Origin of the sequence: Polaribacter sp. (assembly GCF_039939415.1) — a bacterium.
Classification (GTDB): domain Bacteria; phylum Bacteroidota; class Bacteroidia; order Flavobacteriales; family Flavobacteriaceae; genus Polaribacter.
Genome location: NZ_JBDVJE010000074.1, coordinates 57,672 through 115,342, shown reverse-complemented (window position 1 = coordinate 115,342; position 57,671 = coordinate 57,672). Strand labels below are relative to the sequence as shown.

The 57,671-nt window shown below is 28.3% G+C and carries 56 protein-coding genes (2 of these 56 cut by a window edge); 36 read left to right on the top strand and 20 right to left on the bottom strand.

The annotated features are described in order from the left end of the window. The 4 genes from ABJG40_RS12770 to ABJG40_RS12755 form a co-directional block, all read right to left on the bottom strand. Window positions 1-175 carry the beginning of a hypothetical protein gene (locus tag ABJG40_RS12770; protein WP_348024972.1) on the bottom strand. 1,076 nt of this gene lie to the left of the window's left edge, so the window shows 175 of its 1,251 coding nt (coding positions 1-175); its start codon is at window positions 173-175; the stop codon falls past the left edge of the window. A gap of 73 nt (window positions 176-248) precedes the next feature. Then, window positions 249-1,091, bottom strand: coding sequence for an AraC family transcriptional regulator (locus ABJG40_RS12765; protein WP_348024971.1), 843 nt, complete (start codon window positions 1,089-1,091; stop codon window positions 249-251). 287 nt (window positions 1,092-1,378) lie between these two features. Then, a complete protein-coding gene (locus ABJG40_RS12760) occupies window positions 1,379-1,999 on the bottom strand; it encodes a class I SAM-dependent methyltransferase (RefSeq protein ID WP_348024970.1) in 621 nt (206 codons plus the stop codon). A gap of 153 nt (window positions 2,000-2,152) precedes the next feature. Next, on the bottom strand, window positions 2,153-3,079 hold the full coding sequence (locus ABJG40_RS12755) for a DUF2911 domain-containing protein (RefSeq protein WP_348024969.1): 927 nt from the start codon (window positions 3,077-3,079) through the stop codon (window positions 2,153-2,155). A 105-nt stretch (window positions 3,080-3,184) separates the two neighbouring features. Between ABJG40_RS12755 and ABJG40_RS12750 the strand changes: the two genes are divergently transcribed. Both ABJG40_RS12750 and ABJG40_RS12745 read left to right on the top strand, forming a co-directional pair. Beyond that, on the top strand, window positions 3,185-3,847 hold the full coding sequence (locus tag ABJG40_RS12750) for an MIP family channel protein (RefSeq protein ID WP_348024968.1): 663 nt from the start codon (window positions 3,185-3,187) through the stop codon (window positions 3,845-3,847). After that, entirely contained in the window at window positions 3,834-4,598 is a 765-nt protein-coding gene (locus tag ABJG40_RS12745; protein ID WP_348024967.1) for an NAD(P)H-binding protein, read from the top strand. Before ABJG40_RS12750 ends, ABJG40_RS12745 begins: the two co-directional genes overlap by 14 nt. A 195-nt stretch (window positions 4,599-4,793) precedes the next feature. Here ABJG40_RS12745 and gldG read toward each other — a convergent pair whose 3' ends face one another. Genes gldG through ABJG40_RS12715 form a run of 6 tightly spaced genes read right to left on the bottom strand, consistent with a single transcriptional unit; the run spans window position 4,794 to window position 9,501 of the window. Further along, complete coding sequence (gldG, locus tag ABJG40_RS12740) at window positions 4,794-6,434, bottom strand: gliding motility-associated ABC transporter substrate-binding protein GldG (protein WP_348024966.1); 1,641 nt, start codon at window positions 6,432-6,434, stop codon at window positions 4,794-4,796. Then, window positions 6,427-7,143 (bottom strand): gliding motility-associated ABC transporter permease subunit GldF, encoded by a 717-nt coding sequence (gldF, locus tag ABJG40_RS12735; RefSeq protein ID WP_348024965.1) that lies wholly within the window; start codon window positions 7,141-7,143, stop codon window positions 6,427-6,429. Before gldF ends, gldG begins: the two co-directional genes overlap by 8 nt. Before the next feature lie 35 nt (window positions 7,144-7,178). Then, complete coding sequence (locus ABJG40_RS12730; RefSeq protein WP_348024964.1) at window positions 7,179-7,706, bottom strand: GNAT family N-acetyltransferase; 528 nt, start codon at window positions 7,704-7,706, stop codon at window positions 7,179-7,181. 3 nt (window positions 7,707-7,709) lie between these two features. After that, the gene (locus ABJG40_RS12725) at window positions 7,710-8,330 is read right to left on the bottom strand and encodes a hypothetical protein (RefSeq protein WP_348024963.1); all 621 of its coding nucleotides are present in this window, start codon (window positions 8,328-8,330) and stop codon (window positions 7,710-7,712) included. Between the two features lie 8 nt (window positions 8,331-8,338). Further along, window positions 8,339-8,635, bottom strand: a complete 297-nt coding sequence (locus ABJG40_RS12720; protein ID WP_348024962.1) for an antibiotic biosynthesis monooxygenase family protein — start codon at window positions 8,633-8,635, stop codon at window positions 8,339-8,341. Window positions 8,636-8,640: 5 nt separating this feature from the next. Next, window positions 8,641-9,501 carry an SAM-dependent chlorinase/fluorinase gene (locus tag ABJG40_RS12715; protein WP_348024961.1) on the bottom strand — a complete coding sequence of 287 codons (861 nt, stop codon included), beginning with the start codon at window positions 9,499-9,501 and terminating at the stop codon, window positions 8,641-8,643. A gap of 128 nt (window positions 9,502-9,629) precedes the next feature. On the opposite strand from ABJG40_RS12715, the gene ABJG40_RS12710 reads away from it, so the two are divergent. The 5 genes from ABJG40_RS12710 to ABJG40_RS12690 all read left to right on the top strand — a co-directional run bounded on the left by ABJG40_RS12710 (window position 9,630) and on the right by ABJG40_RS12690 (window position 13,849). Beyond that, window positions 9,630-10,583 (top strand): PhoH family protein, encoded by a 954-nt coding sequence (locus ABJG40_RS12710; RefSeq protein WP_348024960.1) that lies wholly within the window; start codon window positions 9,630-9,632, stop codon window positions 10,581-10,583. A 63-nt stretch (window positions 10,584-10,646) separates the two neighbouring features. Further along, window positions 10,647-11,594 carry a phosphoribosylaminoimidazolesuccinocarboxamide synthase gene (locus ABJG40_RS12705; protein ID WP_348024959.1) on the top strand — a complete coding sequence of 316 codons (948 nt, stop codon included), beginning with the start codon at window positions 10,647-10,649 and terminating at the stop codon, window positions 11,592-11,594. A 128-nt stretch (window positions 11,595-11,722) separates the two neighbouring features. Beyond that, window positions 11,723-12,910 carry an enoyl-ACP reductase FabV gene (fabV, locus tag ABJG40_RS12700; protein ID WP_348024958.1) on the top strand — a complete coding sequence of 396 codons (1,188 nt, stop codon included), beginning with the start codon at window positions 11,723-11,725 and terminating at the stop codon, window positions 12,908-12,910. 95 nt (window positions 12,911-13,005) lie between these two features. Then, window positions 13,006-13,488 (top strand): hypothetical protein, encoded by a 483-nt coding sequence (locus tag ABJG40_RS12695; RefSeq protein WP_348024957.1) that lies wholly within the window; start codon window positions 13,006-13,008, stop codon window positions 13,486-13,488. Continuing rightward, window positions 13,478-13,849 carry a glyoxalase gene (locus ABJG40_RS12690; protein WP_348024956.1) on the top strand — a complete coding sequence of 124 codons (372 nt, stop codon included), beginning with the start codon at window positions 13,478-13,480 and terminating at the stop codon, window positions 13,847-13,849. Before ABJG40_RS12695 ends, ABJG40_RS12690 begins: the two co-directional genes overlap by 11 nt. Before the next feature lie 51 nt (window positions 13,850-13,900). Here the strand turns inward: ABJG40_RS12690 and ABJG40_RS12685 are convergent, their stop codons facing one another. Then, the gene (locus tag ABJG40_RS12685; RefSeq protein ID WP_348024955.1) at window positions 13,901-14,698 is read right to left on the bottom strand and encodes a tellurium resistance protein TerC; all 798 of its coding nucleotides are present in this window, start codon (window positions 14,696-14,698) and stop codon (window positions 13,901-13,903) included. Window positions 14,699-14,763: 65 nt separating this feature from the next. Then, on the bottom strand, window positions 14,764-15,546 hold the full coding sequence (locus ABJG40_RS12680; protein WP_348024954.1) for a sulfite exporter TauE/SafE family protein: 783 nt from the start codon (window positions 15,544-15,546) through the stop codon (window positions 14,764-14,766). A 121-nt stretch (window positions 15,547-15,667) separates the two neighbouring features. Between ABJG40_RS12680 and ABJG40_RS12675 the strand changes: the two genes are divergently transcribed. From ABJG40_RS12675 to ABJG40_RS12635, 9 genes are all read left to right on the top strand, one after another. Then, complete coding sequence (locus ABJG40_RS12675) at window positions 15,668-16,087, top strand: hypothetical protein (RefSeq protein ID WP_348024953.1); 420 nt, start codon at window positions 15,668-15,670, stop codon at window positions 16,085-16,087. 110 nt (window positions 16,088-16,197) lie between these two features. Continuing rightward, window positions 16,198-17,418 carry a hypothetical protein gene (locus ABJG40_RS12670; protein WP_348024952.1) on the top strand — a complete coding sequence of 407 codons (1,221 nt, stop codon included), beginning with the start codon at window positions 16,198-16,200 and terminating at the stop codon, window positions 17,416-17,418. A gap of 12 nt (window positions 17,419-17,430) precedes the next feature. After that, window positions 17,431-17,691 carry a DUF4212 domain-containing protein gene (locus ABJG40_RS12665; RefSeq protein ID WP_348024951.1) on the top strand — a complete coding sequence of 87 codons (261 nt, stop codon included), beginning with the start codon at window positions 17,431-17,433 and terminating at the stop codon, window positions 17,689-17,691. A gap of 29 nt (window positions 17,692-17,720) precedes the next feature. Further along, on the top strand, window positions 17,721-19,412 hold the full coding sequence (locus ABJG40_RS12660; protein WP_348024950.1) for a sodium:solute symporter family protein: 1,692 nt from the start codon (window positions 17,721-17,723) through the stop codon (window positions 19,410-19,412). Between the two features lie 278 nt (window positions 19,413-19,690). Beyond that, window positions 19,691-22,378 (top strand): ATP-binding protein, encoded by a 2,688-nt coding sequence (locus ABJG40_RS12655; RefSeq protein ID WP_348024949.1) that lies wholly within the window; start codon window positions 19,691-19,693, stop codon window positions 22,376-22,378. A gap of 16 nt (window positions 22,379-22,394) precedes the next feature. Continuing rightward, window positions 22,395-22,760, top strand: coding sequence for a response regulator (locus ABJG40_RS12650; protein ID WP_348024948.1), 366 nt, complete (start codon window positions 22,395-22,397; stop codon window positions 22,758-22,760). A 46-nt stretch (window positions 22,761-22,806) separates the two neighbouring features. After that, window positions 22,807-23,025, top strand: coding sequence for a hypothetical protein (locus ABJG40_RS12645; protein ID WP_348024947.1), 219 nt, complete (start codon window positions 22,807-22,809; stop codon window positions 23,023-23,025). 128 nt (window positions 23,026-23,153) lie between these two features. Next, window positions 23,154-25,061: an acetate--CoA ligase gene (acs, locus tag ABJG40_RS12640; protein ID WP_348024946.1), complete on the top strand. Its 1,908-nt coding sequence runs from the start codon at window positions 23,154-23,156 to the stop codon at window positions 25,059-25,061. A gap of 184 nt (window positions 25,062-25,245) precedes the next feature. After that, the gene (locus ABJG40_RS12635) at window positions 25,246-26,007 is read left to right on the top strand and encodes a DUF6503 family protein (RefSeq protein ID WP_348024945.1); all 762 of its coding nucleotides are present in this window, start codon (window positions 25,246-25,248) and stop codon (window positions 26,005-26,007) included. A gap of 84 nt (window positions 26,008-26,091) precedes the next feature. Here ABJG40_RS12635 and ABJG40_RS12630 read toward each other — a convergent pair whose 3' ends face one another. The 3 genes from ABJG40_RS12630 to ABJG40_RS12620 all read right to left on the bottom strand — a co-directional run bounded on the left by ABJG40_RS12630 (window position 26,092) and on the right by ABJG40_RS12620 (window position 31,274). After that, window positions 26,092-26,634 (bottom strand): NUDIX domain-containing protein, encoded by a 543-nt coding sequence (locus tag ABJG40_RS12630; protein ID WP_348024944.1) that lies wholly within the window; start codon window positions 26,632-26,634, stop codon window positions 26,092-26,094. Between the two features lie 205 nt (window positions 26,635-26,839). Further along, on the bottom strand, window positions 26,840-27,928 hold the full coding sequence (locus tag ABJG40_RS12625) for a M42 family metallopeptidase (RefSeq protein ID WP_348024943.1): 1,089 nt from the start codon (window positions 27,926-27,928) through the stop codon (window positions 26,840-26,842). A 295-nt stretch (window positions 27,929-28,223) separates the two neighbouring features. Next, the gene (locus tag ABJG40_RS12620; protein ID WP_348024942.1) at window positions 28,224-31,274 is read right to left on the bottom strand and encodes an esterase-like activity of phytase family protein; all 3,051 of its coding nucleotides are present in this window, start codon (window positions 31,272-31,274) and stop codon (window positions 28,224-28,226) included. A 591-nt stretch (window positions 31,275-31,865) separates the two neighbouring features. Between ABJG40_RS12620 and ABJG40_RS12615 the strand changes: the two genes are divergently transcribed. The 15 genes from ABJG40_RS12615 to ABJG40_RS12545 all read left to right on the top strand — a co-directional run bounded on the left by ABJG40_RS12615 (window position 31,866) and on the right by ABJG40_RS12545 (window position 48,244). Further along, a complete protein-coding gene (locus ABJG40_RS12615; protein WP_348024941.1) occupies window positions 31,866-32,753 on the top strand; it encodes an ABC transporter ATP-binding protein in 888 nt (295 codons plus the stop codon). 48 nt (window positions 32,754-32,801) lie between these two features. Then, a complete protein-coding gene (locus tag ABJG40_RS12610; RefSeq protein ID WP_348024940.1) occupies window positions 32,802-36,452 on the top strand; it encodes a M1 family aminopeptidase in 3,651 nt (1,216 codons plus the stop codon). Further along, complete coding sequence (locus tag ABJG40_RS12605) at window positions 36,453-37,097, top strand: lysoplasmalogenase (protein WP_348024939.1); 645 nt, start codon at window positions 36,453-36,455, stop codon at window positions 37,095-37,097. 375 nt (window positions 37,098-37,472) lie between these two features. Further along, window positions 37,473-38,558 (top strand): esterase-like activity of phytase family protein, encoded by a 1,086-nt coding sequence (locus ABJG40_RS12600; RefSeq protein WP_348024938.1) that lies wholly within the window; start codon window positions 37,473-37,475, stop codon window positions 38,556-38,558. Window positions 38,559-38,561: 3 nt separating this feature from the next. After that, complete coding sequence (locus ABJG40_RS12595; protein ID WP_348024937.1) at window positions 38,562-39,083, top strand: hypothetical protein; 522 nt, start codon at window positions 38,562-38,564, stop codon at window positions 39,081-39,083. Window positions 39,084-39,182: 99 nt separating this feature from the next. Further along, window positions 39,183-40,058: a 4-hydroxy-tetrahydrodipicolinate synthase gene (gene dapA, locus ABJG40_RS12590; RefSeq protein ID WP_348024936.1), complete on the top strand. Its 876-nt coding sequence runs from the start codon at window positions 39,183-39,185 to the stop codon at window positions 40,056-40,058. A gap of 9 nt (window positions 40,059-40,067) precedes the next feature. Then, window positions 40,068-40,580 carry a ferritin gene (locus ABJG40_RS12585; protein ID WP_348024935.1) on the top strand — a complete coding sequence of 171 codons (513 nt, stop codon included), beginning with the start codon at window positions 40,068-40,070 and terminating at the stop codon, window positions 40,578-40,580. A 118-nt stretch (window positions 40,581-40,698) separates the two neighbouring features. Further along, window positions 40,699-41,559 carry an outer membrane protein assembly factor BamD gene (gene bamD / locus ABJG40_RS12580; protein WP_348024934.1) on the top strand — a complete coding sequence of 287 codons (861 nt, stop codon included), beginning with the start codon at window positions 40,699-40,701 and terminating at the stop codon, window positions 41,557-41,559. 8 nt (window positions 41,560-41,567) lie between these two features. Then, window positions 41,568-41,888, top strand: coding sequence for a DNA-directed RNA polymerase subunit omega (locus ABJG40_RS12575; RefSeq protein ID WP_348024933.1), 321 nt, complete (start codon window positions 41,568-41,570; stop codon window positions 41,886-41,888). Beyond that, complete coding sequence (gene coaBC / locus ABJG40_RS12570) at window positions 41,888-43,102, top strand: bifunctional phosphopantothenoylcysteine decarboxylase/phosphopantothenate--cysteine ligase CoaBC (protein WP_348024932.1); 1,215 nt, start codon at window positions 41,888-41,890, stop codon at window positions 43,100-43,102. Before ABJG40_RS12575 ends, coaBC begins: the two co-directional genes overlap by 1 nt. Beyond that, entirely contained in the window at window positions 43,095-43,985 is an 891-nt protein-coding gene (locus tag ABJG40_RS12565; protein WP_348024931.1) for a DUF4835 family protein, read from the top strand. Before coaBC ends, ABJG40_RS12565 begins: the two co-directional genes overlap by 8 nt. 71 nt (window positions 43,986-44,056) lie before the next feature. Then, window positions 44,057-45,709 carry a DNA repair protein RecN gene (gene recN, locus ABJG40_RS12560; RefSeq protein ID WP_348024930.1) on the top strand — a complete coding sequence of 551 codons (1,653 nt, stop codon included), beginning with the start codon at window positions 44,057-44,059 and terminating at the stop codon, window positions 45,707-45,709. Between the two features lie 103 nt (window positions 45,710-45,812). After that, window positions 45,813-46,619, top strand: coding sequence for an SDR family oxidoreductase (locus tag ABJG40_RS12555; RefSeq protein ID WP_348024929.1), 807 nt, complete (start codon window positions 45,813-45,815; stop codon window positions 46,617-46,619). A 219-nt stretch (window positions 46,620-46,838) separates the two neighbouring features. Then, entirely contained in the window at window positions 46,839-47,285 is a 447-nt protein-coding gene (locus tag ABJG40_RS12550) for a hypothetical protein (RefSeq protein WP_348024928.1), read from the top strand. After that, on the top strand, window positions 47,282-48,244 hold the full coding sequence (locus tag ABJG40_RS12545) for a glycosyltransferase (protein WP_348024927.1): 963 nt from the start codon (window positions 47,282-47,284) through the stop codon (window positions 48,242-48,244). Before ABJG40_RS12550 ends, ABJG40_RS12545 begins: the two co-directional genes overlap by 4 nt. Before the next feature lie 86 nt (window positions 48,245-48,330). Here ABJG40_RS12545 and mazG read toward each other — a convergent pair whose 3' ends face one another. The 4 genes from mazG to ruvX are packed head-to-tail and all read right to left on the bottom strand — an operon-like array spanning window position 48,331 to window position 50,611. Continuing rightward, window positions 48,331-49,110: a nucleoside triphosphate pyrophosphohydrolase gene (gene mazG, locus ABJG40_RS12540; RefSeq protein WP_348024926.1), complete on the bottom strand. Its 780-nt coding sequence runs from the start codon at window positions 49,108-49,110 to the stop codon at window positions 48,331-48,333. Then, a complete protein-coding gene (locus ABJG40_RS12535; RefSeq protein ID WP_348024925.1) occupies window positions 49,110-49,532 on the bottom strand; it encodes a DUF5606 domain-containing protein in 423 nt (140 codons plus the stop codon). The genes mazG and ABJG40_RS12535 overlap by 1 nt, the downstream gene beginning before the upstream one ends. Before the next feature lie 26 nt (window positions 49,533-49,558). Then, window positions 49,559-50,149 carry a peptide deformylase gene (gene def, locus ABJG40_RS12530; RefSeq protein ID WP_348024924.1) on the bottom strand — a complete coding sequence of 197 codons (591 nt, stop codon included), beginning with the start codon at window positions 50,147-50,149 and terminating at the stop codon, window positions 49,559-49,561. A gap of 51 nt (window positions 50,150-50,200) precedes the next feature. Continuing rightward, window positions 50,201-50,611 carry a Holliday junction resolvase RuvX gene (gene ruvX / locus ABJG40_RS12525; RefSeq protein ID WP_348024923.1) on the bottom strand — a complete coding sequence of 137 codons (411 nt, stop codon included), beginning with the start codon at window positions 50,609-50,611 and terminating at the stop codon, window positions 50,201-50,203. A 209-nt stretch (window positions 50,612-50,820) separates the two neighbouring features. On the opposite strand from ruvX, the gene ABJG40_RS12520 reads away from it, so the two are divergent. From ABJG40_RS12520 to ABJG40_RS12510, 3 genes are read left to right on the top strand one after another with little or no spacing between them, the layout of a single operon-like run. Further along, window positions 50,821-51,636 (top strand): 2,3,4,5-tetrahydropyridine-2,6-dicarboxylate N-succinyltransferase, encoded by an 816-nt coding sequence (locus tag ABJG40_RS12520; protein WP_348024922.1) that lies wholly within the window; start codon window positions 50,821-50,823, stop codon window positions 51,634-51,636. Between the two features lie 10 nt (window positions 51,637-51,646). Further along, entirely contained in the window at window positions 51,647-52,396 is a 750-nt protein-coding gene (locus ABJG40_RS12515; RefSeq protein ID WP_348024921.1) for a glycosyltransferase family 2 protein, read from the top strand. Between the two features lie 2 nt (window positions 52,397-52,398). Then, window positions 52,399-53,364 carry a Stealth CR1 domain-containing protein gene (locus ABJG40_RS12510; protein ID WP_348024920.1) on the top strand — a complete coding sequence of 322 codons (966 nt, stop codon included), beginning with the start codon at window positions 52,399-52,401 and terminating at the stop codon, window positions 53,362-53,364. 32 nt (window positions 53,365-53,396) lie between these two features. Here ABJG40_RS12510 and ABJG40_RS12505 read toward each other — a convergent pair whose 3' ends face one another. Beyond that, complete coding sequence (locus ABJG40_RS12505) at window positions 53,397-55,400, bottom strand: sulfatase-like hydrolase/transferase (protein ID WP_348024919.1); 2,004 nt, start codon at window positions 55,398-55,400, stop codon at window positions 53,397-53,399. A 136-nt stretch (window positions 55,401-55,536) separates the two neighbouring features. Here ABJG40_RS12505 and ABJG40_RS12500 point away from each other — a divergent pair, with 136 nt between their 5' ends. Next, on the top strand, window positions 55,537-56,952 hold the full coding sequence (locus tag ABJG40_RS12500; RefSeq protein ID WP_348024918.1) for an HD domain-containing protein: 1,416 nt from the start codon (window positions 55,537-55,539) through the stop codon (window positions 56,950-56,952). Window positions 56,953-56,985: 33 nt separating this feature from the next. After that, window positions 56,986-57,671 carry the 5' portion of a glycosyltransferase gene (locus ABJG40_RS12495; protein ID WP_348024917.1) on the top strand. The gene runs 112 nt beyond the window's last position, so the window shows 686 of its 798 coding nt (coding positions 1-686); it begins with the start codon at window positions 56,986-56,988; its stop codon lies beyond the right edge, outside the window.

Here is a 57,671-nt window from a genome sequence, read left to right as displayed (position 1 = left end):
CAGTTTTTGCACTACCATGATAAGCACCAAATCCAATCATTTTAAAATCTTTTTGGGGAAAATTGAAGTTAGAAGCATTGATATCAAATCTATTATTTTTTAAATAATCTACTTTAGTTTGTTTACAAGATTGTAAGCTTATAAAAGCGATAATGACAAGAAATAATTTATTCATTTTTTTATTTTATTATTCATTCACAAAATTATAAGCAAATAAGACTGTAAAATTGGTGAAAAGGGACAAATTACTACATAAAAGTCCAAAAGGTATCTTCGTTTCCTAAATGTTGTATATTATTAAAAAACTTTTTAGGGTTAATGCCTGTTAATTTTTTAAAATGATTGATAAATTGAGCCTGATCATAATATTCATTACTTATAGCAATATTAGTAAGTGATGTTTTTTTATTTATTAATAAATAATCGTTTAAAGCTTTTCTAAATTGTACAATGTTTATGTATTCTTTTGTAGTACAACAGAGATGTTTTTTAAATAATCTTAATAAAGTTTTTCTATTTGTTTTGAGTTGCTCACACAAATCTATTATAGATAATTTTTGATTTGAATTTAAAATAAGTTCAATACTTTGTTTTAAAAGAATTTCTTTAAAATCGACATATTTATCCATAAAAAAAGCATCTAAAATTTTTATTTTCTCATCAATAGATTTTTCATTATAAATTGTGAAACAATTTTTAGTGAAATCATTTTTAAAAAAGTTAAAATGTTTTTCTATTGGATTGTCCATTATTTCTGATAAAGGTTGGTCTATAAAATGATTAATACCCAATTCTTGAAATACAATGCCAATTTTTTTAAAAGGAACTTGAATTTCTGCGGTTCGCATTTTATTTTGAATGCCAGAATACAAGAAAATTAATTCTTTTTTTTCTGAAGGAACTGTCTTTGAATGATTACTACTAAATTCAACATCAGAATCTTTATAAATTGTTAGTGCACATTTAGTATTTGGGTAAAAAGCATATTTTTTTGCGGTAGAACCTTTAATTGAATCATGAAAATAATAATATGAAATGTATTTTTGTAAAAATAAATTAACAGGTTTTCTTGTAATAAAAATTTCTTCCATTTTAATCTACTTTGTGGTAAAAATATTAATTAACTAATGATTTTATTGAAAAAATAGAGGTAAAAAATTATATTATAATTTTAAAAACAATTTTTATTGTTAAAAGCGCTCTTATACTTTAAAATACAGGGGCACATATTATTTTTATTTCTGAAAAAGTAATTGTAAAAATCAACACTTTTGTTCATGAAACTTTTAATATAACAATTAAAGAAAATGAAAAGGAAGAAATTATCTCTTTTAAAAACTTAATAAAAACCTTAGATTCTGTTAGAAAAATTATAGGTTTAGAGTATTAATTTTTTACCTACAAATCGTATCACTTTACTTTTAGCCTGATGAAATTTACCTTCATCAAGTTTAATTTCTTTTTCTTCTAGTAAAAGAACTTCAAAGTCTTTAAAATCGTTTTTAATCATATCAATAGAGAATAAAAAATCAATATTTTTTGGTCCTCCAGCATTTGGGTTTTCTTTTTGTAATTCTAGGTGATTTTTACTAAAAGCTTCAAGAATTATATATCCATTAGGTTTTATTAATTCAGCTATTTTAGTGTGATATTCTTTTAAAATATTAGGAGGAAAGTGAGCATAAATTAAAGCAGCAGCATCAAATTTTTCATTTAATAAATTTAGTTCAAAAAAATCCCCAATTTCATAATGTAATTTTACATTTTCTTTTTCGGCAAGTTGTAGCGCTTTGTTTTTACCTTCAATACTAATATCAAAAGCAAAAGTTTCTAACCCTTTTTTTGCTGCATAAACAGCATTTCTTCCTTCTCCTTCTGCAGGAAAAAGAATTTTACCATTTAGGTTGTATTTATTTAGATATTCTTTAAAAAATAGATTAGGTTCAGTACCATAAGCATATTCATTTTTTGCATATCTATTATCCCACATTTCTTTCATTTTGTTTTTAGCTTGTTTGATGATTAAAATTAATTAAGAATTTGAGTAAATTTAATTTTTTTTGAACCTATAAATTTAATGAGAAAAAAAAGATTTTAATATAAAAACCTCAAGTATATACTTGAGGTTTTTATATTTTAAAATAGAAAAAAATTATTCTGCTCCCCATTCTTTTAAAGAAGCTTTGTTCATTTTTATATAACCACTATTACCTGCTTTTTCTGCTAAAGTTAAAGATGCTTTTGCAGCAGCAATGGCAGTAGCTTTTTTACCTGCTTTGGCATGGATTAAAGATTGTTGTCTTAAATAATAAAATTTAGGATCATCTCTAGTCATTTCAATAGCTTTGTCAATCCAAGTTACTGCTTGGTTTACATCTTTATTTGCAGTTTTAAAATAAACAGCTGCGTCATAATAAGCACTAGCATTTGGTTCACCTTTCATTACTTCTTCAATAGAAGCCATTACATTTTTATCTGTAGGTACCTCAAAAGATAACCCAACATAAACGTCTTCCCAAAGTAAACCTAGAACTCCAGAGTTATTTGTTAAATCATCAATGGTAATTGTAAACGTTTCAATCTTTACTGGCATTGGAATTACTTGAGCAGTAGTTTTAGCAACTACTTTAGTTTCATCCCATTTTTTTGGATTTCCCCAATTACTAGCATCAGAATACAACATAATATCCCAAGAATCTTTATTAGGAACTGTGTACAAAGCATATGTGCCTTTTGATACATTTTTACCATCAATAGAAACATCAGAACTAAAAGTTACTTTTGTATTAGAGTTTGCTCCAGTTCTCCATGTTTTTCCATAAGGAACAAGATCTCCAAAAATAGTACGACCTCTCATTCCTGGTCTAGAATATTCAACAGTAACATCTGTTAAACCAACTTTCTGAATTAATGTTGAAGCAGGACTTGGTTGTGGTGCAGAAATTTTTGCTGCAGGTGCTTTTACTTTCTTTTCTGTTTTTTTAACTTCCACTTTAGTTTCTGTTTTTTGGCAGCTTGCAAAAAGTAATAAAGAGAAAACAGTTAATGTACTTAAAAGTTTTAGTGAGAATTTTTTCATGATTGTTTAGTTTTTATACTCTCAAAATTACAATTTCAAAAAACGACAAATGTTAACAAAACCTTAAAATAAGGGTTTGTATATTTGTAGCAATTTTAAATAATAATGAAGAAATATATATCTGAATTTATTGGAACATTCTCTCTAATTTTCTGCGGAACAGGAGCAATGACTGTTAACGAAGTTACTGGAGGAGATGTTACCCATGTAGGTATTGCAATGACATGGGGATTAATAGTAATGGCAATGATTTATGCTTTTGGAGAAACTTCTGGAGCGCATTTTAATCCTGCAGTAACTATTGCTTTTGCATATGCTAAAAAGTTTTCTTGGAAAGAAGTACCTAAATACATAATAGCACAGGTTTTAGGTGCGTTTGCAGCAAGTTTAGTATTGTGGTTTTTATTTCCTACGAGTGAGTTGTTGGGTTCAACTATACCAACTGTAGATGTTTGGCGTGCATTTGTGTTAGAAATATTATTAACATTTTTCTTGATGTTAGTTATCATAAATGTTTCTACTGGAAGCAAAGAAATAGGAGTAGTTGCTGGTATTGCAATTGGTGCTGTAGTTTTGTTAGAAGCAATGTTTGCAGGTCCAATTACAAATGCATCTATGAATCCTGCGCGTTCTTTGGCACCAAATATAGTTTCTGGAAATATAGAAGGTTTATGGTTGTATATGATAGCGCCAATTCTAGGAGCTTTGTTGGCTGTAGTATCTTGTAAATTAGTTAAAGAAGATAATTGTTGTAATGAAGGATGTTAGTATTTTAGGTTGTGGATGGTTAGGAAAACCATTGGCAATATCATTGTTAGATGAAGGTTTTAAAGTAAAAGGTTCTACAACTTCTGAAGAAAAGTTAGAGCTTTTAGAAGATAATGGAATTGAATCTTATATTGTTAATATTTCTGAATTTGAAGAGTTTGATACTTTTTTAGGTTCTGATATTTTAATCATTGCAATAACGTCTAAAGATATTGATGGTTTTGAGAACTTGATTTCTCAGATAGAAGAGTCTAGCATACAGAAAGTAATTTTTATTAGTTCTACTTCTGTCTATGGAAGAATTAATAAAGTAATGACAGAAGAAGATGCTGTCCTTAAAAATCATCCTTTAGTAGAAATTGAAAACTTGTTTAAAGAAAATACTTTTTTTGAAACAACAATTGTACGTTTTGCAGGTTTGTTTGGAGATGTAAGACAACCTTGTAATTGGTTTAAAAACAGAAGAAAAATACCACAACCTAAAGGTTTTGTAAATATGATTCATAAAGAAGATTGTATCGAAATTATACATACAATTATAGACCAAAATTGTTGGGGAGAAACTTTTAATGCATGCTCTAACCATCATCCTACAAGAAGAGAGTTTTATTCTTTAGTAAAATTAAGCAATGGTTTTGAATTACCAGAATTTGAAAATAACGAGGTATATCAATGGAAAATTATCAGTTCTAAAAAAGTACAAGAAGTTTTAGGTTATACTTTTATTCATGATGATTTGCTAGCTTTTTAAGTGTGAAATATAATTACAGAGTTTTAGAGTTACATTACCTGATTGTCATTTAGACCTTAGGAGAAATTTTATAAAGTTGATAAAACAATATTGAAAATTTTTATGAGATTTCTCAATCGCTTATAAAAGCTCATTTTGAGATAATAGTAAATTTGTAAGGCTAAGCTTGTCGAAGTCTTTTCATTTTGATAATAACTAACTATACTTCCTTTTTCTCATATAATTAAAAACAAAACCAAAAGCGAACAAAATTAATAACGGTAAAACAACATTTAAGAATTGCCAAAAATTTCGTTCTTTAAACGCTTTTTGTTTATCAAGAGTTCTAATTTGTAACGTTTTGTTTCTTAGTTGAATCAAGCCAACATCATCCAATAAATAATCAACAGAATTTAATAGAAAATCTTTATTTCCAAATTGTTGATTCGTCCATTTATCTCTATTTAAATCAAATGGTTGTTCTTTTAAAATCTGATTTTTACCAATATCACCATCAGAAATTACAATCATTTTGTTGTTAGTTGCTTTTTCTTTTAAAAGAGGAGTTTTAAAAGGTTTTACTCTGTTTTTATAAGCTGAATTAAAATTTCCTTCTAATAAAACTGCAAATAGTTGATTTCCGCTTTTGTAATCGTTTTCTATAACTTCATCAGCAATAGATTGTAATTCAATAAAATTAGGAGTTCCAATTTTTTGCGTCAATAAAGAACTAACTAATAAAGGTGTTTTTTTAATATTATTTTTTAAAGTATCAATCTGATTTGCAAATAGCAAACGAACAGGAGAAACATTTTTTGTAATTGCATGATTTGGGTTTCCGCCAACTAAAGGATGAAAAAACCACTCTAAGTTTTTAAACTGTGTTTGGTTGCCAACTTTACCTGTTGCTAATGGAATTTGAGCTGAATACAAATCTTTAATTAAAGTAGTATTGATGCGAATTCCGTATGAAAATAACAAATCAGTTAAATTTAAATCTCTAGGATACGCCAACATTTTACCACTGTTAAACAAACTATCTTGGTCTGCTTGCACATTGTCTAACATCCACAAAGTTTTACCTCCATTTGCAATAAACTGATCTAATGTAAACTTTTCTTTAGCCGAAAATTTTTGTGTAGGTTTTGCTATAATTGCTAAATCTATAGAAGTTAAATCTTCTAATGTTTGGGTTGGATTTGTAGCGACAGAATCTAAAGTGAATTTTGCTAAATGATATTTTTTAGCAACTTCACTCAAAAAACTATAAAGATAAATGTCTTTTAACTCCCCATTTCCTGTTAAAATAGCAACACTTTTTTGCTTTTCTAGGGTGATAGAATTTATAGCGTTAGAAAAACTATATTCTAAATTTTCAATAGCTTTTTGTAATTGTTCATCTTGAGATGCTACAATTGCATTTGGTAATAAAGAAACAATGGTAGATTTATTACCATAAGAAATTTCTGCCCAAGGAAAAATAATGGCTTCAGAAAGTTTTCCTTCTTCTTCAACCGTTAATTGACTTGGTAACATTCCTCTTTTTATCAAATCTTCACGTTGATTATCTGGCGATTCAAAATTGATTTTTATGTTCGAATTTTCTGTAGCTAATTCTTCTAAATATTGACGCGTTTCTACTTGTAACCTTTTAAATTCTGATGGAAAATCTCCTTCTAAATAAACAGATATTAATAGGTTTCTTTCAACTTTAGAAACTATATTTTTTGTGGTTTCAGAAAGTGTATAGCGTTTATCTGCAGTTAAATCGAAACGAGTATAAAATGATTGATTGATAATGTTTAAAACAATCAATCCAATAAATACAACAGCAATATTTTTGATATTCTTATTCATTGTCTAAACGTATTTTAGTAATGAATAAAAAGAATATTGTTACACTTAAAAAATAGATAATATCTCTAGTGTCAATGACACCTCTAGAAATACTTTTAAAATGTTCGTTAATCCCAATTTTCTTAATGGTTAAATTATTTCCAAGAGAATTAGAAATTGCATCAAAACCATAGTATAAAAAGAATGTAATAAAAACGCCTAATATAAAAGCTACAATCTGATTTTTTGATAATGTTGAGGTAAAAAGACCAATTGCAGTATAAGTTGATGCTAATAAAAGCAAACCCAAATAAGAGCCAGTTGTACTACCAAAATCGATACTTCCTGTTGGATTTCCTAAGCTGTAAACCGTATAAACATACGTAAAAGTCGGAATTAAAGCAACAACAACCAATAGGAGAGAAGCCCAAAATTTACCTAAAACTATTTGCCAATCAGAAATTGGTTTTGTTTTTAAAAGTTCAATAGTTCCGCTACTAAATTCATCAGCAAAACTTTTCATTGTAATTGCAGGAATCAGAAAGATAAAAACCCAAGGAGCTAAAAAGAAAAATGAGTTTAAATCTGCAAAACCTGCATTTAAAATATTAAAATCATTTTTAAAAACCCATAGAAACAAACCATTAATTAACAAGGAAACACCAATAACTAAATAAGCTATTGAGCTTGCAAAAAATGAGTTGAATTCTTTTTTTAGTATTGCTATCAAAAATTAATTTTTTAAAAAGTTTCTAGGTTTGCAATTTAATTTATTAACCTATAACTAATATTATTAACAAAACCTTCATCTTTAATTTCTGGATTAAAAATAAAATTATGTTTCTCTAATAACGAAATAGAAGCCATATTATTTTTATGTGTAAAAGCTTCAATGGTTTTTAATTCCATTTGATTAAAACCGTATTCTAAAACTTTTTCAAAAGATTCATCCATAAAACCTCTTTGTTGAAAATCTGGATGAACTTCATAACCAATTTCTGCATAATCATCTTCATCCTCAAAATTTCTTAAACCAATTGTACCCACTATTAAATGATTACTTTTAGATTCTATTACCCAAAAAATTCCTTTATTTGCTGTAACTAAGTTAGAAATAAGTTCTATAAAAGCTCTTGCTTCAGAAAGATTTTTAGGCACTTTTCTGTCTATAAATTTATTCACTTCTTTGTTCGTTCTTAAACCAAAAATAGCTTTTGCATCGTTTAAGTTTAATTCTCTTAATGTTAATCTGTCTGTTTCTAAAACAGGAAAAGGCGTAAAGTTGTAAGTCATAAATTAAAGAAAAATAGCGAATCCAATTGTAGATTGAATTCCAGAATGAGTTTGTTTTGTGTTATAGTCGTTTTGATTATTGTCTGATTTATATACATCCTGAAAATAATCAAGATTAAATTCTAGTGCAATTAAGTTGTTAAAAAAATAAGCTAACCCTCCACCAACTTTTGCTGTATTTATTTTTGTGTTTACTTTTTCATAAACAACAACATTTGAGTTAACACTATAGTTTTGGTAGCTATTAAAAAAAGAGCCTAAACCTAAACTGGCTTTTAAAAATGGTTTAAAATTACTATCTAAAAAATAATATTTAGCAAACGGAGAAATGGTATAAAACCCATTACTATCTTGATTTTTAACTTTAGATGTTGAAAATTTAAAATCTAAACCTAACAGAACATTATCTGAAGCAATATACCCTATTTGAGGTGTAAAAGTAAAGCTATTAGTTGTTTCACTTGTATAAGAATTTGAGTAATTTTGGCTATTACTTGTGGTTATATATTTAGAAGAACTAAAGTTAAAATTACTTTGAACTCCAATAAAAATGTTTCCTTTTTCTGTTTGTCCATAGACAGTAATTGCAAATAGAGCAATAATTATTAAAACAATTTTTTTCATGATGTTGATTAAATTAATGATACTTTTTTATCAACACTCCAAGTTTCAGGTTTGTCATTAAAAAAGGCTTTTGTTTTTGCCCAAACTTCTTTAAAAAATACAGAGTTTCTGTAGTTTTCTAAATCTTCTTCCTTTTCCCAATAAGAATAGGTAAAAAATATTTCAGGGTTATTTTTATCTTGATATAATTCTAACAAATTACAGCCGTTAGAAGCTCTAATAAAAGTTTTCTTTTCTTCAAACATTGCTAAAAATTCTGGAATATGTTTTTGATGAAAACTCATTTTTACAATTCGAACGAACATATTCTTTAAGTTATAGGGGTAAAATCTGGTTGAGAATCGTTTATAAAGTCAATAGTAATAGGGTCTCTGTATGCGAGTCCTAATAAAGTAGATGCTCCACCAACTGTTTCTAAATTACTTCTATAAACAGCAATTTCTAAATAACCTGCAGAATTAAATAAAGCTAAATTGCTACCATCATATTGTATACTATCATGCGCACTATCGCCAGCAACTTCATTATATTTTGTAAAGATTTTAGAAAAAGAATAACGTCTTGCATTTGCTTTAAAACGACGACCTTTACCAATCTCTTGAAACATTTTTTTACTAATATTACTAATTACGTTTCCATAATTATCAATATAAACAACACCTCCAATAATTTGATTTTGAGCTTGATTTACTTTTGGTTGAATTTCAGTCATCTTTTTATAAGTCTGAATTTCTTTACCAATAACGGTAAAATTACCCCCTCTTGCTATAAAACAGGCAACTTGTACAAAAACATCTAAAACCGGAAAACTACTTTCAATTCTATCATGAATATTAATTTCAAAAATCTTTGTTGGTTTTATTTCTGAAGCAATCATAGAAATAATTCCGTTATCCGGACATACAAAAAAATGATTGTCTAACTCTAAAACGATATGTTTGTTATCTGCACTTAATTCAGAATCTACACCAACAATATGTATGGTTTTATCTGGGAAGCTTTTGTAAGAGTTTTTTAAAATATAAGCAGTTTCTGTAATGTTAAAAGGAGATATTTCATGTGTAATATCTACAATTTTAGCATCAGGAAGTTCAGTGTAAATAGCTCCTTTAACAGCGCCAACAAAGTGGTCTTTTGTTCCAAAATCGGTTGTTAATGTAATTAGAGACATTAATTTATTGCTGTTAATTAATTGTGTAAAAGTTGTTAACTATTTTACGCAAATCTAATCATTTTAGGAAATTTATTCGCTATTTTTAGTTGAAATAATATTGTAAATAACTAATTAAAATTAAACATTTGAACGAACGCATTATAGAGCTTACAGAAATCAATCCAAAAGACTTTTTTGGAGCACATAACAGTACTATTGAGCAATTAAAAAGATATTTTCCAAAAATTAAAATCGTTGCAAGAGGATCTAAACTAAAAATTTATGGAGAACCAGAAATTTTAGACGAGTTTGAAACACGTTTAGAGCGTTTAATTAAGTATTTTAACAAATACAATAAATTAGATGATAATAGTATTGAGCGAATTTTAACTTCTAACGGAAATGAAGAAAAAACAATTGCAGCCAAAAATGCAAAAGAAGTTCTGGTTCATGGTGTTAGCGGAAAGTTAATTAAAGCACAAACACAAAATCAGCGTAAAATGGTTTCTTTAATGGAAAAAAATGATATGTTGTTTGCTGTTGGTCCTGCAGGAACAGGAAAAACTTATACAGCTGTTGCTTTAGCTGTAAAAGCATTAAAAGAAAAAGAAGTTAGGAGAATTATTTTAACAAGACCAGCAGTAGAGTCTGGAGAAAATTTAGGTTTTCTTCCAGGAGATTTAAAAGAAAAATTAGACCCCTACATGCAGCCTTTATATGACGCATTACGAGATATGATACCTCATGAAAGATTAGAATCTCATTTAGAAAAAGGCGTTATACAAATTGCACCTTTAGCATTTATGAGGGGTAGAACTTTAGATAATGCTTTTGTTATTTTAGACGAAGCTCAAAATACAACGCATAATCAAATGAAGATGTTTTTAACAAGAATGGGTAAAAGTGCTAAGTTTATAATTACAGGAGATCCTGGTCAAATAGATTTACCTAGAAAGCAAGTTTCTGGTTTAAAAGAATCTTTATTAGCATTAAAAGATATAGAAGGTATTGCACAAGTGTTTTTAGATGATAAAGATGTGGTAAGACACAAATTGGTTAAGAAAATTATTACAGCTTATAAAAGTATTGAAACAGAATAATTTTTTTAGTTGTTAGTAAATAGTCTTTAGTTTACTTTTGCAACAATAAACAACATAACAAAAATGAATACAATTAACGAGACAAATTTTCAGTTTTCCAACTTAAAGTCTGTTTATAAAGGTAAAGTAAGAGAAGTTTACAATATAAATGATGAACTTTTGGTAATGGTTGCAACAGATAGATTGTCTGCTTTCGATGTTATTTTACCGCGTCAAATTCCTTTTAAAGGTCAGATTTTAAATCAGATTGCAACAAAAATGATGAATGATACAGCAGATATTGTTCCTAATTGGTTAATTGCAACTCCAGACGAAAATGTTGCAGTTGGTCATTTATGTAAACCTTTTAAAGTTGAAATGGTTATTCGTGGATATTTATCAGGACATGCTGCAAGAGAATATAAACTAGGAAAAAGAATGCTTTGTGGTGTAGAAATGGCAGAAGGATTGAAAGAGAATGATAAATTTCCTTCTCCAATAATTACACCATCAACTAAAGCAGATAATGGAGATCATGATGAAGATATTTCTCGTGAAGCTATTCTTTCTCAAGGAATTGTTTCTGAAGAAGATTACATTATTTTAGAAAATTATACAAACGCTTTATTTGCTAGAGGTACAGAAATAGCAGCAAAAAGAGGATTGATTTTAGTAGATACTAAATATGAATTTGGAAAAACAAAAGACGGTAAGATTGTATTGATTGATGAAATTCATACACCAGACTCTTCTCGTTATTTTTATGCAGAAGGTTATCAAGAAAGACAAGATAAAGGAGAAATTCAAAAACAATTATCTAAAGAATTTGTACGTCAATGGTTAATTGAAAACGGTTTTCAAGGAAAAGACGGACAACAAGTGCCAGAAATGAATGATAAAAAAGTTATCGAAATTTCTAACAGATATATAGAATTATACGAACAAATTACTGGAGAAAATTTTGTAAAAGCTTCCACAGAAAATGTTTTAAATAGAATTGAAAAGAATGTGCTTCAATTTTTAAAAGCTTAATACTTCTTGTTTTTGAGAGGAATAATGGCATGCAATTTAATTTTAATAAAATAATGTTAAGTTAATAGAGTCTAGTTTTATCAAACTAACAACTAACAACTAACAACTAACAACTAACAACTGTAAAAATGATTATAGAACCAAGAACAAGAGGATTTATCTGTTTAACTTCACATCCAACAGGTTGTGAGCAAAATGTGATTGATCAAATAGAGTATGTAAAATCTGAAGGAAAAATAGAAGGCGCTAAAAAAGTATTAGTTTTAGGTGCTTCTACAGGTTTTGGATTGGCATCAAGAATTTCTAGTGCATTTGGTTCAGATGCAGCTACAATAGGGGTTTTCTTTGATAAACCTGCAACAGAAGGAAGACCAGGTTCTCCAGGTTTTTACAACACAGCAGCTTTTGAAAAACACGCAAATGCAGCAGGTTTATATGCAAAAAGTATCAATGGAGATGCTTTTTCTAATGAAGTAAAAGAAGAAGTTGTAAACTTAATTAAAGAAGATTTAGGTCAGGTAGATTTAGTAATTTACAGCTTAGCATCACCAGTAAGAACACATCCAGAAACTGGAAAAAGATATAAATCAGTTTTAAAACCAATTGGCAACGAATTTTCTAATAAAACGGTAGATTTTCATACAGGTAAAGTATCAGAAATTTCTATAAAACCTGCAGAAGGAGATGATGTTGCAAATACAATTACTGTAATGGGGGGTGAAGACTGGAAAATGTGGATGGACGCTTTAAAAGAAGCTGATGTTTTAGCTGAAGGTGTAAAAACTGTTGCGTATTCTTATATTGGGCCAGAGGTTACAAAACCAGTATATAGAAATGGTACAATTGGTGCTGCTAAAGATCATTTAGAAGCTACTGCTTTTACAATTGCAGACGATTTAAAACCTATTGGAGGAGAAGCGTATGTTTCTGTAAATAAAGCTTTGGTAACGCAAGCTAGTTCTGCAATTCCTGTAATTCCTTTATACATTTCTTTGTTGTATAAAATTATGAAAACTAAAGGGATTCACGAAGGTTGTATCGAGCAAATTCAACGTTTGTATAGCGATCGTTTGTTTGGGGGCTCTTTAGATTTAGATGATAAAGGAAGAATTAGAATTGATGATTGGGAAATGAGAGAAGATGTACAAGCAGAAGTTACTGAACTTTGGAAAACTGCTACAACAGAAAACTTATCTGAAATTGGAGATTTAGAAGGATATAGTAACGATTTTTATAATTTATTCGGATTTAAAGTTACTGGTGTAGATTATGATGCAGATGTAAATGAAGTAGTTGCAATACCAAGTATTCAGTAAGCATATAATCCCGCTTTAGCGGATATTTTAAATATAAACCTCACAAATTAATTTCTGTGAGGTTTTCTTTTTTTATATTGTAAAAAAATATTTTAATGAAAGCAGTTACTGTAAAACAATTAAAAGACGAACTTTCTCATAAGTCTGCAAACGACCTTAAAGAATTGTGTTTGTACCTTGCTAGATTTAAAAAAGAGAACAAAGAATTATTAACGTATTTGTTGTTTGAATCTCATGATGAAGAAGCTTATATTCAGTCAGTAAAAGATCAAATGGACGAACATTTTATAGAAATAAATACTAAGAGTTTTTTTTATATAAGAAAGAGTATGCGTAAGATTTTAACATTGACTAAAAAGTACATTCGTTATTCTAAAAAGAAAGAAACTGAAGCAGAACTCTTGCTGTATTATTGCAAAAAATTAAAAGCTTTTAGACCTTCTATAAAAAGAAGTACACGTTTGCAAAATGTTTTTGATAGTCAAGTTAAATTGATAAAAAAAGCTATTGATAAATTGCACGAAGATTTACAATATGATTATCAATTAGAATTAGATGATTTGTTAGATGAAGCATAAAAAAAGACTCATTTTAAAGAATTTAGTGAATGAAGGAACTTCTGAAATAGAAAAATTTCAAAACGAAGTTTTAAGACCTGTAATAAAAATGCAGCACAATGTTTTAGTTGCTTCTTTTAACAATTACCTTAGAAGTAAAAAAATAGATTTCTTAGGTTTATCAGAACAAAAAAAGAGAAGTAAAATTACATCAATTTATAAAACAGATAATAACTTTAAAAATATTACTATTGGTATGATTATAGGTCATTTTTCTATGAATGAATTTAACTTTTACAACCAAAATTCATCAGAAATTAATAGAAGAATTCTACAAATTATCACTCAAAGAATTAAAGATAGTATTTTGGAAATTGAATAAAAAAAGCCGTTGTTTTTAAAAACAACGGCTTTTTTTATTTTCTTATTAAAATTATTTTTGCTGTTCAGCTAATAATTTCTTTTGATATCTACCTTGTACAACATCAACAATTACTAAAATTGCCAATACAAAATAGAATGTTGTTTTACTCATTGGTACAATTTCGTTTCCAAATAGTTTTAAGTGTGCTAAATGTCCACCTTCTGTAACTAGCATAATTCCAACAATAAAAAGTATAAATAAACCAAGTACTTCGTACATTCTATTTTTAGATAAGAAAGTAGAAATTTTATCAGCCATAATTAACATTAATAAACCACTAATTACAATCGCAATTGCCATTACAATAAAAGCAGTTGTAGAGTTCTCTATTTCACTAGTAAGACCAATTGCAGCTAAAATAGAATCAAAAGAAAAAACTAAATTCATAATTACAATACTCGTAATTACTGCATTTGCAGATTTAGATTTTTTTTCTGTAGCCATTTCATCAACCTCTAAACCTTTGGTAGAAATCATGTGCCAAATTTCTTTTATAGCAGTATAAATAATAAAACCACCACCTAAAAGAACAATCATACTGTGTCCGTTAAAAGCAAAATGGATAATGTTGTCAATACCTCCTGATAAGAACGAAAAAGGTTCTTGAAAAAAATCGATAATAGAAACCAACACAAAAAGTAATACAATTCTTAAAACAATTGCAATTAAAATTCCTGTTTTACGAACTCTTTTTTGGTCTGCTTCTGGCGCTTTTTTAGATTCTAAAGAAATGTAAAGTAAGTTGTCAAAACCTAAAACGGCTTGTAAAAGCACTAACATTAATAGTGTAAAAATAATTCCTAACATTTTTTATTTTTTTGATTAGTTAAATTTAGAATTCAAATATATTTAAAAACCTGAATAAATGATTTTTAAAGAGGAAGATATTTAAATAAAATTCGAAGACTTACAAAAGCAATTAAAATAGCTGTTGCTTTTTTTAGTTGAATGGGAGTAAAATAATTAGTACTCATTCTACTACCAATTTGTCCGCCAATAAAAACGGTAATTAATAATACAGATGTTAAATACCAATCGATTCTAAAATTTGGATTAGAATATTGACCAAGTAAACCTGCAATAGAGTTTACAAAAATAAAAATGCTTGCTGTTGCTGCAATTTTTTTTGGCGTATCCCAATTGGTTAAATGTAATAGTGGAGCTAGAAAAATACCACCACCAATACCAACCATTCCAGAAATAAACCCAATAATTCCTCCATAACTCGCATTTTTAGTAAAGTTAGAATGAGTGTTTTTTTCTTTTGAAGCAACAAAATGTTTAGAAATCCACATTGTAATTGCTGCAATCAATAGAGTTAACCCTAAAAGTATAAAAAAGAATTGCTGACTTATCTTTAAATAACCTCCTAAGTAAGCAAAAGGAACACTAAACATAATAAGTGGTGTAGTTTTTTTCCAATTGAAAACTTTCTGTCTATTAAATAATAATACATTTCCAGAAACCACAACAATATTACAAAGTAAAGCTGTTGCTCTAATCTGGGTAAAAACAACACTTGTTAAAGCTAATATAGCTATATAACTAGAGCCTCCACCAAAACCCACAGAAGAATAAAGTACAGCTACTATAAAGAACAATAGAATGATGTGCCAAAACTGAAAAAATGTTTCAAGAATAAGGATATAGCTCATAAGTAGCAAAAATATATTTTTAATACAGTTTTTGGTAGTTTTAAAGGGGTTTTAATTTAAATACTTGATTTATAGAAAAATATATTTGCTAAATTAATATATTTATGCTAATTTTATATACATGAAGGTAAATGTATGTCCAAACTGTGGCTCAGAGAGTAATATTAAAAGCGGAATTATAAATAAAAGACAGCGTTATAAATGTAAAGATTGCTCTTATTTTTTTACAGTAAATAAGCTTGGTAAGAAAATTGATGATTATTATGTAAATAAAGCTTTACAGCTCTATTTAGAAGGGTTGTCTTATAGAGAAATAGAACGTATTTTGGGGGTTTCTCACGTAAGTATCATTAATTGGGTAAAGAAATATAATATTAAAAGGCCTTATAATGGTAATTATCATCCAACTTATAAGATATTGAATGCTGTAGAGTTGTCTAATTATTTTAGTGAAACAAAAAATTTAGTTGGAGCAGGTTTGGTTGTAACTGAGCTTGGAGATAAGTTTATGTTGATAAAATGGGAGAGATTTAAAGAGTAACTATATATATTTACCATTTTAGTATATTGTTTTTTTTTGTAATAAGATTTAGTTAGAATTTAGTAGGGCACACAAAACTATTTTTAACTAACCTTAATTTACAAAAGCTAATGACAAAAACTACAAAAGCACTGCTCTTAGTAATGTTTTTTATTTCTATTCAAACTACATTTTCTCAAGGTTCGCCAGATTATAATGGAGGATTAAAATTAAAATTCGATGAAGAAGGAAAAAAATATCTTCGTATAATTTCTTGGGCACAAATTCAAGCTGGTTATAATAATGATGTAGACGCAACTTCCAGTAAAACTAGTTTTAATTTAAGAAGAGCAAGAGTTCTGATGTTCTCTCAAATTAATAAGAAATTCTTAATATTAACACATTTTGGACTTAATAGTTTAAATTCAAGTACACTTTCACCAACAGGTAAAGGATCAGGTTCTCAACTTTTTTTGCATGCAGTTTGGGCACAATATAATGTAAATAAAAACCTCTCTATTGGTGGTGGATTGCATTATTTTAATGGAATTTCTAGATTAAATAATCAAAGCACCTTAAACATGATGACGTTAGATAATAATCGTCAATCTTGGGCAACTATTGGTCTAACAGATCAATTTGCAAGACATGTAGGTATTTTTATGAAAGGTAAATTTGGTAAACTTCAATATAGGCTCGCAATAAATGATGCCATTACAAACGGATTAGATGCAAGAGTTCCTATGGCAAATGGAGAAATAGCCTATGGTGGTAAAAATTTATTAGGTTCTAAAGATGCTGGTAAAGCGTATGCAGGTTATTTTGATTACCATTTCTTGGATCAAGAATCTAACTTTTTGCCTTACAAAGTTGGAACATACCTTGGAGGTAAAAAAGTATTTAATGTTGGAGCAGGATTTTTCTTACATCCAAATGGATCTGCTTTAATGGAAAACGGAAATTTAGTTGGTGAGGATGTTTCAATTTTTGCAGTTGATGCTTTTTATGATTCTCCAATAGGTGATGATGGAAGTGCAATTACAGCTTACGCAACTTATCAATCTAACGATTATGGAGAGAATTACCTTTATAGTGCTTATGGTACTGGAAGTATGGTTTATTCTCATATTGGTTATGTTTTTTCAGGTGATAATACCAAAACTAGATACCAGCCTTACATATCCTATGGAAGTAATAGTTATGATGCCACTTCTAATAATAGAAATATTTTAGGTTTGGGTGTAAATGCTTTTATGAGTGGTCATAATTCAAAACTTACATTAGAATATAAAAATCAAGATTATGGTACTTCTACAAGTTCTGTAACATTACAAGCAATGATCTATCTATAAAAACAAAAAATTATGTCGAATAATAAAGAACAAATGAAAAAATATTGGAAAGAAAACCTTAAATATTTAGCAATTCTGCTATCAATATGGTTTTTGGTTTCCTATGTATTTGGTATTCTTTTGGTAGAACAGCTTAATACAATAAAATTGGGTGGTTTTAAACTAGGTTTCTGGTTTGCTCAACAAGGTTCACTTTACGTATTTGTAGTTCTCATATTTGTTTATATGAAATTGATGAACAAATTGGATAAAAAATACGGAGTAGACGAATAAACTAACTAAAAATATATAATTAAAATATTATGGGAATATTAACATGGACGTGGATTTTAGTCGGAATATCATTTGCTTTATACATTGGTATAGCAATTTGGGCTAGAGCAGGGTCATCAAAAGAATTTTATGTAGCAGGTGGAGGAGTTCCTCCAATTATTAATGGTATGGCTACAGCTGCAGATTGGATGTCTGCTGCATCATTTATTTCATTAGCAGGAATTGTATCTTTTGGAGGATATGATGGTTCTGTTTATTTAATGGGATGGACTGGAGGATATGTGCTCTTAGCATTATTATTAGCTCCATATTTAAGAAAATTCGGGAAATTTACAGTGCCAGATTTTATTGGAGATAGATATTATTCTAATGTTGCAAGAATTGTTGCAGTTATTGCAGCCTTAATTGTTTCTTTTACCTATGTAGCAGGACAAATGAGAGGTGTTGGTATTGTATTTTCTAGATATTTAGAAGTAGATATTAATACAGGGGTTTACATTGGAATGGCAATAGTGCTTTTCTATGCAGTTTTAGGAGGTATGAAAGGGATTACGTATACACAAGTGGCACAATACTGTGTACTTATTTTTGCTTTTATGGTACCTGCAATTTTTATATCAATTCAAATGACAGGGAATCCAATTCCACAATTAGGTTTTGGAGCAGCAGGTGAAGATGGAGTGTATTTATTAGATAAATTAGATGGTTTACATAGAGAACTTGGTTTTGCAGAGTATACATCAGGAGGTAAATCTATGATAGATGTCTTTGCAATTACTTTAGCGTTAATGGCTGGTACAGCTGGTTTACCTCACGTAATAGTTAGGTTTTTTACAGTGCCAAATGTAAGAGATGCTCGTAAATCTGCAGGTTGGGCATTATTATTCATAGCTATTTTGTATACAACAGTGCCAGCAGTAGCTGTTTTTGCAAGAGTAAATTTAATTGAAACTGTTAGCGAAAAGAAATATGAAGAAATGCCAGAATGGTTTGGTAATTGGGAAAAAACAGGTCTTTTAAATTTTGAAGACAAAAATAAAGATGGTGTAATTCAATATTTAGCAGACGCTGATAAAAATGAATTAAAGATTGATAGAGATATTATGGTATTGGCAAATCCTGAAATTGCAAAACTACCAAATTGGGTAATTGCACTTGTAGGAGCTGGTGGTTTAGCAGCAGCATTATCTACAGCAGCAGGATTGTTATTAGTAATTGCCTCTTCTGTTTCTCATGATTTATTAAAGAAAATATTTATACCAAAAATTAGCGAAAAAGGAGAGCTTTTAGCAGCACGTTTAAGTGCAGCTGTAGCTGTCTGTGTTGCTGGTTATTTTGGAATAAACCCACCTGGTTTTGTGGCAGCAGTTGTTGCGCTCGCATTTGGTTTAGCGGCAGCATCATTCTTTCCAGCAATTGTGCTTGGTATTTTTGATAAAAGAATGAATAAAGAAGGAGCTATTGCAGGTATGGTAGTAGGTTTAAGTTTAATGTTCTTTTACATGGCTAAATATAAATTAGGATGGTTAGGTGATAAGCCGCCAGCAAGTGAATGGTGGTTTGGAATTTCACCAGAAGGATTTGGAACTGTAGCAATGTTTGTAAATTTTATAATTTCTGTAGTGGTTTCTAGGTTAACGCCAGCACCACCAGAAAATGTACAAGACTTAGTAGAGAATATCAGAATACCTTCTGGAGCAGGAGAAGCTTCAGATCATTAAAAAAGTAATAAAAGAAAAGTTAATTGGTTATTAGATAAAAATGGCGTTATTTTAATATGACGCTGTTTTTTTTATTATTTTTAGGGTTATAATGAAAAAAAGACATGAACAAAAGTTAGTAATACTATCATTAGTATTGATGTTAATTTTTAGCATTCCATTAATATTTATTTTTAATATAGATGGAGCTATTTTTGGAATTCCAACTTTCTATTTTTCAATATTTTTAATATGGTTGATGTCAATTATAATTTCTTACACTGTTTTAAAAAGACATTATGAGTAATTATTTGTTGGTTTTTATTATTATTTCGTATCTCGCAATTCTCTTTTTTATTGCTTATTTAGCAGAAAAGAAATCAAAAAGTAGATGGGTAAATAATCCATATATCTATACATTATCTTTAGCAGTTTATTGTTCTGCTTGGACATATTATGGTAGTATAGGTGTAGCAGCAAATTCAGGAATTAGTTTTTTACCTATTTATTTAGGTCCAGTAATAGCTTCTCCTTTATGGATTGTTGTGCTAAGAAAAATTATTAAAATATCTAAGCAACAAAAAATTTCTTCAATTGCAGATTTTATATCTCTTAGATATGGAAACCATCGTTTTTTAGGAGCACTTGTTACTATAATTTGTATTTTAGGAATTGTACCATACATAGCTTTACAATTAAAGGCTGTTTCTGAAACTTTTTCAATAATGACAGACGAAAACAGTTATGTTTCTACATCAATTTTAGATGACTCTACATTTTATATTGCAGTTCTTTTGGCAATTTTTGCAACTTTTTTTGGAACTCAGAAAACAGACGCTTCAGAAAAACATAGAGGTATTGTTACTTCAGTAGCATTTGAATCGATTTTAAAATTAGTTTTTTTCTTAATAATTGGTGTTTTTGTAACTTATTTTTTGTTTGATGGAACGCAAGATATCTATAATAAAATTTCTGTTACTAAAGATTTTAGTAAGTTAACAAATATAAGTGGTTTTGAAAATGGACTGAATTGGATGTTTATGATTATGCTATCTTTTGTAGCTGTTTTTTTATTACCAAGACAATTTCAGGTTTCTGTTATAGAAAACAATAGAGAAAAACATTTAAAAAAAGCAATTTGGTTATTTCCATTATATCTTTTACTATTTAATGTATTTGTAGTTTATATTGCTTGGGCAGGGAAAATTACGTTTGGAAATACTGTAAACGCAGAGTATTATACTTTATTATTGCCTTTGCAAAACGGAAATGTTTTTTTGGCTTTATTAGTTTTTTTAGGTGGCTTTTCTGCAGTAATATCTATGGTTGTTGTTTCTACATTAGCTTTATCTACCATGATTAGTAATAACTTAATTATTCCTTATGGATTTTTATCAAAATTTGTAAGAAATCATCCAGAAAAAAATGCAAAATACATTCTTAAAATTAGAAGAATCTCAATCTTTCTAATCATCATTTTTGCATATTTTTTTTATAATAATTTTTCAATTGACTTATCTCTATACTCAATTGGTTTAATATCATTTGTAATTATTGCGCAATTAGCACCTTCATTTTTTATTGGTTTGTATTGGAATAGAGGTTCTTCCAAAGCAGCAATTACAGGTATAATTGTTGGTTTCTTAATTACTGGATATACTTTAATTTTACCATTTACTATTCAAGCTTTTACAGGTTCTTTTAATTTTACAGAAAACGGAATTTTTAACTTAGAATTTACAAAACCTCACGCGTTGTTTGGTATCGATTTTTTAAGTCCGCCTGCACATGCTTTTTTCTGGAGTTTAACTTTTAATACTATTTTATATCTTGTGTTTTCGTTGCTTTTTAAAGGAAATTATAGAGAACGTAATTATGCAGAAATGTATGTAGATAGTAAGAATTATACAACACTACAAGATAGTGCTTTGGTTTGGAAAGGTGAGGCCTATGTGGCTGATATAAAAAACATTTTAGATAAGTTTCTTGGAGAAAAAAGAGCACAAAGAGCATTAAGTATTTTTTTTACTAAATATAAATTGCCACAAGACACGCAATTGGCAGATGCTAGATTAATTAATTTTTCAGAAAAATTATTAACGGGTAGTATAGGTAGTGCATCCGCTAAAATTTTGATTGATAATGTTGTAAAAGAAGAAGAAATAAGTTTGGTTGAGGTGTTAAAAATTTTAGAAGAATCTAAAGAAACCAATGCTAGTAATAAATTACTGAAAGAAAAATCAGACGAATTATCTACGCTTACGAATCAATTAAAAGAAGCCAATAAAAATTTAATAGATAAAGATCATCAAAAAGATGAATTTTTAGATACAGTAGCTCATGAACTTAAAACTCCAATTACAGGTATTAGAGCGGCAACAGAATTAATTTTAGATGATGAAGAAATGGAACCTGAAATAAAAACACAGTTTCTTAAAAATATTTTACAAGATTCAGAAAGACTATCTAGACTTATTCATAATATTTTAGATTTTGAAAAATTAGCTACAGGAAGAGATCATTTAAATGTAAATAAAAATGCAATTAAACTTACTATAGAAAAAGCAGTAAATGGTGTAAAGCATATTGCTAATAAAAAAGGAGTAAAGTTAAATATTTCTGTTAAAGATAGTATTGAGTTTAATTATGATGAAGACAGAATTCTGCAAGTTTTAACAAATTTATTGTCTAATGCAATTAAATTTTCTCCAGAAGTAAATGGTATTATTCGTGTAGATTTTAAGAAAAAAAATAATGATGTTTATGTTTTTGTTGAAGACAATGGAATTGGAATTCCAGACGAAGATAAAAGCTATATTTTCGATAAGTTTTTTCAATCCGTAAATCAGAATACAATTAAACCTCAAGGAAGTGGTTTGGGGTTAGCAATTAGTAAACAAATTGTAGAAATGCATAAAGGTAGAATTTGGATAGAAAAAACAAATAAAAAAGGAACAATTTTTGGATTTAAACTACCTTTTAACTAAATTGTACACTTAAAGCATGGAGAGAAAAATTTTAATTGTTGATGATGAACCAAACATTGTAATGACCTTAGAATATACCTTTAAAAAAAAAGGTTTAGAGGTGTTAATTGCAAGAGATGGTAGTGAGGCTTTACAAATTTTAGAACATCAAAAACCAGATGTTATTTTATTAGATGTTATGATGCCAAATGTAGATGGCTATCAAACACTAAAATACATAAAAAGTAATGAAAATTTAAAACATATAAAAGTTGCTTTTTTAACAGCAAAAAATAAAACAAAAGATATAGAAAAAGGCTTAGAACTAGGTGCAGATAAATACTTAATAAAACCATTTTCTATTAAAAAAATAGTTTCAGAAATATTTGAACTAATTGATTAGATAGTTTTGTGTGCAAACAAACCTTGTTTAATTAAAGTTTAAAAAAATGAAATTTCAAATAAACCCTTTAGCTTCAGATATTTTTATAAGTATCTATGTTGTTGCTACGCTTTATTTTCGAGTAAAAATTCAAAATGATTTACCAATTGGTCCTGCATTTTCTTTATTGATAGGACTTCTTTTTGTGCTTTTTCTTTGGGCATTGATAAAAGTTAAAGTTTTAAATCCTAATTGGTTTGGTTTGTTTAATGTAAATAAAACATAACCATGAAAAGCAATGTTGTTTCAAATATATTTAGAAATATTGTTGATGTATATCAATATCATATTCCTTAACACAGAGGAAAATATTAGAAAAAAGGACAATAAAAAATAAACAAAAAACATAAAGTTATGAGTAATTATCACATAAAACATATAGAAGAATATTATAAAGTTTATCGAAAATCTGTAAGAGAACCAGAAAATTTTTGGGAAGAAATTGCAGAAGAACATTTTTTATGGAGAAAAAAATGGGATAAAGTTTTAGAGTGGGATTTTTCGAAACCAGAAGTAAAATGGTTTCAAGGAGCTAAATTGAATATTACTGAAAATTGTATTGACAGACATTTAACAACAAAAGGAGATAAAACAGCCATTTTATTTGAGCCAAATGATCCTAATGATCCTGCAGAACATATTACGTATAACCAATTGCATGAAAGAGTAAATCAGTTTGCAAATGTTTTAAAACAAAACGGAGTTAAAAAAGGAGACAGAGTTTGTATTTATGTACCTATGATTCCAGAATTGGCAATTTCAACATTAGCTTGTGCAAGAATTGGAGCCATACATTCAGTAGTTTTTGCAGGCTTTTCATCAACAGCATTGGCAACAAGAATTAATGATTCAGATTGTAAAATGGTAATTACAACAGATGGTTCTTTTAGAGGAAAAAAAAACATAGATTTAAAAGGAATTGTAGATGAAGCTTTAGAGTCTTGCCCTGGTGTAGAAACTGTTTTAGTAGCAAAAAGAATTAATTCTGATATTGCAATGAAAGATGGGCGTGATAAATGGTTACAACCTTTATTAGATGCAGCTTCTAAAGAATGTGTAGCAGAAATTATGGATGCAGAAGATCCTTTATTTATTTTATATACATCAGGTTCTACAGGTAAACCAAAAGGTATGGTGCACACAACTGCAGGTTATATGGTTTATACAGCTTATACTTTTAAAAATGCTTTTCAATATAGAGAAAATGAAGTTTATTGGTGTACTGCAGATATTGGTTGGATTACTGGACATTCATATATTGTTTATGGACCGTTAGCAAATGGAGCAACTTCAGTTATGTTTGAAGGTGTACCAAGTTATCCAGATTTTGGACGCTTTTGGGAAATTGTAGAAAAGCACAAAGTAAATCAATTTTATACAGCACCAACAGCAATTAGAGCGTTAGCTAAACATGGAACAGAATTAGTTGATAAATACGATTTATCATCATTAAAAGTTTTAGGGTCTGTAGGTGAGCCAATTAATGAAGAAGCATGGCATTGGTATAATGACAATGTTGGTAAAAAGAAAAGTCCGATTATTGATACTTGGTGGCAAACAGAAACTGGTGGAATGATGATTACACCAATACCATACGTAACACCAACAAAACCAACCTATGCAACATTACCTTTTATTGGCATTCAACCAGCTTTAATGAATGAAAATGGTAAAGAAGTTAAAGAAAATCAAGTTGATGGTAGATTGTGTATAAAATTTCCATGGCCAAGTATGGCAAGAACTATTTGGGGAAATCATGAACGCTACAAAGAAACCTATTTTTCGGCTTATGACAATATGTATTTTACAGGTGATGGAGCTTTAAGAGATGAAGTGGGTTATTATAGAATTACAGGTAGAGTAGATGATGTTATTATTGTTTCTGGACATAATTTAGGAACTGCACCAATTGAAGATGCAATAAATGAACATCCTGCTGTAGCAGAATCTGCAATTGTTGGTTTTCCTCACGATATTAAAGGAAGTGCATTGTATGGTTATGTAATTTTAAAAGATACAGGTGAAGGAAGAAATCATGAAAATTTAAGAAAAGAAATCAATCAAATTATAACAGAACATATTGGTCCTATTGCAAAATTAGATAAAATTCATTTTTCTGAAGGATTACCAAAAACACGTTCAGGTAAAATTATGAGACGTATTTTACGAAAAATTGCTTGTAATGAAATGGATAATTTAGGTGATACAAGTACACTTTTAAATCCAGAAGTTGTACAGAGTATTATTGATAATAGATTATAGTAAATTAATTTAATAGTTATTAAAAAGCGTCTTTTAAAAGACGCTTTTTTTTAAGAAAAATAAAAAAAGAGCTCAAACAGACCGTTCAATCCCTAAAGCATTTAGTCAATCTAAATAAATAGCTGTATAATTGTAATTATCAAATTTTAAATACGACTTTAACAAAAAATAAGACCAAACAAAAATGAAAAAAGTACTTTTATTATTAATTATAGTAATTGCAGTTTCTTGTAAGAACGAAGCAAAGAAAGATTCAAAAAAAGAAGTAATTGTTACATCTAAAAAAGAAAACTTTCCAGACGAATTAGGAAAAGTTTTCGATACACATGGAGGAATAAAAGCATGGAGAAATGCTCAAGTTTTATCTTTTAATAAAGGAAAAGAAGTACATACTTCAGATTTACATTCACGTAAAATTGTAATTAATACACCAAAATACTCTTTAGGTTTTGATGGTAAAGAAGTTTGGTTAGATGAAGATGTAAAAGGAACTTATAAAGGAAATCCTGTTTTTTACTACAATCTATATTTTTATTTTTATGCTATGCCATTTGTATTAGCAGATGATGGAATTACTTATGAGAAAACAGATAATTTAATTTTTGAAGGAACAAATTATCCTGGATATAAAATTTCTTATGCTTCAGACAAAGGAACTTCACCAGATGATAATTATATTATTTATTATAACCCTAAAACCTATCAAATGGAATGGTTAGCGTATACAGTAACTTTTAGATCAAAAAGTCCAAGTGAAAAGTATAAATATATTAGATATAATAAATGGGAAAATGTAAACGGAATAATTTTGCCAAAAGAAATTACTTGGTATAAAGAAGATGAAAATAAAAAACTAAGTGCAACAACTAAAGTTGTAGAGTTTTCATTGCCATTAATAAGTCAAGGCAAATTGGCAGATTCATTTTTTGAGAAACCTGTTAAATAAGTTGGCCGTTTTTCAGCAGTTTTCAGTCAGCTAGTTTATGGTAAATTTCTTTTTTGTTATTTGAACGAAGAATGAGGAGAAATCTCACTTTAAATGTTCAATAACCTTATTATAAACAGAAACATAATAATCATGAAACCTTGAAAGCAATACGTTTTCGAGGTTTTTTGTGTTTTTAAGAGTTGATAAATCAAATAATTGAATAGCATCAACTTCTTCTTTTTGAATTATTAATTCTTCAATATCTACTTTTAATTCAGCAATAAATACATGATGATGTTCATTGTCTTTTATGCCATTTGGGTGCGAAACTTGATGAATTCTTGTGCCAATTTTGATGAGGTCTTTTTCTTCAAGTTTTAAACCAATTTCTTCAAAGACTTCTCTTTTTGCAGATTCTAAAACTTCTTCACCAGCACCAATATGTCCTGCAACAGAAATATCCCACAAACCAGGAAATACTTTTTTAGTTAATGCTCTCTTTTGTAATAGTATTCTTTCACCCGAAGTAAATAACCAAACATGAACAGTTGCATGAAACCAACCGTTTTTATGAGCTTCAGATTTTAAAGCTGTTTTTCCTGTTGGTTTTCCTTCAGGAGTTAAAATGTCAATAAGTTCATCCATAGAAAGAGGTGCGAATTTTATGAATAAAAAGTCAGGTTGTCATTTCGACTTTATGGAGAAATCTAAAAAAAAGTTGAAATTTCTCAATTACACTGCGTTTCATTCGAAATGACAAACGAATGTCATTACGAGGAAGAATGACGAAGTAATCTCTTTTTAATGAAAAAATTGCTTCGTTCCTCGCAATGACGTTTGTCTTTTTTATTTAATCAAAATAAGAAAAAGTTTCTCCGTCTTTAATATTTAATAATGTTTCATAAATCATTTTAATCACATTTTCAACATCTTCTCTGTGCACCATTTCTACAGTAGTATGCATGTATCTTAAAGGTAAAGAAATTAAAGCAGAAGCAACACCACCATTACTATAAGCAAAAGCATCTGTGTCTGTACCTGTTGCTCTAGAAAGTGCAGAACGCTGAAAAGGAATCTTTTTAGCTTCGGCAGTTTCTGTAATTAAATCGCGTAATTTTTGTTGAACAGCAGGAGCGTATGCAACTACAGGACCTTTACCCATTTCTAAATGACCTTCTTTTTTCTTTTCAATCATTGGTGTTGTAGTGTCATGAGTAACATCAGTAACTATAGCAACATTTGGTTTTATGGTTTGTGTAATCATTTCTGCTCCACGCAAACCAATTTCTTCTTGTACAGAATTTGTAATGTACAATCCAAAAGGCAATTCTTTTTTGTTTTCTTTTAATAAACGAGCAACTTCAGCAATCATAAAACCACCCATTCTGTTATCTAAAGCTCTACAAACAAATTTGTCTCCATTTAGAATATGAAATTCATCAGGATACGTAATAACACAACCAACATGCACTCCTAAAGCTTCTACTTCTTCTTTTGTAGCACAACCTGTATCAATAAAAATATTGTCTGGTTTTGGAGCTTCTTCATTAGCTCTATTTCTAGTATGTATTGCAGGCCAACCAAAAACACCTTTTACAATTCCGTTTTTAGTATGAATATTTACAATTTTACTAGGTGCAATTTGATGATCTGAACCACCGTTTCTAATCACGTAAATCAATCCATTATCAGAAATATAATTTACATACCATGAAATTTCATCAGCATGTCCTTCAATTACAACTTTATATTTTGCATCCGGGTTTATAACTCCAACAGCAGAACCATACGTATCTGTAATAAAAGTGTCTACATAAGGTTTTAGATAGTCCATCCAAATTTTTTGACCTTCCCATTCATAACCAGTAGGAGCAGCATTATTTAAGTATTTTTCTAAAAATGTAAGTGATTTTTTATTTAATATTGATTTTTTTGCCATTATATATTTTTATAAAAGTTGATTTTTCTTTAATCTATGTAAAAATAAAACGATTTTTTATCAATTCAATAAAAACATTTGCAAAATAAGTAACAAAATTTTAATTATTCAAATAATAAAAAAGGGTCTAAACTTTTTGATAAAAATAATTGTTTTAACAAAGTACAGCCTTTTATTGGTTAGAGATGTTGTTAAAAAAATAAATAGTGATGCTGAATTTAAAATAGATAAATTTTAATAAAAAAATCCCAATCTAATGATTGGGATTTTTAAATAACAAATTATTTATGAATTCTTAGAATTTAAGAAAACGTTTTACACCGTGTTTTTTTGTTTTTATAATATAAACTCCTGAAATTAATTGTGATACATTTAAAAAAGTTTCGTTTTCAAAAGTTTTTATTTCTTGTCCACTCAGATTATAAATAGTTCCGGAGATTGTTTTATTAAACTTTAAAGTTCCTTGTGTTACTGGGTTAGGATATATTTTAAAATCGTTTTTAGCAACTACCTCACTAATACTTAATGCAGTTTCATCAACTTGTATAATACCTAAAGTACCACTTACTTCATAACCAACTAAAAGTATATTTTTAGAATTTGGACTATCTGCAGCAGAAACAAATTTTATAATTTCAGGAGCAGTATCTCCAGATGTTCTATTCCCTTTATAATAAGTAATAAATTCAACATCTTTAGGGTCTGTAATATCATACATTAAAATAGCACTTTGTCTTTCTAAACCAATAAAAGCGTAAGTTTTTCCATCAATTGTACCAACAGCTACAGCTTCTGGCTCACTTCCTTTATCATCAGATCTTCCATCTTTTTCTCCATCATCTTGATTAAATAAATCAGTTTCTTCAGTAGCAATTTTTTGACCAAACTGATCTGCACTATCAAATACAATGTTTCCATATTCGTCAAAAATTGAAAATGATCTGGCTCCATAAGAGTAAATTTGCTCTATAGTACCATCATTATTATAATCTCCTGTTGCAGTAGTTGTCTTTAATCTTCCTAAATCAGTATCAGTTTGAAGTGTTGCAGCATCAGGATAATATGAACTGTTTAAAGTTAAATCTTTAACACGTACTTCTTCAGAATAACCGTCATAATCTCTTGAGTCACCTTCATTTGCAGTTACTATATAATTAGTGCCATTTGCACTATATGAAGTAATAGCATCTGGCATAAACATACCTAAAGTTGGGTGCTGTGTAATATTAATAACGTCATCTTTATTTGATGCATCAAAACCATAATCGTTTGCAAAAGAAACAATACCTAAAACACTATTATCAGTAATTCCTGCTCCAGCTAAACCAAAATCGTTATCATTAATTATTGCGATTTCATTATTTGGTAATAAAGCAATACCTTCTGCTTTGTCAGAACCTTGGTACCCTACACTTGGTAGATTAACTACTTTGTTTTTATGAACTGTAAGAATGTTTTGTGCTGCTATTTCATCAGCAGTTAATTCTTCTAATTCTTTAGTTCCTGTTAAAGTAGTACCAAGAATATTCGTAGCATAATTAATATCTATTTCAAAAATATATTTTTTACCATAATTAATAGTTGGCCCTTCAGAATCTCTTTCAATTACCAAAAACTTACCATTACCTGTATAAACAGCATCTCCAATTTTGTCTATTCTAGAAGAAGAATAACCTGCGTCTTTATTTCTTTCTAATAAATATACATATTCACTAACAGGAATACCAGTATCTGCGTTAATACCTAAAATTCTAATCACATCAGAATTGTTTTTAGTTATACTTGATGGATTGTATAAAGGAGATTGTATAAAAGCATAAATAATATGATTTGTTTCATCATATGCAATAGCTTCAAAACCTCTGTTAGCCCATCTTTTATTATAAACCTCTGGCAAAGTTTCTGATCCATAAAACCCTTCTGCTTGAGGAGTTGTACCTAATAATGAGACTCCTTTAGATACGTAACGTTCTATTAATTTACCTGTTACATCAAATTTATATAGAGCAGGTCTGTATTCATCACACATCCAAAAATCACCATCTTTATCTCTTAAAATACCTTCAAAATCTCCTCCATAAGTATCATAAGGTAATGTATGATATTCTTCTGATTCAAGAGTATAATCTACATTTGTGTAAGAAGTAGCTGCGTCTGTATATGTTACAGGTACTTCATCGTATCCCGGAATATTTCCTTTTCCTGTTATAGGTGTTGTACCATCTTTTCTAGTTAATAGAATTTGATTGTTTAATGTAATACTTCCTGTGGTTTTATTTAAAGTGAATTTTGCAATTCTACCTTGATAATTAGGTAATTTAAATGGTCTCAAGTTTTGAGCAGCAGTAGGAGATACAGTAGCTTTATTAACCGCACCATCATTTGGACCTCTATCTGGAACGGCATAAAAGACGTAATCTGTAGCAGTAGAATTTGCAGCATCATAAAATAATCCAGAAAAACCTCCTAAATTAACTTCTGGCTGACCTCCATCATAAATAGGTGTTCCTAAAACTGGCCAATCAGTTTCTAATTCATTTAAAATATAACTTGAAACAGTTGGTGTTCCTAAATTATGGTTTTTATATCCTAAAGGTAAAATGTCTAAAATTGTATTATTTGTTAAGTCAATAACTACTAGCGCATTATTTTCTTGACAGCTTACATATGCTTTAGTTCCATCTTCTATAACAGTTATGAACTCAGGCTCCATATCTTGTGATACGGTAGCATTACCATTGTTTCCAAAAATACGAACTCCTTTATTTTGAAGTGATATTTTTTTATCATCATAGTTATTAAAGTTAATAGAAGATGTTACTGATGCAGAAGCAGCACCACTAGTTATATCTATTATAGAAATTGTGCCTTCTGGATCATTGGTATAATCATCTGAAGGTTCACCTTCGTTTGCTACTATTATTTTAGTACCATCTGGAGTAAAAGTTAACATATCTGGTAAAGCACCAACCGTAATTTGAGAAATATAAGTCCCGTTTAAATCAAAAAACACAACTTTTCCAGCATCCTGTTTTACATTAGCTTCAATTGCTATTGCAACGATGTTTCCTTTAATAGCAATTGAATTTGGTCCTCCCCCATAAGTTGTTAAACTTACGTTTTTAATTAATGTTGGGTTTGCAGAATCACTAATATCTACTATAGTAAAACTATTGGCATCAGAATTGGTGAAAAAAGCTTGTTGTTTAGTTGCATCATAGGCAACAGTTTCAGCAGCATCTACCGTGTTCGTTTTATAACTAGCTAAGTGTGTTAACTCGTTTTGAGCTTTAACAGTAGTAAATGAGAATACTAGTAAACTAGCAAAAAAAGTAATTTTTTTCATTTTGTTTTTTATGAGTTAATTAATGCTGTAAAGAAAAGAATCAAAACTAAAATTAAGATGACGTATTGTTTATTATAATGTTAATTTGGTGTGATGAAAAAGTATTTACCAAAACACAATTTTTCTTTTTTAGATTGATGCATTGTTGTTTCAAACGAACGTTTTTTGGTTGTTACATTAAACCGATGTAAAGATTAAAATTGTTAGTTTATTTTAATGTTTTATGAGAAATAACATTTTACTTTTATTCTTTTTTACATAAAAAAAGGCTTATTTTTTAATTGTAAAAAGCTTATTAATATTAGGCTTTTAATACTAAAATTTACTATTGATAATAGACAAAAGGTAGAAGTGAATAGGAGCTTATATTATTTAAAAAGCGAAATTTTTAATATGTGTTTAAATTTTAGTTTTAAAATTGTTAATTTGTGTAATATCTCTGAATAAATGTTAAACAAATAACGGGTAGTTGTTATAATTGAAATCAAAAACATTAATTTAACATACAGAATTAGTGTTTTGTAAATGTTAAATTTAGAGAAGAAATAAAAATAAAATAAAATTATTTCAAAAACAAGTAAAAAATCTTATATGAAATTAGTAATTAAAAATTTAACCAAGACGTATAAAAACGGAGTAAAAGCAATAGACAATTTAAGCATAGAAATTGGTACAGGAATGTTTGGTTTGTTAGGTCCTAATGGAGCAGGTAAATCATCTTTAATGAGAACAATTGCAACGTTACAAAGTCCTGATTCTGGTTCAATTAAATTTGGTGATATTGATGTGTTAGAAGACAACATGTCTTTAAGAAAAGTGTTGGGTTATTTGCCTCAATCTTTTGGAGTGTATCCTAAAATGTCTGCGGAAGATTTGTTGGATTATTTTGCTACTTTAAAAGGGATTTCTAATACATCAGAAAGAAAAGAAATTGTAAAAGAAGTTTTAGAGATTACCAATTTATATGATGTAAGACGCAAACATGTTGCTGGTTATTCTGGAGGGATGAAGCAACGTTTTGGTATTGCACAATTACTTTTAAACAATCCTAAATTAATTATTGTTGATGAACCTACAGCAGGTTTAGATCCTGCAGAACGTCATCGTTTTTTAAATGTTTTACGTGAAGTAGGTACCAATACAACTGTAATTTTTTCTACTCATATTGTAGAAGATGTAAAAGAATTGTGTAATGAAATGGCAATTTTAAATGGAGGAAGAATTTTAAAACATACAACTCCTTTAGAAGCTACAAAAGAAATTGCGAATACAATTTGGACGAAAATTATTACTAGAGAAGAATTGGAAGAAAATGAAAAGAACTTTAATATTCTTTCTTCTAATTACAATCAAGATAATACCTTAAATATTAGAGTGCATGCTGTAGAAAAACCATCTGAAGATTTTGTGGCATCAGAACCACAATTAGATGATGTGTATTTTATCGCTTTAAAACAAGATGAACCTGTTATTGCATAAACAGTACGATTAAACAATTTAACAGTTCAACTTTTACACATTTAAATTATGTTTTCAACTATTTTCAAACAAGAATTAAAATATTGGTTTAACAAACCAGCATTTTATATTTATATAGGTATTTTCTTATTATTAGCATTCTTTTTATCAGCTGCAACTGCTGGTTTTTTCGATTCTGTAACAGCCACAACTGGTTCTTCTAGAATTGTAAATTCACCAATAGGTGTTTCAGGTTTATTTAATGCATTAACCATTTTTATTTTCTTCTTATTTCCTTCTATTGTAGGTGTTTCTGTCTTTAGAGATTTTAAGAGTGAGATGCATACAATCCTATATTCTTATCCTTTTACAAAAGCAAATTATTTATTTGCAAAGTTTTTTAGTTCAATAATAGTAGTTACAGTAATTGTATTTTCTATTGCATTAGGTATGATTATTGGTTTTCGATTTCCTGGTACAAATCCAGATCTTGTTGGTTCGTTTAATATAACAACGTATTTACAAACGTATTTTGTTTTTATTTTACCAAATGTTTTATTGTTTGGTGCTATTGTTTTTGCTGTAGTTGCTTTTACTAGAAATATAGCGGCAGGTTTTATTACGGTTATTATATTAATGTTTGGTCAAGGAGTTTTAGAAAGCTTACTTTCTGAGCCAGAACACAGAACTTTAGCTGCAATTTTAGATCCTTTTGGTTCTGCTGCAACTAATTATTATACAAAATATTGGACACCTTCTGAGCAAAATGAATTGCAAATTCCAATTAAAGAAATGATTATTTACAATCGTTTGTTATGGTTGGCAATTTCAACAATTATATTTAGTTTAGTATATAAATTCTTTACATTTAGTCAGAATGCAATTTCTATTTCTTTTAGAAAACCTAAAGCAGAAAGAGTTACAAAAACTAATTTTAGCGGAGTAACAAAAATAGTTTTACCAAAAGTTTCTTATGATTATTCTTTCCTTCAAAACTTAAAAACTACTTGGAAATTATCTAATATCGACTTTAAATATATTGTTAAAAGTTGGGCTTTTATTTCAATAGTATTGGTTGGTATTGTTTTAATAATTGTTGGTTTATCAGAAATTGGTAACCTTTTTGGAACAGCAACTTTACCTGTTACTTGGAAAATGTTAAGTACAGGAGGTGTTTTTGCAGCTTCTATTAATATATGCACATTTTTATATGCAGGTATGTTAGTGCATAGAGCTAAAATTGCCAAAGTAAATCATTTGGTTGATGCAACTCCAATTCCTAACTGGACATTATTATTCTCTAAAGTAATTGCTTTAATAAAAATGCAGTTGGTGTTATTGGCGGTAATTATGGTTTCAGGTATGGTTTTTCAAGCATACAATGGATTTTATAATTTTGAAATAGGCCATTATTTAATGGAGCTATATTTATTAAACTTCTTAAGTTATTTTATTTGGGCATTACTATCAATTTTTATTCAAACTTTAATAGGAAACCCATATTTAGGTTTATTTGTATTATTAGTAATTTCTATTGGGATGCCATTTTTATCATTGGCTGGAATAGAATTATCAATTTATAAATACAATCAAGGACCAAGATTTAGTTATTCTGATATGAATGGATATGGAATTTTAACTCCTTATTTAGTGTATAAAGTTTACTGGGTTTTAGGAGGATTAGTATTGTTAGTTTCTTCTTTTTTATTCTGGGTTCGTGGAATTCCGAGTTCTTTTTTAGAAAGAATTTCTATAGCAAAATCTCGTTTTAAAGGATTTGCAGCAATAAGTTTTGGTGTTTTCTTAATCGCTTTTTTAGGATTAGGATATTCAATTTATCAAGAAACAGGAGCAAAAGGAAAAAAGACTTCATCTAAAGAAGCAGAGTTACAAAGTGTTTCTTGGGAGAAAACCTATAAAAGATATGAAAAATATGCACAGCCAAGAATTGTTTCTGTAAAGACAGATGTAAACATTTTTCCAAAAGAAAGATTGTTTGATGCTTCTGCAACTTTCATTATGGTAAATAAAACAGACACAGCAATTGATACGTTGTTTTTAAATCATAATTCATTAGAATCAACGTTTAATTTTAGTAAAGAAAATACTTTGGTTTTAGAGGATACCATTCAGCATTTTGATATGTATCGTTTTAAAGAGAGGATTTTACCAGGAGATACTTTAAAATTAGCAATTTCAGTAAAAAGTAAAAAGAATACAACCTACAGAAGAAGATCTCCTGTAAGAGAAAATGGAACATTTATTAATAATTTTTCAATGTTTCCTTCTTTGGGCTATAGTTCTCAAGCAGAATTAACAGATAATAAAACACGTAAAAAATACGATTTACCACCAAATGATTTACGTCCTCATCCTTCAGATTCAACAGCTTTAGGTGATACCTATATTTCAAAAGATTCAGATTGGATAGATTTTGAAGCAACAGTTTCTACTTCTAGAGATCAAATTGCAATTGCGCCAGGTTATTTGCAAAAAGAATGGACTGAAGGTAATCGTAAATATTTTCATTATAAAATGGATAGTAAAATATTGAACTTTTACGCTTTCAATTCTGCTAGATATGAAGTTAAAAAAGAAATGTGGCAAGGAATTAGTTTAGAAATTTATTATCATAAAGGTCATGAGTTTAATTTAGACAGAATGATGAAAGGAATGAAAGCTTCTTTAGATTATAACTCTAAAAACTTTAGTCCTTATCAACATAAGCAAGCAAGAATTATAGAGTTTCCAAGAACAGGAGGTAGCTTTGCACAATCTTTTCCAAATACAATTCCGTTTTCAGAAGGTGTTGGTTTTATTGCTGATGTTGATGATAAAAATGAAGATGGAGTAGATTATCCTTTTGCAATTACAGCGCATGAAGTTGCGCATCAATGGTGGGCACATCAAGTTATTGGAGCAGATGTTTTAGGCGCAACAATGTTATCTGAAAGTTTGGCTGAATATGTTTCTTTAAAAGTGTTAGAACATCAACATGGAAAAGGAAAAATGCGTACATTTTTAAAGAAAGCTTTAGATGACTATTTATTGCAAAGAACTTTAGAAAGAAAACGTGAAAATGCGTTAATGTATAATGATGGTCAAGGGTATATTCGTTATCAAAAAGGGTCTTTAGTATTTTATGCCTTAAGTGATTATATTGGAGAAGAAAAACTTAATGGAGCTTTAAAAAAATATGTAGAAAAAGTGAAGTTTCAAGAGCCACCCTACACAACTTCTATTGAAATGGTTGATTATATTAAAGAAGCAACACCAGATTCTTTACAATATGTAATTAAAGATATGTTTGAAACGATTACTTTATATAGAAATAGAATTTTAGATGCAAAATCTACTGAATTAGAGAATGGAAAATACGAAGTAGAAATAGAATTTGAAGTCTCTAAATATAGAAATGATAAAAAAGGAAAACGTTATTATGGAGAGAAAACAGGTGATACTTTATCTTATAAAACAGACAAGATGAAAAAACCAATATTATCTGTTCCATTAGCAGATTATATTGATATTGGTATTTTTACAGAAGAAGAGATTGATGGCGTAACTAAAGAAAAAGAACTGTATTTAAAGAAACATAAGGTTACTGAAATCAATAATAAAATAACAATTATCGTAGATAAAAAACCAACTGAAGTAGGGATAGACCCTTATAATAAGTTAATAGATACTCAGTCTGAAGATAATAGAAGAAAATTATAAATGGCAAAAACTAAAATTTTTTCTATTTTATTTTTAATTGTCGTAAGTCTTCATCTTTTAGGACTTTTACAAAATGATGCTTTGGCATTTTTTACAAAGCCATTTATTACAATTTCTTTAGCAATTGTTTATTTGTCTTCGGTTAAAAAAGCAAATTTTTGGTATGTTTCTGCATTATTTTTCTCTTTTTGGGGCGATACATTTTTACTTTTTAAAGATCAGTTTTTCTTATTTGGATTGTTTTCATTTTTAATTGGGCATATATTGTATATAAAAATATCTTCTGGTTATTTAAAATCAATATCAATGTTTAAAATAATTGGTTTTTCAATTCCTTTTATTTTTTCTTTTGGTAGTGTAGTTTTTTTGATAAAAGACAATTTAGGAGAAATGTTGATACCTGTGATTATTTACGGTATAGTAATTTCTACTTTTGGGTTATTAACTGTTTTAAATTACAATCAAACTAAAAGAAAAGAAAACTTATGGTTGTTTTTTGGAGCCGTAATTTTTATAATTTCAGATAGTTTATTGGCAATTAATAGGTTTTATGAAGCTAGAGAAGTATATGGTATAAGTGTTATGATTACTTATATTTTAGCTCAGTATCTAATATGTAAAGCAATGATGGTTAAAAATTCTTAAAAAAATAATTTTAAGTAAAATAAAAAAGCAGTTACATTTTGTAACTGCTTTTTAAGTTCTAAATAAATAGATATTTTTTATTTATTCTTGTTAATTATTAGCTATTTTAGGGGGGACTAACAATTAGGGGGATAACAAAAAAATTTACTTCATATGTATTAATTTAGGGGAAAATAGTAACTATAATTAAATATTAAATTATAATTACATTACAATATTAAAAAGAATTATTTAAACAAGCAACAAAAAAATATAATTTTTAAAATGAGTATAAAATTAGACTCATATAATTAATTTTATCGAATCTTTTAGCTAAGAATTTATTGTAAAATAGGCATAATGTTTATATTTGATAATTGTAGATTATTATCAAAAATGAAAAATAAATTTATCTTAATTTTATTATCTTTTCTTGTTTATTCCTGTACTAAAAGACAAGATGTTTCACTCAACTTCTTAGATGAGTATATTTTAAAAGATTCTTTGTCTTTTAATAATTCTATTATTGGAGGTCTCTCTGGGGTAGATTACTCTAAAGGCTATTATTATTTCGTTATAGATGATGCTAAAACACCAAGATTTTTGAAAGCTAAAATTAATATTCAAAAAAATAAAATTCAATCTATAGATTTTAAGAAGGTAGTTTATTTAAAAGACTCTACAACTCCTTTTTATAAAGATTACGTTTTAGATTTAGAGTCTATTTTTATAGATGAAGAAACACAACAAGTTAATTTTGTAAGTGAGGGGTCTATAAAAAGGCTTAAAAGTCCTTCTGTTTTTACAACAGATTCTTTGGGTAATTTTATACATAATTATAAAATTCCAGATTATTTTGTTCCAAATTCAATTGTAAAATTAAAACATAATGGTGTTTTTGAAGGGTCTTCAAAAAGTATTGATCATAAGGGTTTTTGGGTAGCAATGGAATCTCCTTTGCTTGTAGATGGAGATGAACCCACTTTAAAAAAAACTTCTTCACCAGTAAGAATTACATATTTTGATAAAGAAAAAAAACAAGCAACAAAACAATATGCATATCAATTAGAAAGTATTTCTAAGCCACCAAAAGGAAATATTAACCTAAATGGGGTAACGTCTATTTTAGAATTTAAAAAAAATAATTTTTTAATAGTAGAAAGAGCTTATCAAAGTGGATATGGAGTTTATGGCAATACTTTAAGAATTTTTCATGCTTCAATTGATGATAAGTCTACCAACGTTTTAGAAATAGAGTCTTTAAAAAAAACAAAATACACTCCAATAAATAAAAGATTGTTACTAGATTTTAATGATATTAAAAGTCAATTAACAGAATCTATAATTGATAATATAGAAGGAATTACTTTTGGTCCCAAATTAGAAAACGGAAATCAATCGTTACTTTTGATTACAGACGATAATTTTCAAGCCTATGGCAGACAAATAAATCAATTTATTTTATTAGAAATTCAGAACTAATTAATGAATTTAAAAAAATTAAAAGAATCTAGGATTAAAAGTAATTTTAATAAAAAACTATCTAAGTTAAAAGGCAGTAGAGAAGTTTCTCAAAATGAAATTCAAACGGTGGCTATTCTAACCACAGAAGAACTTTCAAAAGAAATGGAATTACAATTAGAAATTGAAACAATTTTAGGAGTTAAGAATTCTAAAATATATAGTTTTAAAAAATTTAATAAGTTAGAAGAAGATTCTAATAAAAACTTTACAGAAAAAGATGTAAATTGGAAAGGTGAGTTTATAGCACCTACTTTAAAAAACTTTTTAGAGCAACCATTTGATTTAGTTATTGGATATTTTAATACAGAACATCTTTACTTAGAAAAAGCAGTTTTTCAATCTAAAGCAACTTTTAAGGTTGGTTTTTCTGATGTTAATTCTAAGCTTTACGAAATAGAAATATCAGAGAAAATAGAAAACCTAAAACAATTTTCTTTAGAGCTTAAAAAGTATCTTAAAATACTAAAAAAAATAAAAAATTAAACTTTAAGATTAAAGTTGTTTATTCTTATTAAGAAAATAATTTTTAATGATAAGATTAATCTTAAAAGTGTAATTTTGCATCTTTAAATATACTATAGAATGCAAAAATTTATTGGAACTGGAGTTGCGTTAATTACACCTTTTAATGAAGATTTAAGTGTAGATTTTGAAGCACTAGTTAAATTGGTTAATTATAATATTGAAAACGGAACAGATTACTTAGTTATCAATGGTACAACAGCAGAAAGTGCAACTATTACCAAAGAAGAAAAGCAAGAAATTATAGATGTTATTATTAAAACAAATAATAAACGTTTACCTTTAGTTTTAGGAGTAGGAGGTAATAATACAGCTTTGGTTGTAGAAGAGTTAAAAACAAGAAATTTTACAGGTTTAGATGGTATACTTACAGTAGCTCCTTATTATAGTAAGCCAACTCAAGAAGGCTTTTATCAACATTTTAAAGCTATTGCAGAAGCTACAGATTTACCAATTATTTTATATAATGTACCAGGTAGAACCGCAAAAAACATGGAGCCAGCAACTACAATTCGTTTAGCAAATGATTTTAAAAACGTTGTTGCTATAAAAGAAGCAGGAAATAATGTACAACAGTATTATACTTTAATAAAAGATAAACCAGCAGATTTTTTAATTATTTCTGGTGATGATGATTTAGCTTTAGGAGTAGCTTTAGCAGGAGGTTCTGGCGTAATATCTGTAATTGGGCAGGCATTTCCAAAGCAATTTTCTCAAATGATGAATCATGGTTTACAAGGAAACAATAAAGAAGGTTATAAAATTCATTATAAAATGATGAATATAATAGATTATATATTTGAAGAAAATAACCCTGCAGGGATTAAAACAGTTTTACAAGAATTAAATTTTTGTAAAAACGACGTACGTTTACCATTAGTAAAAGCAAGCGCAGAACTTTCATGTAAAATTGCTAAATTTGTAAGAGAATTTTAATAATATACTATGTTATCAGCTAAAATACAAGACGCACTAAATAAACAAGTAACCATAGAAGCACAATCTTCTCAAGCATATTTGGCAATGGCTTCTTGGGCTGAAACACAAGGTTTTGAGGGGGTTTCTCAATTTATGTATGCGCATTCAGATGAAGAAAGAATGCATATGCTAAAGCTTGTAAAGTTCATAAATGAAAGAGGAGGGCATGCAGTGGTTTCTTCTCTAGAAGCTCCACGTGTTTCTTTTAAATCTTTTAAAGAATTATTCGAAGAATTATTTAATCACGAAGTAGCAGTTTCTGCCTCAATTAATGATCTTGTAGATATTTCTTTACAAGAAAAAGATTATGCTACACATAATTTCTTACAATGGTATGTTTCTGAGCAAATAGAAGAAGAAGCTTTAGCTAGAAATATTTTAGATAAGATTAATTTAATTGGAGATGATAGAAGTGGGTTTTATCTTTTTGACAATGATATTAAACAATTAATTGTAGAAGATACAACACAACAACCTTAACAAACTTTTAGTACCATTTTATAACTTTTTTAAGTCTTTTTTGTTGAATATTGCAATACACAATTTTCTGTGTAAAAAAACGTTTTATTAATCCATATTTAATTCCTAATTTTGCACGATGCAAAAAATTAAAAATTTAGCGTATTTATTGATAGTTTCACTTGTATTATTTTCATGTGGAGAATATCAAAAAGTATTAAACAAAGGTACATCAGAAGACCAATATAAAATGGCAACCAAGATGTACGAAAGTAAAAAGTATAGTAAAGCCTTACGTTTATTCGAAAAAGTTACACCAACTTATAGAGGTAAACCACAGATGGAGCGTATATCTTTTATGATTGCACAATCTAATTTTAACGAAAAAAATTATAGTATAGCAGGTTATTATTTTGATAGATTTGCTAAGAATTACCCAAAAAGTTCTAAAAAAGAAGAAGCCGATTTTTTATCAGCTTATAGTTATAAATTAGCTTCTCCACCTTTTAGTTTAGATCCAACAGATACAAACAAGGCTTTAGAAGCATTTCAAAGTTTTATAAATACATATCCAGATTCAGACAAAATAGATGAAGCTAATATGCATTATAAAGAGTTAAGATATAAGCTTCAGAAAAAATATTTCGAAATTGCTAAAACGTATTACAGAACATCAGATTACGATTTAAGAAACTACAAAGCAGCTATACAGGCTTTCGATAATTTATTATCAGATTATTTAGGGTCAGAATTTAAAGAAGAAGCTTTACTGTACAGACTTAAAGCAGCTCATGATTTTGTTTTAAAAAGTACTGTAAGAAGAAAGCCAGAGCGTATAAAAGACGCAATGGAAGCTTATGAAAAGTTAAAAAGAAATTTTCCTGAATCTAAATTTATGGAAGAAGCAAATAAAATGGTAGTTACATTAAATGCTGAAAAGAAAGTAGCAGAAGATATAATTGCAAAACAAAAAGAATATCAAAAATCATTAAAGAAATAATATTTAAGATGGATTATAAAGATACAAAAGCAGCATTAAGTACTATTACTTATAATAAAGAGGTAATAGAAGCTCCTACAGAAAATATTTATGAGGCTATTTCTATTATTGCTAAAAGAGCCACTCAAATTAATGGTGACTTAAAAAAAGAGTTAGTAGATAAATTAGATGAGTTTGCTACTTACAATGATAGCTTAGAAGAAGTTTTTGAAAACAAAGAACAAATAGAAGTTTCTAAATTTTACGAAAGATTGCCAAAACCAACTGCAATTGCTGTTGAAGAGTGGTTAAATAACAAAGTATATTTTAGAACTCCAGACGCAGAATAATGTCAATTTTAAGTGGTAAAAAGATTCTTTTAGGTATAACTGCAGGAATTGCCGCTTATAAAACGGCTAGTTTAGTTCGTTTATTTATAAAATCGGGCGCAGAAGTCAAAGTAGTAATGACTCCTGCGTCTAAAGATTTTATAACACCTCTTACACTTTCCACACTTTCTAAAAATCCTGTTCATTCTACTTTTTATGATAAAGAAGATGAAGAAAATGAATTGTGGAACAATCATGTAGATTTAGGTCTTTGGGCAGATTATTTGGTAATTGCTCCTGCAACAGCTAATACAATGTCTAAAATGGCAAATGGTACTTGCAATAACTTGTTGTTAGCAACCTATTTATCAGCAAAATGTCCAGTTTATTTTGCACCTGCAATGGATTTAGACATGTATATTCATCCATCTACAAAAGACAGTTTAGAAAAATTACAATCTTTTGGAAACACAATTATACCTGCAACTTCTGGTGAACTAGCAAGTGGTTTAGTGGGTGAAGGAAGAATGGCAGAACCAGAAGATATTGTATTATTTATAGAAAATGATGTACTATCTAAATTACCTTTAAAAGGAAAAAAACTCCTTTTAACTGCAGGACCTACATATGAAGCAATTGATCCTGTACGTTTTATAGGAAACCATTCTTCTGGTAAAATGGGGTTTGCAATTGCAAAAGCAGCCGCTAATTTAGGTGCAGAAGTTTATTTAATTTCTGGTCCAAGTCATCAACAAATATCACATTCTTTAGTACATAGAATCGATGTTGTTTCTGCTGATGAAATGTACAATGCTACTCATAATTATTTTAATGATGTAGATATTGCAATTCTATCTGCGGCAGTGGCAGATTATAAGCCAAAAAATGTTGCTACTCAGAAAATAAAAAAGAAAGATGTTACGTTAGATATTGAGTTAGCACCAACAAAAGATATTTTAGCTTCTTTAGGTAAAATTAAAAAGAACCAATTTTTAGTTGGTTTTGCTTTAGAAACTAATAATGAATTAGAAAATGCTAAAGGAAAGTTAGAAAAAAAGAATTTAGATGCTATTGTTTTAAATTCTTTACAAGATAAAGGTGCTGGTTTTGCAACTGATACCAATAAAATTACTATTATTGATAAAGATTTGAATGAAAAATCATTTCAATTAAAATCTAAAGTTGAAGTAGCAGTAGATATTATAAATGAAATTGTAAAAAAGATAAATGCGTAAACTTGTAGCCTTTTTTCTGTTATTATTATCAGTTTCTGTGATGAATTCACAAGAATTAAATTGTTTAGTTACTGTTAACTATAATCAGGTTCAAGGTTCAAATACACAAGTTTTTAAAACATTAGAAAAATCTTTATCAGAGTTTGTTAATCAAACAAAATGGACTAATAAAGAAGTAAAAGCAGAAGAAAGAATAGACTGCGCACTAACAATTATTATTGCTTCTAGAGATGCAAATACTTTTACTGCAACTTTACAAGTACAATCTACAAGACCTGTTTACGGTTCAACTTATGCATCTCCAGTATTAAATTTAAAAGACAACGATTTCAATTTTAAATACAATGAGTTTGATCCTTTAATCTATAATAAAAACTCTTTTGATAGTAATTTAGTTTCTACTATTGTTTTTTATGCAAATATTATATTAGGTGCAGATGCAGATACCTTTAAAAAGAATGGTGGAGAGCCTTATTTAAAAGAAGCACAAAACGTAATGTTACAAGCCCAACAAAGTGGATTAGCTTCATGGCAAAATGTGGTTGGTAAACAAAATCGTTTTTTATTAATTGATAATTTTTTATCACCTAAACTTACAACTTATAGAACGGTTTTATACGATTATCATAGAAATGGTTTAGATAATTTTTCTAAAAATAAAAATGCTGCAAAACAAAAAATTGAAGATGTAGTAATTTCTTTAGACAGAATTTATAATAAAACTGTTGGTAACTACTTAATACGTTTGTTTTTCGATGCAAAAGCAGATGAAATAGTTAATATGTATACTGATGATTCTAATACTAGAAATCAGAATAAACTAACTGAAGTGGTTAGAAAAATTTCACCAAACAACAATTCTAAGTGGAAGAATATTAAGTAAAACTTAATTTCTTATTATTCTTTAATCTTCATTCAATTTTCACTAATTTTAATTTTTAAAATTCAGAAAATTTGTTAGCACAACTTTCCATAAATAACTACGCATTAATCAATCAATTATCTATTGATTTTTCATCTGGACTTTCCATAATTACAGGAGAAACAGGTGCAGGAAAATCGATTCTTTTAGGAGCTTTAGGTTTAGTTTTAGGTAACAGAGCAGATTTATCCTCATTAAAAGATACAACTACAAAATGTGTTGTAGAAGCTAAACTTGCGATTTCTAATTACAATTTAGAAGATTTTTTTAATGAAGTAGATTTAGATTACGAAGCAGAAACAATTATTAGAAGAGAAATTCTTCCTTCAGGAAAATCGAGAGCATTTGTTAACGATACACCAGTTACGTTGTCTGTATTAAATCAATTAAGAACAAAATTGATTGATGTACATTCTCAGCATCAAACAATGCAATTGTCTGATAATAATTTTCAATTTTCTATTTTAGATGCTTTAGCAAAGAATCAAGCTAGAATTGCTTCTTATAAAAGAGGTTTTGCAAAACTAAATCAATTAAAAAAAGAACTAAGTTTCTTAGAAGAAGAAAAGAAAGAAGCCAATCAACAATACGATTATAATTTACACCTTTTTAAAGAGTTAGAAGAAGCTAAAATTCAGGTTGATGAACAAGAAGAATTAGAAGTGAAGTTAGAAAAACTTAATAATATTGAAGATATTAAGTTGAATTTATCTGAATCTTTAGAGCTCACCATTAATGAAGAAATTGGAATTCAGAATTTATTGAATACTTTAGAAAATAGATTATCTAAAATTTCAACGTTTTCAAAAGAATATCAAGAGCTTTCAGATAGAGTTACCTCTGTAAAAATAGAAATTGATGACGTTGTTGCAGAGTTAGAAAATGCAAATGAAAATGTAGATTTTAACCCTAATGAAGCAGAAGAAATCAATGATAGATTACAATTATTGTACAATTTACAGAAGAAACATGCTGTAGGTAATAATACAGAATTAATAAGTATTTTCGAAAAACTTTCAAAAAAAGTAGCACAAGTAGCATCTGCAGATGAAGTTATCAATCTAAAACAAAAAGAAATAGATGATGTCTCTGAAAAGTTAGACAAAGTTGCAGATTTAATTTCAAATGCAAGAACCAAAACAATACCTAAATTAAATAAACAATTACAAGTTTTATTAACAGATTTAGGAATGGAAAATGCTCGTTTTTCAATAAAAATTACACCAACTAAAAATTATTTTGCTAACGGAAAAGACGAATTAGAATTTTTATTTTCAGCTAATAAAGGAGGTAGTTTTGGAGAGTTAAAGAAAGTAGCTTCTGGTGGAGAATTATCTAGAATTATGTTGTCTGTAAAAACTATTTTATCAGAAAACACACAATTACCAACCATAATTTTTGATGAAATAGATACAGGAGTTTCAGGTGAAGTTTCTAATAAAATTGCAGCAATAATGCAACAAATGAGCGCGAATATGCAGGTAATTGCAATTACACATTTACCTCAAATTGCTGCAAAAGGTGTAAATCATTACAAAGTATTTAAGAAAGAAATAAAAGGAGTAACGACCACTAATTTAAAACTTTTATCTAAAGATGAAAGAGTGAATGAAATAGCAGAAATGTTAAGTGGTAAAGATATTTCAGAGTCTGCTTTAACACACGCAAAAGAACTCTTAAGTTGATAAATAATGTCAGTTCGAGCACAGTCGAGAACTAATTTATAATATCAATATTCACATAACAGTGGTCACTAAAAACAAATAACCAACAACCAACAACTAAATAATGTACAACTTACTAAAAGGAAAAAAAGGAATCATTTTTGGTGCTTTAAACGAAAACTCAATTGCTTGGAAAACAGCAGAAAGAGCTCATGAAGAAGGAGCGAAGTTTGTATTAACAAATGCACCAGCATCTATCAGAATGGGTAATTTAGATGATTTAGCTAAAAAAACGGGTTCTCAAATTATTCCTGCTGATGCAACTTCAGTTGAAGATTTAGAAAATTTAATAGAGAAATCTATGGAGGTTTTAGGAGGAAAAATCGACTTTGTTTTGCACTCAATTGGTATGTCTGTAAATGTACGAAAAAAGAAACCTTACACAGATCCTAACTACGATTACACCAAAAAAGGTTGGGATGTTTCTGCGGTTTCGTTTCATAAATTATTAAATGTTTTGTATCATAAAAATGCCATGAAAGAGTGGGGTTCTATTGTTGCGTTAACGTATATGGCAGCTCAAAGAGTTTTTCCAGATTACAATGACATGGCAGATAATAAGGCATATTTAGAGTCAATTGCACGTAGTTTTGGCTACTTTTTTGGTAGAGATCACAAAGTACGTGTCAATACAATTTCGCAATCTCCAACTGCTACAACTGCTGGAAATGGCGTAAAAGGTTTTGACGGATTTATCAATTATTCAGAAAAAATGAGTCCTTTAGGCAATGCATCTGCCTTAGAATGTGCAGATTATACAATTACCCTATTTTCAGATTTAACAAAAAAAGTTACGTTGCAAAATTTATTTCACGATGGTGGGTTTTCTAATATGGGTGTAAGTACAGCTGTTATGGAAAAATTTGAGTAATTTTTGTCACCTTGAGCGCAGTCGAAAGGTTTGAAGCTATTTCCTGCTTTCGCTACTCGCTTTTTTCGTTCCTCAAAAGAGCTCAAACAAATCGCTCTATCAGGGCTAAACTTGTTCGCCAACTTTTAGAAAACTTAAAGAGCATATTAAATGTAAATCTACATTGGTTTGCATTTTTTCTTTAGAGCCCTTTTTGTAAATTCGTTTAAAATATTGAATATGGGAATATTTAAAAAAATAGATACAATTTTAGCTTCTTTAGGTAATATTAAATCAATGCAAAGAACACATGTAGATACTTTTACTGAAGAGAAAATTAGTAATGTTTCTGGAGAAAAGTATGGCGAATCAGATTTTGGTATTCTTTATATGGAATATCAAGAATTGGGAGGATATTTTTTTCTAAATACAACTGTAATTAGTGGTTCAGATTTCAAAACTAAAAAAGGATCAACTTTAGAGTTTAAATCTAATGATAGTAGCTTGATTTTAAATTCTGATGATTATATGATAGAGTCAGATTTTTCAAATGTTTCTAATAGTTGGATAACAAAAATAAATTATCCTATCTCAGAGAATGAAATTCAGCAAGTAGGAAATAAAATTTTTGACTTGGTAGATTTTAAAGTGAAGAAATATAAAATTGAATTTAAAATTAAGAAGTGAAACTATACTTTTCCATAATTGTCCCAGTTTACAATCGTCCAAATGAAATTGACGAATTGCTAGAAAGTCTTACAAAACAAGATTTTTCTAATAATTTTGAGGTGTTAGTTATAGAAGATGGTTCATCTGATAAAAGTGAGTCAATTGTAGAAAAGTATAAAAACCAACTCGATTTAAAATACTTTTTTAAAGAAAATAGTGGAGCAGGAGCAAGCAGAAATTTCGGAATGGAAAAAGCTTTAGGTAACTATTTTATCATTTTAGATTCTGATGTAATAGTTCCAGAACAATATTTATCAGAAGTACAAAATGCTTTAAAAAGTAACTTTACAGATGCTTTTGGTGGTCCAGATGCTGCACATAAAAGTTTTACAGCTTTACAGAAAGCAATTAATTATTCTATGTCTTCGGTGTTAACAACAGGAGGAATTCGAGGTAAAAAACAAGCTGTAGGTAAATTTCAACCAAGAAGTTTTAATTTAGGTTTATCAAAAAAAGCATTTGAAAAAACGCAAGGTTTTTCTAAAATGAAAAACGGAGAAGATATCGATTTAACGTTTCGTCTTTGGGAAAATAAATGTGAAACGCAATTGATAGAAAAAGCATTTGTATATCACAAAAGAAGAAGTACCATTCAGCAATTTTTTAAACAAACTTTTGGTTTCGGAACTGCAAGACCAATTTTAAACAAAAAGTACCCAGAAACTGCAAAACCAACCTATTGGTTTCCAAGTTTGTTTATAATCGGAATTGATATTGCAATTATTTTAGCAGTTTTTGGTTACAATTTACTTTTAGCTTTTTATGTATTTTATTTCTTGTTAATATTCTTAGATTCTTTAGTGCAGAATAAGAATTTATATGTCGCTTTTTTAAGTGTTTTTACTTCTCTAACACAGTTTTTAGGCTATGGATTAGGCTTTTTAGAATCTAAATTTTATCCGAATAAAAACAGATAAACTTCAGAGTTTGTTTGTCATTTCGATCTTGTATAAAAATCAATTTTCAACTTGAGAGAAGTCGTAAGGTTTTTGTGAGAAAAATATTATTTAAAATATTTTTTAGAAGCTTCCCAGTAAACATCCATTTCATCTAAAGACATTTCAGCAATTTCTTTGCCTTCTTTTTTTGCAGCTTTTTCTAAGAATTGAAAACGATTGATAAATTTTTTATTCGTTTTTTCTAAAGCATTTTCTGGATTCACATTAATAAAACGTGCATAATTAATCATAGAAAATAAAACATCTCCAAACTCTTTTTCAATGTTTTCTGTATTTCCTGCTTTAATTTCATCGTTTAATTCGCTAAGTTCTTCTTGTACTTTTTCCCAAACTTGTTCAGGTTTTTCCCAATCAAAACCAACTCCAGCAACCTTTTCTTGAATTCTACTTGCTTTTACAACCGCAGGTAAACTTTTAGGAACTCCTTCTAAAACAGATTTATTACCTTCTTTTAGTTTTAATTGTTCCCAATTACGTTTAACTTCTTCTTCTGTTTCTGCAACAATATCGCTATAAATATGAGGATGTCTGTCAATTAATTTATCGCAAATCGAATTGGCAACATCAGCAATATCAAAAGCATTTTTTTCGCTTCCGATTTTTGCATAAAAAACGATGTGCAAAAGCACATCGCCTAATTCTTTTTTTATTTCTGGTAAATCATTGTCTAGAATTGCATCAGCAAGCTCATACGTTTCTTCAATTGTAAGATGACGTAAACTTTCTAAAGTTTGTTTTTTATCCCAAGGACACTTCTCTCGAAGATCGTCCATAATATCTAACAATCTGTTAATGGCAACTAACTGATCTTTTCTAGAATTCATTACGCTTTTGCTTCAGTTTCTTCTGTATTTTCTTCAGTTTTAGAAAAATTCATTCCAGCTTTTACTAAGGCATTAAACCACTGAATTACTTTTTTTATGTTAGATGCGTACACTCTATCTTCATCATAACCTGGTAAAACTTCTGCAAAAAATGCAGTTAGTTTTTTACTAGACTCTTTGTGAGATAAAGCTTCTTTACCTTCTGTTTTTTCAAACATTGCTGTGAAAACATCTAATAAAGGTACATCTTCTTCATACGTGTAAATTGCAATGTTTTCTAATAAACTTACGTTCTGTGTAGCGTTTATAGCCAAACGTTTGTTGTCTATTAAAGATTCTGCAATTACTGCATTTTTAGTTTGAGAGATTACTTCAAACAATCCTGGTTTACCTGTAACGGCTATAATTTTACTAAATTCCATGTATATATTTTTATGTCTTTTTTAGACTATTTACCTTTTTTTGCATTAGAGAAACGCATTCTATAATCTGCATTAATTTTCCCTTTAGAAATATTATCTAATTTCTTTTTTATCAATCTTTTTTTTAGTGTAGAAAGTTTATCTGTAAATAAAATTCCATCTATATGATCATATTCATGTTGAAAAACTCTAGCAGCTAAACCATTTAAAGTTTCAGTATGTTTTTCAAAATTTTCATCCTGATATTCTATGGTAATTTCAGGTTGACGAAAAACGTCTTCTCTAACATCAGGAATACTTAAACACCCTTCATTAAAAGCCCATTCATCACCATCTTCACTTAAAATTTTTGCATTTATAAATACTTTATTAAAACTTTCTAATGCTTTTCTATCTTCTTCAGACAATTCTTCATCATCTGCAAAAGGAGATGCGTCAATAACAAACAAACGAATAGATTTTCCTATTTGTGGAGCAGCTAAACCAACACCAGAAGCATTATACATGGTTTCTTTCATATTAGAAATCAGTGTTTTTAATTCTGGATAATCAGCATTAATTTCAACGGCAACTTTTCTTAATACAGGATCTCCGTAAGCAACTATAGGTAAAATCATTTTTTTTAATTTTTGCTTTGCAAAAGTACAAAGTTTGAGACTTCAACAAAATTATTTGTTATATAAATACGACTGTAAAATAATTGTAGCGCTAATTTCATCAATTAAGGCTTTATTTCTGCGTTGTTTTTTATTTAAACCACCATCTATCATTGTTTGAAACGCCATTTTAGAAGTAAAACGTTCATCTTCTCTTTGATAAGGTATTTGTGGAATTTGACTTTTAATTTTTTTAAGAAAAGGTAGAATTAATGCTTCACTTTCACTATCAGAATTGTCCATTTGTTTTGGTTTTCCTATAATAAAAAGATCAACTTTATTTTTTGAAACATATTCTTTTAAGAAAGATATTAAATTATCAGTATTTACGGTTGTTAAACCAGAAGCAATAATCTGAAGTTCGTCAGTAACTGCAATTCCTGTTCTTTTTTTTCCAAAATCGATGGCGAGAATTCTACCCAAATTAAATGTTTTTTGCAAAAATAAAAGTTATATTTTAATAATAACAGATTAATTAAAATATTATCAATTAGTTCATTAAGTTTTTTTTAATAATACTCTTGTAATTTTACAATTGTATTTTAAACAACATAGAATAATCTGTTTAAAAAACGTATATTCGTCCCGCTTTTTGCGGATAGATTTATATTTGCAGAAATTAATTTATTAGTATGAAAGACATTAGAATAATCATAGAGGCAGCTTGGGAAAACCGTGAGTTGTTAAAAGAAGAAAATACAATTAATACGATTAGAAAAGTTATTGATTTATTAGATAAAGGAGAATTAAGAGTTGCAGAACCAATAGAAGGTGGTTGGCAAGTAAATGAATGGGTGAAAAAAGCAGTTGTTTTATATTTTCCTATTCAGAAAATGGAAACTTTAGAAGCTGGTATTTTTGAATATCACGATAAAATGCCTTTAAAAACAGATTATGCAACACAAGGAGTTCGTGTTGTTCCTGGAGCATCTGCTCGTCAAGGTTCATATCTTTCTGCGGGTACTATTTTAATGCCAAGTTATGTAAATATTGGTGCTTATGTAGATGAAGGAACGATGATTGATACTTGGGCTACAGTTGGTTCATGTGCTCAAATTGGTAAAAATGTTCATCTTTCTGGTGGTGTTGGTATTGGTGGTGTTTTAGAACCATTACAAGCTGCTCCAGTAATTATAGAAGATGGCGCTTTTATAGGGTCTAGATGTATTGTTGTAGAAGGTGTAAGAGTAGGTAAAGAAGCGGTTTTAGGAGCGAATGTTGTGTTAACAATGAGTACTAAAATTATAGATGTAACAGGAGATGAGCCAGTTGAAACAAAAGGAGTTGTACCAGCGAGATCTGTTGTGATTCCTGGAAGTTATACTAAGAAATTTGCTGCTGGAGAATTCAATGTGCCATGTGCATTAATTATTGGAAAAAGAAAAGAAAGTACTAACAAAAAGACATCTTTAAATGATGCTTTACGTGAATATGACGTAGCTGTTTAAGAGAAACTCTATGACTAAGATTACCGCGATTATACCTACATTAAATGAAGAAATTCATATTGCTGATGCTATAAAATCGGTAAGTTTTGCAGATGAAATTATTATTATAGACTCTTTTAGTACAGATAAAACTTTAGAAATAGCAGAAAAACAAACTGTAAAAATCATCAAACGAAAGTTTGATGATTTTTCTTCTCAAAAAAACTTTGCTATTGATCAGGCTAAGCATCCTTGGATTTATATTTTAGATGCAGATGAAAGAGTAACACCTGGAGTTAGAAAAGAAATTTTACAATCAGTTAAAGATCCAAAAGATTTTGTAGGTTTTTTTGTAAGAAGAAGTTTTTATTTTGTTGGAAAGAAAGTTAATTATAGTGGTTTTCAGAGAGATAAAGTAATTCGATTATTTTTAAAAGAAAGTTGTAGCTATACTGGACTTGTACATGAAACTATAAAAACAAAGGGTAAATTAGGCTTTTTTAAAAATAAAATAGATCATTTTTCCTATAGAAATTATGACCATTATATTTCTAAAATGAATCATTATGCTGCTATCAGAGCAAAAGAATTACATGAACAAGGTAAAAAAGTAAACTTATTTCATGTATTAATAAAACCACCTGTAAGATTTTTTATACATTATATTGTTCGTTTAGGTTTTTTAGATGGATTTACTGGCTTTTTGGTTGCAAAAACTCAAGCTTATGGAGTTTTAACAAGGTATATTAAGCTTTGGTCATTAAATAATAAAATGAATTAATTATGGAGGAGAATAAAAATTTACCTATTGATGCTGTTATTACTTGGGTAGATGGAGATGACCCCAAGCATAAGTCTAAAATGGCCAGCTATATAGAGAATAAAACTTCTTTAAATAGTAAGTTTGTTAGAATGCGTTATGACCAAGTAAATGAGATTGAGTATGCTGTAAAATCTATTTTGAAATATGCTAAATTTGTTAGAAATATATTCATTGTAACAGATAATCAAACTCCATATTTTTTAAAAGATAAGGAAAAAGCAAAAAAAGATTATCCATCAGTTTTTGTTATAGATCATAAAACAATTTTTGAAGGGTATCATCAATATTTACCAACTTTTAGTTCTAGATCAATAGAAACCCAAATTTATAAAGTGCCAAATTTATCAGAAAGATTCATATATTTTAATGACGATTTTTTTTTATTGAGAAAAATAAATGTTGAAGATTTTTTTATAGATGGTTTACCTGTGTTAAGAGGTAAGTGGTTAAGGTTTGATGAAGATATTTTTTATAAAAAAATAAAATTCCTTTTTATAAAAAAAAAGAAAGGTATTAGGCATAAAGTAGCACAACAGAAAGCTGCCAAAATTTTAGGTTTAAAAAAATATTTTAAATTTCATCATACCCCACAACCTTTTAGAAAGTCTACTTTTGAAACTTACTTTAACAAAAATACTTTATTAGAAACTTCAAATATTGAGCCAAGGTTCAGAAGTGAAAGTCAGTTTATTCCACAAAGTTTAGCAAATCACTTAGAAATAAAGACAAAGACTTGTATTTTAAAAAATGATTATCAACTTGTTTATTTTCAGAATTATAAAAAACCTTTTTTTTGGATAAAATATAAGCTTATGCAATCTGTGAAGAATGAGAACAAACTTTTTCTTTGTATGCAAAGTTTAGATCAATGCCCTGAGAAAAAATTAAGTTATATAAAAAAAAGGCTTTCTGATAAATACGATTAATTTAAGAGATACTCTAAATCAATTTTAAAAAGTTATTTATCTACCTTTTTATTATTAAAATACAAATATTTGGTGGTATGATAATAAGCAGATAAAAGACTATCCATTTGTTGCGTAACATTTGGTTTATCTAGCTTAATGTCCTTAATTTTATTTGTATCTAAACTGAACAAACTTGCCTTTTTAGAGATGTTCGTTTTTTCATAGTAAAAACCATTTTTAATAACACCTACAGCTTTTTCTCCTTTACTCTGTATGTATACAAAAGCTGCTGTATTTGTAGCAGTACTGTCTAATAGATTTCTTCCTAAGGTGTAATTTGTATAGTCTATTTTTGCTAAACTAGTAGCTGTAGGGAAAATATCAATTAATTTAGCGTACTTATCTACAACTTGATGTTCTACATATTTTGGGGCATGGATAAAAAACGGAACATGATGTACTTGAATACCTAAATCATCTTCATTGTTTTTTAAGAAATTTAACTTTTTCATTCCTCCTCTATGATCACCAAAAAAAACAAAAATGGAATTGTCATAATAACCAGACTCTTTTGCTCTGTCTAAAAAACGCGCAACATTAAAATCTAAATAACGAATTGCGTTTAGCTGTCCTAAAGATCTAAATCCTCCTTTAAGTAATGTCTCTTCATCAATATCTTCTTCTAAATTAGGTGTATAACTTTCTTTTTTATCAGGTACTGTAAAAGGCATATGATTTGTAGCTGTTTGAATGTAAGTAACAAACGGTTTACCTTTTTCGTGTAATTTTTTTAGTTCTTTATCAGCTTCTTTAAATAAGTCGTAATCGTCAATACCCCAAACATCAGCTCTGTTTTCTTCTTCAAAACTACCTTCTTCATAAATTTTTAATCCTTTTATGTTTGATTGAAAAACACCTCTAATATTAGCCCAATTTGCAGAACCTCCAATAAAATATGATTTTTCATACCCTTTAATTTGATCAAAAACAATACGTTGATCAATAATCATTGGGTTTCTAGAGGCAGTTTTAACGTCTTCAATATCTGGTAAGCCTGTAATACTAGCAAAAACACTACCAGCTGTACCAGGTTTATGAACGTAAAATTTAGAGAAACTTAAACTTTTTTTAATAATAGAATCCATTTTTGGAGTACTATTTAATGGGTTTCCATAAAAGCTCATTGTTGCAGTTCCAGTAGATTCTAGCATCACAAAAATAATATTTGGTTTTTCTTTATATGGATTATTAAAAGTTACCTTTTTTTCAAAATTAATGGTGTCTTTAGGTAGGTCTAAGTGCTTGGCAATGATTGGGTAGTAGGTTTTAAATTTTTCTAGGTTTACACCTTCACTTCTAAAAGCAAAACTATCAAAAAAATATAAAACAGGATTTAAAGAAAATTGATTTATAGCATTGTTTTTTGAGAAAAAAGCCTCACTCCAACGTAAAGGATAATGAGTAACGCTATTATAGATACCAAAAGACAACAAAAGAAACGTAAAGATAAAATATAATGCTTTTAACTTTTTAGTTGCTTCTTGATGTGTTTTAGTAAATAAATTATATATAAAATGGCTGTATTTATAGATGATAAAACAAAGAATTAACAATCCTAAAAGACCTTTGTATATTGGGTAGCTTTCGAATAAAACTTGAGTAGAAATTTTTAAATTACTTAAGAATCGAAGAGAAGAAGCGTCTAAACGTATTGCTAAATACTCATAATATCCAAAATCAAATAAGTAAAATAACGTTAAAGCTAAATAAATAAATACTAGGTAAAAAGTGGCTGTTTTTTTGTAAATTTTATTTTTAAAAAAACGATAATTTGTTATTAATACAAATAAGGTAAATGGAAAAAATGCAATGATTGCTAATTTTAAATCAAAACGAATACCTAACAGAACTGCTTTTTGTATTTCTTGTGTAGAAATGTTTTCTAATTGTGTAAAAAATAAATAGAAAATCCCCCTAAAAAGAGAAACGAAAACAAATAGAAAAAAAACATTTGTAAAAATGTATTTTATGTAATTTGGAATTTTTTGAAACATATTTTTGATAAAATTCAAAGGTACTATTTTTGAATAACTTTTATGAAACAACTTATTAAAATAATACTTCTAGAAATTGTAATTGCAATTTTGAAAGGTGTTTATTATATAGTAGATTTGCCAGACTTTTAAAAATATGAAATATACAGAAGCAATTTCTTTAGAAATATTTAGTGTAATATCTAAAGCATCAACAGAATTACAAATAGACAGTTATGTAATTGGTGGTTTTGTACGTGATTTTTTCTTAAAAAGAAAAAACTCTAAAGATATTGATATTGTAGCAATAGGAAGTGGAATTGAGTTGGCGCAACAAGTTTCTAAATTATTACCAAACAAACCAAAAGTACAAGTTTTTAAAACTTACGGAACAGCTATGCTGCGTTATAATGATGTAGAAATAGAGTTTGTAGGTGCTAGAAAAGAATCTTATACAGAAAATAGTAGAAACCCTAATGTTACTGAAGGAAACCTACAAGATGATCAAAATAGAAGAGATTTAACTATAAATGCTTTGGCATTAAGTTTAAATAAAGATAATTTTGGAGAATTATTAGATCCTTTTCATGGAATTTCAGATTTAAAAAATAAAGTAATTAGAACTCCATTAGATCCAGATGTAACATACTCTGATGATCCTTTAAGAATGATGCGTGCTATTCGTTTTACAACTCAATTGAATTTTAAAATTGATAATGAATCTTTAGATGCAATTACTAGAAACGGATATCGGCTAAAAATAATAACTAGAGAAAGAATTGTTGTTGAACTGAATAAGATTTTAGCATCACCTAAACCTTCAATAGGTTTTTTATTGTTAGAAAAAACAGGGTTGTTAAAACAAATTTTGCCTGAATTATTAGCTTTAAAAGGAGTAGAAGAGATAGAAGGACAAAAACATAAAGATAATTTTTATCATTCTTTAGAAGTTGTAGATAATATTGCAAAGCATACAGAAGATCTTTGGTTGCGTTGGGCTGCCTTATTGCATGATATTGGTAAAGCACCTACAAAAAAGTTTAGTAAAAAAGTTGGATGGACGTTTCATGCTCACGAATATGTTGGGTCTAAAATGGTTTATAGGTTATTTAAAAGGTTAAAAATGCCATTGAATAATAAAATGAAGTTTGTTCAAAAAATGGTCATGTTAAGTTCTAGACCCATTGTTTTAGCAACTGATGTTACAGACTCTGCTGTTAGACGTTTGGTTTTTGATACAGGAGATGATATTAACTCTTTAATGACTCTTTGTGAAGCAGATATTACTACTAAAAACCCAAAAAAATTTAAACGTTATCATCAAAATTTTGATTTAGTTAGAGCTAAAATAAAAGAAGTAGAAGAACGTGATAAAGTGCGTAATTTTCAACCTCCAATTACTGGAGAAGAAATTATGAAAGCTTTTAATTTAAAACCTTGTAGAGAAATAGGTCAAATAAAAGAAGCTATAAAAGAGGCTATTTTAGATGGTAAAATACCAAATGAACATAAAGCTTCTTATGATTTTATGCTTGAAAAAGGAAAGAAGTTAGGTTTAATAATTACCAGTTAAAAATTCATAAAATATTTTATATTCTTATAAAAAATGAAAGTATCTGTTATTATTTCTTACTACAAAAATGAAATTAATTTAAAATTAATTTTAAAAGCATTAGAAAACCAAAGTGAAACTGACTTTGAGGTAATTGTTTCTGAAGATGATTGTAATAAAGAAACATTTAAGCTCATAAAAGAGTTTAAAAAAATCTATAACTTTCCGATTGAGCATACTAATCAAGAAAAAGATTTAGGGTTTAGAAAAAACATGATGCTAAATAAATCTACAAAATTAGCTAAAGGTGATTTGTTGGTTTTTATTGATGGAGATTGTGTTCCTCATAAACATTTTATAAAAGCCTACATAAATAATTTTGAAGAAGACGTCATGTTAAAAGGACGTAGGGTAATGCTTTCCGAAAAACTTACATCAATGCTTAAAAAAACATTTAATTTAAAACTTTTAGGTTTATTTAATGTTTTATTTTCAAAAAGTAAAAAGAAAAAAATTGGAATTTATAGTCCATTTTTAAATTTATCTTATAATAGTGATAAAAAATGGCTACTTGGATGTAATTGGGGTGTTTCTAAAAAGACAATTTATAAAGTAAATGGTTTTGATGAAGATTACACAAGAGCTGCAGTAGGTGAAGATAATGATATTGAATGGAGACTTAAGTCTATTGGTATTAAAGGTAAATCTGTAAAAAACAAAGCGATTGTTTATCATTTATT

What these genes read in the sequence shown, in the direction of transcription:
- ABJG40_RS12670 (WP_348024952.1), top strand. Translation starts at nt 16,198, where the DNA reads ATGACAAAAACTACAAAAGCACTGCTCTTAGTAATGTTTTTTATTTCT.
- ABJG40_RS12655 (WP_348024949.1), top strand. Translation starts at nt 19,691, where the DNA reads ATGAGTAATTATTTGTTGGTTTTTATTATTATTTCGTATCTCGCAATT.
- ABJG40_RS12680 (WP_348024954.1), bottom strand. Translation starts at nt 15,546, where the DNA reads ATGAGCTATATCCTTATTCTTGAAACATTTTTTCAGTTTTGGCACATC.
- ABJG40_RS12595 (WP_348024937.1), top strand. Translation starts at nt 38,562, where the DNA reads ATGAATTTAAAAAAATTAAAAGAATCTAGGATTAAAAGTAATTTTAAT.
- ABJG40_RS12715 (WP_348024961.1), bottom strand. Translation starts at nt 9,501, where the DNA reads ATGTCTCTAATTACATTAACAACCGATTTTGGAACAAAAGACCACTTT.
- ABJG40_RS12575 (WP_348024933.1), top strand. Translation starts at nt 41,568, where the DNA reads ATGGATTATAAAGATACAAAAGCAGCATTAAGTACTATTACTTATAAT.
- def (WP_348024924.1), bottom strand. Translation starts at nt 50,149, where the DNA reads ATGATTTTACCTATAGTTGCTTACGGAGATCCTGTATTAAGAAAAGTT.
- ABJG40_RS12555 (WP_348024929.1), top strand. Translation starts at nt 45,813, where the DNA reads ATGTACAACTTACTAAAAGGAAAAAAAGGAATCATTTTTGGTGCTTTA.
- ABJG40_RS12645 (WP_348024947.1), top strand. Translation starts at nt 22,807, where the DNA reads ATGAAATTTCAAATAAACCCTTTAGCTTCAGATATTTTTATAAGTATC.
- ABJG40_RS12675 (WP_348024953.1), top strand. Translation starts at nt 15,668, where the DNA reads ATGAAGGTAAATGTATGTCCAAACTGTGGCTCAGAGAGTAATATTAAA.
- ABJG40_RS12745 (WP_348024967.1), top strand. Translation starts at nt 3,834, where the DNA reads ATGAAGGATGTTAGTATTTTAGGTTGTGGATGGTTAGGAAAACCATTG.
- ABJG40_RS12510 (WP_348024920.1), top strand. Translation starts at nt 52,399, where the DNA reads ATGGAGGAGAATAAAAATTTACCTATTGATGCTGTTATTACTTGGGTA.
- ABJG40_RS12600 (WP_348024938.1), top strand. Translation starts at nt 37,473, where the DNA reads ATGAAAAATAAATTTATCTTAATTTTATTATCTTTTCTTGTTTATTCC.
- ABJG40_RS12515 (WP_348024921.1), top strand. Translation starts at nt 51,647, where the DNA reads ATGACTAAGATTACCGCGATTATACCTACATTAAATGAAGAAATTCAT.
- ABJG40_RS12625 (WP_348024943.1), bottom strand. Translation starts at nt 27,928, where the DNA reads ATGGCAAAAAAATCAATATTAAATAAAAAATCACTTACATTTTTAGAA.
- ABJG40_RS12660 (WP_348024950.1), top strand. Translation starts at nt 17,721, where the DNA reads ATGGGAATATTAACATGGACGTGGATTTTAGTCGGAATATCATTTGCT.
- ABJG40_RS12500 (WP_348024918.1), top strand. Translation starts at nt 55,537, where the DNA reads ATGAAATATACAGAAGCAATTTCTTTAGAAATATTTAGTGTAATATCT.
- ABJG40_RS12720 (WP_348024962.1), bottom strand. Translation starts at nt 8,635, where the DNA reads ATGTTCGTTCGAATTGTAAAAATGAGTTTTCATCAAAAACATATTCCA.
- ABJG40_RS12755 (WP_348024969.1), bottom strand. Translation starts at nt 3,079, where the DNA reads ATGAAAAAATTCTCACTAAAACTTTTAAGTACATTAACTGTTTTCTCT.
- ABJG40_RS12585 (WP_348024935.1), top strand. Translation starts at nt 40,068, where the DNA reads ATGTTATCAGCTAAAATACAAGACGCACTAAATAAACAAGTAACCATA.
- bamD (WP_348024934.1), top strand. Translation starts at nt 40,699, where the DNA reads ATGCAAAAAATTAAAAATTTAGCGTATTTATTGATAGTTTCACTTGTA.
- ABJG40_RS12550 (WP_348024928.1), top strand. Translation starts at nt 46,839, where the DNA reads ATGGGAATATTTAAAAAAATAGATACAATTTTAGCTTCTTTAGGTAAT.
- ABJG40_RS12635 (WP_348024945.1), top strand. Translation starts at nt 25,246, where the DNA reads ATGAAAAAAGTACTTTTATTATTAATTATAGTAATTGCAGTTTCTTGT.
- ABJG40_RS12620 (WP_348024942.1), bottom strand. Translation starts at nt 31,274, where the DNA reads ATGAAAAAAATTACTTTTTTTGCTAGTTTACTAGTATTCTCATTTACT.
- ABJG40_RS12630 (WP_348024944.1), bottom strand. Translation starts at nt 26,634, where the DNA reads ATGGATGAACTTATTGACATTTTAACTCCTGAAGGAAAACCAACAGGA.
- dapA (WP_348024936.1), top strand. Translation starts at nt 39,183, where the DNA reads ATGCAAAAATTTATTGGAACTGGAGTTGCGTTAATTACACCTTTTAAT.
- ABJG40_RS12605 (WP_348024939.1), top strand. Translation starts at nt 36,453, where the DNA reads ATGGCAAAAACTAAAATTTTTTCTATTTTATTTTTAATTGTCGTAAGT.
- ABJG40_RS12760 (WP_348024970.1), bottom strand. Translation starts at nt 1,999, where the DNA reads ATGAAAGAAATGTGGGATAATAGATATGCAAAAAATGAATATGCTTAT.
- ABJG40_RS12725 (WP_348024963.1), bottom strand. Translation starts at nt 8,330, where the DNA reads ATGAAAAAAATTGTTTTAATAATTATTGCTCTATTTGCAATTACTGTC.
- ABJG40_RS12505 (WP_348024919.1), bottom strand. Translation starts at nt 55,400, where the DNA reads ATGTTTCAAAAAATTCCAAATTACATAAAATACATTTTTACAAATGTT.
- gldG (WP_348024966.1), bottom strand. Translation starts at nt 6,434, where the DNA reads ATGAATAAGAATATCAAAAATATTGCTGTTGTATTTATTGGATTGATT.
- ABJG40_RS12765 (WP_348024971.1), bottom strand. Translation starts at nt 1,091, where the DNA reads ATGGAAGAAATTTTTATTACAAGAAAACCTGTTAATTTATTTTTACAA.
- ABJG40_RS12520 (WP_348024922.1), top strand. Translation starts at nt 50,821, where the DNA reads ATGAAAGACATTAGAATAATCATAGAGGCAGCTTGGGAAAACCGTGAG.
- ABJG40_RS12565 (WP_348024931.1), top strand. Translation starts at nt 43,095, where the DNA reads ATGCGTAAACTTGTAGCCTTTTTTCTGTTATTATTATCAGTTTCTGTG.
- coaBC (WP_348024932.1), top strand. Translation starts at nt 41,888, where the DNA reads ATGTCAATTTTAAGTGGTAAAAAGATTCTTTTAGGTATAACTGCAGGA.
- ABJG40_RS12685 (WP_348024955.1), bottom strand. Translation starts at nt 14,698, where the DNA reads ATGTTAGGAATTATTTTTACACTATTAATGTTAGTGCTTTTACAAGCC.
- acs (WP_348024946.1), top strand. Translation starts at nt 23,154, where the DNA reads ATGAGTAATTATCACATAAAACATATAGAAGAATATTATAAAGTTTAT.
- ABJG40_RS12615 (WP_348024941.1), top strand. Translation starts at nt 31,866, where the DNA reads ATGAAATTAGTAATTAAAAATTTAACCAAGACGTATAAAAACGGAGTA.
- ABJG40_RS12665 (WP_348024951.1), top strand. Translation starts at nt 17,431, where the DNA reads ATGTCGAATAATAAAGAACAAATGAAAAAATATTGGAAAGAAAACCTT.
- fabV (WP_348024958.1), top strand. Translation starts at nt 11,723, where the DNA reads ATGATTATAGAACCAAGAACAAGAGGATTTATCTGTTTAACTTCACAT.
- ABJG40_RS12690 (WP_348024956.1), top strand. Translation starts at nt 13,478, where the DNA reads ATGAAGCATAAAAAAAGACTCATTTTAAAGAATTTAGTGAATGAAGGA.
- ABJG40_RS12610 (WP_348024940.1), top strand. Translation starts at nt 32,802, where the DNA reads ATGTTTTCAACTATTTTCAAACAAGAATTAAAATATTGGTTTAACAAA.
- ABJG40_RS12650 (WP_348024948.1), top strand. Translation starts at nt 22,395, where the DNA reads ATGGAGAGAAAAATTTTAATTGTTGATGATGAACCAAACATTGTAATG.
- ABJG40_RS12695 (WP_348024957.1), top strand. Translation starts at nt 13,006, where the DNA reads ATGAAAGCAGTTACTGTAAAACAATTAAAAGACGAACTTTCTCATAAG.
- mazG (WP_348024926.1), bottom strand. Translation starts at nt 49,110, where the DNA reads ATGAATTCTAGAAAAGATCAGTTAGTTGCCATTAACAGATTGTTAGAT.
- ABJG40_RS12750 (WP_348024968.1), top strand. Translation starts at nt 3,185, where the DNA reads ATGAAGAAATATATATCTGAATTTATTGGAACATTCTCTCTAATTTTC.
- ABJG40_RS12730 (WP_348024964.1), bottom strand. Translation starts at nt 7,706, where the DNA reads ATGACTTACAACTTTACGCCTTTTCCTGTTTTAGAAACAGACAGATTA.
- ABJG40_RS12705 (WP_348024959.1), top strand. Translation starts at nt 10,647, where the DNA reads ATGAATACAATTAACGAGACAAATTTTCAGTTTTCCAACTTAAAGTCT.
- ABJG40_RS12535 (WP_348024925.1), bottom strand. Translation starts at nt 49,532, where the DNA reads ATGGAATTTAGTAAAATTATAGCCGTTACAGGTAAACCAGGATTGTTT.